At 37.7% G+C, this 57,671-nt stretch carries 53 protein-coding genes and 1 tRNA gene (2 of these 54 only partly in view); 44 read left to right on the top strand and 10 right to left on the bottom strand.

The features are described from left to right. A protein-coding gene (locus L0657_RS19795; RefSeq protein ID WP_235152488.1) for a hypothetical protein crosses the window boundary here: on the bottom strand, window positions 1–187 show its beginning. 725 nt of this gene lie to the left of the window's left edge; only the first 187 of its 912 coding nucleotides appear in the window; the start codon lies at window positions 185–187; the stop codon falls past the left edge of the window. A gap of 51 nt (window positions 188–238) precedes the next feature. Beyond that, complete coding sequence (locus tag L0657_RS19790) at window positions 239–5,437, bottom strand: AAA domain-containing protein (protein ID WP_235152487.1); 5,199 nt, start codon at window positions 5,435–5,437, stop codon at window positions 239–241. A gap of 308 nt (window positions 5,438–5,745) precedes the next feature. Here L0657_RS19790 and L0657_RS19785 point away from each other — a divergent pair, with 308 nt between their 5' ends. The 6 genes from L0657_RS19785 to L0657_RS19760 all read left to right on the top strand — a co-directional run bounded on the left by L0657_RS19785 (window position 5,746) and on the right by L0657_RS19760 (window position 13,887). Continuing rightward, window positions 5,746–7,335: a class I SAM-dependent DNA methyltransferase gene (locus L0657_RS19785; protein WP_235152486.1), complete on the top strand. Its 1,590-nt coding sequence runs from the start codon at window positions 5,746–5,748 to the stop codon at window positions 7,333–7,335. Continuing rightward, window positions 7,332–8,630, top strand: coding sequence for a restriction endonuclease subunit S (locus tag L0657_RS19780; RefSeq protein ID WP_235152485.1), 1,299 nt, complete (start codon window positions 7,332–7,334; stop codon window positions 8,628–8,630). The genes L0657_RS19785 and L0657_RS19780 overlap by 4 nt, the downstream gene beginning before the upstream one ends. A gap of 14 nt (window positions 8,631–8,644) precedes the next feature. Next, a complete protein-coding gene (locus L0657_RS19775) occupies window positions 8,645–11,812 on the top strand; it encodes a type I restriction endonuclease subunit R (protein ID WP_235152484.1) in 3,168 nt (1,055 codons plus the stop codon). Continuing rightward, window positions 11,805–12,491 (top strand): M48 family metallopeptidase, encoded by a 687-nt coding sequence (locus L0657_RS19770; protein WP_235152483.1) that lies wholly within the window; start codon window positions 11,805–11,807, stop codon window positions 12,489–12,491. The genes L0657_RS19775 and L0657_RS19770 overlap by 8 nt, the downstream gene beginning before the upstream one ends. Before the next feature lie 36 nt (window positions 12,492–12,527). Beyond that, window positions 12,528–13,130, top strand: coding sequence for a hypothetical protein (locus L0657_RS19765; RefSeq protein ID WP_235152482.1), 603 nt, complete (start codon window positions 12,528–12,530; stop codon window positions 13,128–13,130). 94 nt (window positions 13,131–13,224) lie between these two features. Next, window positions 13,225–13,887, top strand: coding sequence for a hypothetical protein (locus L0657_RS19760; protein ID WP_235152481.1), 663 nt, complete (start codon window positions 13,225–13,227; stop codon window positions 13,885–13,887). Window positions 13,888–13,977: 90 nt separating this feature from the next. On the opposite strand, the gene L0657_RS19755 is transcribed toward L0657_RS19760, so the two are convergent. After that, window positions 13,978–14,373, bottom strand: a complete 396-nt coding sequence (locus L0657_RS19755) for a hypothetical protein (protein ID WP_235152480.1) — start codon at window positions 14,371–14,373, stop codon at window positions 13,978–13,980. A gap of 225 nt (window positions 14,374–14,598) precedes the next feature. After that, window positions 14,599–15,000, bottom strand: a complete 402-nt coding sequence (locus L0657_RS19750) for a hypothetical protein (protein WP_235152479.1) — start codon at window positions 14,998–15,000, stop codon at window positions 14,599–14,601. Between the two features lie 589 nt (window positions 15,001–15,589). Between L0657_RS19750 and L0657_RS19745 the strand changes: the two genes are divergently transcribed. Together L0657_RS19745 and L0657_RS19740 are read left to right on the top strand one after the other, a co-directional pair. After that, entirely contained in the window at window positions 15,590–15,814 is a 225-nt protein-coding gene (locus L0657_RS19745) for a hypothetical protein (RefSeq protein WP_235152478.1), read from the top strand. 206 nt (window positions 15,815–16,020) lie between these two features. Further along, entirely contained in the window at window positions 16,021–16,275 is a 255-nt protein-coding gene (locus L0657_RS19740; protein ID WP_235152477.1) for a hypothetical protein, read from the top strand. A 202-nt stretch (window positions 16,276–16,477) separates the two neighbouring features. Here the strand turns inward: L0657_RS19740 and L0657_RS19735 are convergent. The 4 genes from L0657_RS19735 to L0657_RS19720 all read right to left on the bottom strand — a co-directional run bounded on the left by L0657_RS19735 (window position 16,478) and on the right by L0657_RS19720 (window position 18,701). Beyond that, a tRNA-Asn gene (locus L0657_RS19735) sits at window positions 16,478–16,551 on the bottom strand. An 85-nt stretch (window positions 16,552–16,636) separates the two neighbouring features. Then, window positions 16,637–16,918 (bottom strand): hypothetical protein, encoded by a 282-nt coding sequence (locus L0657_RS19730; RefSeq protein WP_235152476.1) that lies wholly within the window; start codon window positions 16,916–16,918, stop codon window positions 16,637–16,639. A 41-nt stretch (window positions 16,919–16,959) separates the two neighbouring features. Next, window positions 16,960–17,580 carry a 16S rRNA (guanine(527)-N(7))-methyltransferase RsmG gene (gene rsmG / locus L0657_RS19725; protein ID WP_235152475.1) on the bottom strand — a complete coding sequence of 207 codons (621 nt, stop codon included), beginning with the start codon at window positions 17,578–17,580 and terminating at the stop codon, window positions 16,960–16,962. Continuing rightward, complete coding sequence (locus L0657_RS19720) at window positions 17,571–18,701, bottom strand: glycosyltransferase (protein ID WP_235152474.1); 1,131 nt, start codon at window positions 18,699–18,701, stop codon at window positions 17,571–17,573. The genes rsmG and L0657_RS19720 overlap by 10 nt, the downstream gene beginning before the upstream one ends. A 115-nt stretch (window positions 18,702–18,816) precedes the next feature. Here L0657_RS19720 and tgt point away from each other — a divergent pair, with 115 nt between their 5' ends. The 26 genes from tgt (at window position 18,817) to L0657_RS19590 (ending at window position 48,516) form a co-directional block, all read left to right on the top strand. Beyond that, complete coding sequence (gene tgt, locus L0657_RS19715; RefSeq protein ID WP_235152473.1) at window positions 18,817–19,950, top strand: tRNA guanosine(34) transglycosylase Tgt; 1,134 nt, start codon at window positions 18,817–18,819, stop codon at window positions 19,948–19,950. Window positions 19,951–20,174: 224 nt separating this feature from the next. Continuing rightward, window positions 20,175–21,629: an OmpA family protein gene (locus L0657_RS19710; RefSeq protein ID WP_235152472.1), complete on the top strand. Its 1,455-nt coding sequence runs from the start codon at window positions 20,175–20,177 to the stop codon at window positions 21,627–21,629. Window positions 21,630–21,776: 147 nt separating this feature from the next. Then, window positions 21,777–22,883, top strand: a complete 1,107-nt coding sequence (gene glf, locus L0657_RS19705) for a UDP-galactopyranose mutase (RefSeq protein WP_235152471.1) — start codon at window positions 21,777–21,779, stop codon at window positions 22,881–22,883. A gap of 46 nt (window positions 22,884–22,929) precedes the next feature. Then, complete coding sequence (locus L0657_RS19700) at window positions 22,930–23,685, top strand: polysaccharide biosynthesis/export family protein (protein WP_235152470.1); 756 nt, start codon at window positions 22,930–22,932, stop codon at window positions 23,683–23,685. Further along, window positions 23,685–24,419 carry a tyrosine-protein phosphatase gene (locus L0657_RS19695; protein ID WP_235152469.1) on the top strand — a complete coding sequence of 245 codons (735 nt, stop codon included), beginning with the start codon at window positions 23,685–23,687 and terminating at the stop codon, window positions 24,417–24,419. Before L0657_RS19700 ends, L0657_RS19695 begins: the two co-directional genes overlap by 1 nt. Before the next feature lie 4 nt (window positions 24,420–24,423). Next, window positions 24,424–26,844, top strand: coding sequence for a tyrosine-protein kinase (locus L0657_RS19690; RefSeq protein WP_235152468.1), 2,421 nt, complete (start codon window positions 24,424–24,426; stop codon window positions 26,842–26,844). Between the two features lie 27 nt (window positions 26,845–26,871). Then, window positions 26,872–27,753, top strand: a complete 882-nt coding sequence (locus tag L0657_RS19685; protein ID WP_235152467.1) for an N-acetylneuraminate synthase family protein — start codon at window positions 26,872–26,874, stop codon at window positions 27,751–27,753. After that, entirely contained in the window at window positions 27,750–28,475 is a 726-nt protein-coding gene (locus L0657_RS19680; RefSeq protein WP_235152466.1) for a cytidylyltransferase domain-containing protein, read from the top strand. Before L0657_RS19685 ends, L0657_RS19680 begins: the two co-directional genes overlap by 4 nt. Further along, a complete protein-coding gene (locus L0657_RS19675; RefSeq protein ID WP_235152465.1) occupies window positions 28,472–29,437 on the top strand; it encodes a Gfo/Idh/MocA family protein in 966 nt (321 codons plus the stop codon). The genes L0657_RS19680 and L0657_RS19675 overlap by 4 nt, the downstream gene beginning before the upstream one ends. After that, window positions 29,434–30,270, top strand: a complete 837-nt coding sequence (locus L0657_RS19670; protein WP_235152464.1) for an SDR family oxidoreductase — start codon at window positions 29,434–29,436, stop codon at window positions 30,268–30,270. Before L0657_RS19675 ends, L0657_RS19670 begins: the two co-directional genes overlap by 4 nt. A 13-nt stretch (window positions 30,271–30,283) precedes the next feature. Further along, window positions 30,284–31,519: a glycosyltransferase gene (locus tag L0657_RS19665; RefSeq protein WP_235152463.1), complete on the top strand. Its 1,236-nt coding sequence runs from the start codon at window positions 30,284–30,286 to the stop codon at window positions 31,517–31,519. Next, window positions 31,512–32,366 (top strand): ABC transporter permease, encoded by an 855-nt coding sequence (locus tag L0657_RS19660; protein ID WP_235152462.1) that lies wholly within the window; start codon window positions 31,512–31,514, stop codon window positions 32,364–32,366. Before L0657_RS19665 ends, L0657_RS19660 begins: the two co-directional genes overlap by 8 nt. 74 nt (window positions 32,367–32,440) lie before the next feature. Next, window positions 32,441–33,658: an ABC transporter ATP-binding protein gene (locus L0657_RS19655; RefSeq protein ID WP_235152461.1), complete on the top strand. Its 1,218-nt coding sequence runs from the start codon at window positions 32,441–32,443 to the stop codon at window positions 33,656–33,658. 3 nt (window positions 33,659–33,661) lie between these two features. Continuing rightward, a complete protein-coding gene (locus tag L0657_RS19650; RefSeq protein WP_235152460.1) occupies window positions 33,662–34,534 on the top strand; it encodes an alpha-1,2-fucosyltransferase in 873 nt (290 codons plus the stop codon). Next, a complete protein-coding gene (locus L0657_RS19645; RefSeq protein ID WP_235152459.1) occupies window positions 34,519–35,496 on the top strand; it encodes a glycosyltransferase family 2 protein in 978 nt (325 codons plus the stop codon). Before L0657_RS19650 ends, L0657_RS19645 begins: the two co-directional genes overlap by 16 nt. Beyond that, window positions 35,493–36,443, top strand: coding sequence for a glycosyltransferase family 2 protein (locus L0657_RS19640; RefSeq protein WP_235152458.1), 951 nt, complete (start codon window positions 35,493–35,495; stop codon window positions 36,441–36,443). Before L0657_RS19645 ends, L0657_RS19640 begins: the two co-directional genes overlap by 4 nt. Window positions 36,444–36,473: 30 nt before the next feature. Continuing rightward, window positions 36,474–37,766 (top strand): hypothetical protein, encoded by a 1,293-nt coding sequence (locus L0657_RS19635; RefSeq protein WP_235152457.1) that lies wholly within the window; start codon window positions 36,474–36,476, stop codon window positions 37,764–37,766. Window positions 37,767–37,825: 59 nt separating this feature from the next. Beyond that, on the top strand, window positions 37,826–38,710 hold the full coding sequence (locus tag L0657_RS19630) for a hypothetical protein (RefSeq protein WP_235152456.1): 885 nt from the start codon (window positions 37,826–37,828) through the stop codon (window positions 38,708–38,710). Then, a complete protein-coding gene (locus L0657_RS19625) occupies window positions 38,707–39,798 on the top strand; it encodes a glycosyltransferase (RefSeq protein ID WP_235152455.1) in 1,092 nt (363 codons plus the stop codon). Before L0657_RS19630 ends, L0657_RS19625 begins: the two co-directional genes overlap by 4 nt. Further along, entirely contained in the window at window positions 39,767–40,900 is a 1,134-nt protein-coding gene (locus L0657_RS19620; RefSeq protein WP_235152454.1) for a glycosyltransferase family 4 protein, read from the top strand. The genes L0657_RS19625 and L0657_RS19620 overlap by 32 nt, the downstream gene beginning before the upstream one ends. Window positions 40,901–40,902: 2 nt before the next feature. Continuing rightward, the gene (locus L0657_RS19615) at window positions 40,903–42,039 is read left to right on the top strand and encodes a hypothetical protein (protein ID WP_235152453.1); all 1,137 of its coding nucleotides are present in this window, start codon (window positions 40,903–40,905) and stop codon (window positions 42,037–42,039) included. Beyond that, window positions 41,991–43,259 (top strand): O-antigen ligase family protein, encoded by a 1,269-nt coding sequence (locus L0657_RS28060; protein ID WP_235152452.1) that lies wholly within the window; start codon window positions 41,991–41,993, stop codon window positions 43,257–43,259. Before L0657_RS19615 ends, L0657_RS28060 begins: the two co-directional genes overlap by 49 nt. 713 nt (window positions 43,260–43,972) lie before the next feature. Then, complete coding sequence (gene dnaG, locus L0657_RS19605; protein ID WP_235152451.1) at window positions 43,973–45,967, top strand: DNA primase; 1,995 nt, start codon at window positions 43,973–43,975, stop codon at window positions 45,965–45,967. Between the two features lie 18 nt (window positions 45,968–45,985). Then, window positions 45,986–46,873: a LysR family transcriptional regulator gene (locus tag L0657_RS19600; protein ID WP_235152450.1), complete on the top strand. Its 888-nt coding sequence runs from the start codon at window positions 45,986–45,988 to the stop codon at window positions 46,871–46,873. 84 nt (window positions 46,874–46,957) lie between these two features. Next, the gene (locus L0657_RS19595; RefSeq protein ID WP_235152449.1) at window positions 46,958–47,905 is read left to right on the top strand and encodes a YeiH family protein; all 948 of its coding nucleotides are present in this window, start codon (window positions 46,958–46,960) and stop codon (window positions 47,903–47,905) included. A 68-nt stretch (window positions 47,906–47,973) separates the two neighbouring features. Next, on the top strand, window positions 47,974–48,516 hold the full coding sequence (locus tag L0657_RS19590; protein ID WP_235152448.1) for a DUF4136 domain-containing protein: 543 nt from the start codon (window positions 47,974–47,976) through the stop codon (window positions 48,514–48,516). 55 nt (window positions 48,517–48,571) lie between these two features. Here L0657_RS19590 and L0657_RS19585 read toward each other — a convergent pair whose 3' ends face one another. Beyond that, window positions 48,572–48,904 carry a YtxH domain-containing protein gene (locus L0657_RS19585; RefSeq protein ID WP_235152447.1) on the bottom strand — a complete coding sequence of 111 codons (333 nt, stop codon included), beginning with the start codon at window positions 48,902–48,904 and terminating at the stop codon, window positions 48,572–48,574. Window positions 48,905–48,963: 59 nt separating this feature from the next. Between L0657_RS19585 and L0657_RS19580 the strand changes: the two genes are divergently transcribed. From L0657_RS19580 to L0657_RS19570, 3 genes are all read left to right on the top strand, one after another. After that, a complete protein-coding gene (locus tag L0657_RS19580; RefSeq protein ID WP_235152446.1) occupies window positions 48,964–50,118 on the top strand; it encodes a YCF48-related protein in 1,155 nt (384 codons plus the stop codon). 69 nt (window positions 50,119–50,187) lie between these two features. Beyond that, window positions 50,188–50,421, top strand: a complete 234-nt coding sequence (locus tag L0657_RS19575; RefSeq protein ID WP_235152445.1) for a hypothetical protein — start codon at window positions 50,188–50,190, stop codon at window positions 50,419–50,421. Continuing rightward, window positions 50,421–50,822, top strand: coding sequence for a type II toxin-antitoxin system VapC family toxin (locus tag L0657_RS19570; RefSeq protein WP_235152444.1), 402 nt, complete (start codon window positions 50,421–50,423; stop codon window positions 50,820–50,822). Before L0657_RS19575 ends, L0657_RS19570 begins: the two co-directional genes overlap by 1 nt. A gap of 7 nt (window positions 50,823–50,829) precedes the next feature. Here L0657_RS19570 and L0657_RS19565 read toward each other — a convergent pair whose 3' ends face one another. Beyond that, window positions 50,830–51,837 carry a YpdA family putative bacillithiol disulfide reductase gene (locus L0657_RS19565; protein WP_235152443.1) on the bottom strand — a complete coding sequence of 336 codons (1,008 nt, stop codon included), beginning with the start codon at window positions 51,835–51,837 and terminating at the stop codon, window positions 50,830–50,832. Between the two features lie 199 nt (window positions 51,838–52,036). Between L0657_RS19565 and L0657_RS19560 the strand changes: the two genes are divergently transcribed. The 7 genes from L0657_RS19560 to pyk all read left to right on the top strand — a co-directional run. Then, window positions 52,037–53,041 (top strand): aminodeoxychorismate synthase component I, encoded by a 1,005-nt coding sequence (locus tag L0657_RS19560; protein WP_235152442.1) that lies wholly within the window; start codon window positions 52,037–52,039, stop codon window positions 53,039–53,041. After that, the gene (locus L0657_RS19555) at window positions 53,019–53,621 is read left to right on the top strand and encodes an aminotransferase class IV (RefSeq protein ID WP_235152441.1); all 603 of its coding nucleotides are present in this window, start codon (window positions 53,019–53,021) and stop codon (window positions 53,619–53,621) included. Before L0657_RS19560 ends, L0657_RS19555 begins: the two co-directional genes overlap by 23 nt. A 115-nt stretch (window positions 53,622–53,736) precedes the next feature. Next, entirely contained in the window at window positions 53,737–53,955 is a 219-nt protein-coding gene (locus tag L0657_RS19550) for a hypothetical protein (RefSeq protein ID WP_235152440.1), read from the top strand. Between the two features lie 358 nt (window positions 53,956–54,313). Then, window positions 54,314–54,535 (top strand): hypothetical protein, encoded by a 222-nt coding sequence (locus L0657_RS19545; RefSeq protein WP_235152439.1) that lies wholly within the window; start codon window positions 54,314–54,316, stop codon window positions 54,533–54,535. Then, entirely contained in the window at window positions 54,535–55,002 is a 468-nt protein-coding gene (locus tag L0657_RS19540; RefSeq protein WP_235152438.1) for a type II toxin-antitoxin system VapC family toxin, read from the top strand. The genes L0657_RS19545 and L0657_RS19540 overlap by 1 nt, the downstream gene beginning before the upstream one ends. A gap of 13 nt (window positions 55,003–55,015) precedes the next feature. After that, window positions 55,016–57,511 (top strand): primosomal protein N', encoded by a 2,496-nt coding sequence (gene priA / locus L0657_RS19535; RefSeq protein ID WP_235152437.1) that lies wholly within the window; start codon window positions 55,016–55,018, stop codon window positions 57,509–57,511. Between the two features lie 29 nt (window positions 57,512–57,540). After that, window positions 57,541–57,671 carry the 5' portion of a pyruvate kinase gene (gene pyk / locus L0657_RS19530; RefSeq protein ID WP_235152436.1) on the top strand. It continues 1,309 nt past the right edge of the window, so only the first 131 of its 1,440 coding nucleotides appear in the window; the start codon lies at window positions 57,541–57,543; its stop codon lies off the right edge, out of view.

Raw genomic sequence — 57,671 nt, 5'->3', positions numbered from 1 at the left:
ACCAACCTCTTGAAGTTGTCATGGGATACTTTATTTTTCCAGCAGTTTCATAAGTCTCCGATGATATGGATTCATTTATATCATCTAATGGCCAACCAATACCTACGATCTTATTATCTAAACAGTGTTTTCTTGAATCATAACCAGTTCTGTTTGCTGGTTTTAAATTTATGCGCCAAAGATTCATGGTAGAGAAGATTCAGTAATATTGAGTATTTATATTTATTGCGTGGCAGTATTAGATTATATCTCCTGGTTTAAGGAAAAATCCAACTGCGCTCAGAAGTCCATTTTTACGGTAATATTCCGCATCTTGTAACTGTACTTCATCCAGCTTTTTAACTCCCACCATAGTACTTCTGTCTTTGGATATCATAACCTGAACACCCTTAGAAACTTTACTGTCAACAGGATTAATTTTTGCAGTGTTAAATAGCATTAACTTTTTAATACTACTTACTGCCACCAAATCGATATCCTCTTCAATATGTTCGATGAAAATTAAATTAGATTCTGCATTATAAGCGTTTCTTAATCTTTTTCTGTTTTGTTCCGTCTTATATCCGTCAAAAGCAATCTTTGCAGACTTTCCGTTTTCAAACGCAACTAAAAGAAAACCAGAATAATCATGTGTTCCGGTGACATAGATTGGCACTTCACCTTGTCCAAAATCAATTTGTTCGAAAAGTTGAGTTTGATCTTTATAACCTTGATTATGAAACTTGTATACGTTTTGATGTGATGAGAAAACTAATAATTCCGGACAATTGAAAACATCGTCAGCGGATTTAACCAATGTATTTACCCAAGTGATTTGGGAATCGGAAAAGTCAATCGTGATTTGATCTTTTGACTCAAATAAATCGCCTTGCTTAAACGTCACATTGGAATTGTAGGTTTGTACAACTTCGTCAGAGTAGACCATCAGGGAATATTCCAGATTCTCTTGCTCCGTTTCGTTTATCTCCGGTTCAATTGTGAAATTAATTGGCTGAGAATAAATATCATTCTGAGTAAGCAAATCCCATAGTGGTTCCATTGCTTTCTTCCTATTTGAATAATATTCCCCACCCCGAACTCTGAAAAACTGCCATCCAGTTCTTTCAAGTACTTTTTGTCGCATCATATCATTTTGAAGATGTTCAGCTGCGTGGAATTTATCTCCATCACATTCGATAGCAATTTTCTTACCATTTCCCAGAACAACCACCAAGTCTAATCTGTACCTTCCCTTAGCAACTTCGTACTGAGGAATTGACTTATAACCTTTTGCAACGATATCGTTATATACGTCCACCTCAAACCAGCTATCAAACGGTTCCGGTTGGTTACCTAATTTTCTTTCTATTAGTTTTTGAGAAGGAATTACTTGTGGTCGATGGTTCTGAAAGTGATCAAGGATTTTGTATCTTAAATCATCCGTATTACTTAAATTGTCCAGCTGTATTGAATGAAAAAGCCAAATCTGTTCCTTTGCTCTACTTACAGCAACGTTAAATCTTCTTTCGTCTTCCGGTTTTGTTAACGGCATTCTCCTTAAATGATTTGTTGCAGTAACTAAACTTAAAAACATAATATCCCTTTCGTCGCCTTGAAAACTAGCAGAGTTACCACAAACAATATCTCTTTTTTTGTATTCTAATTCTCCTATTTTTTGTACAATAAGATTATCAATTACTGACGCTTGCTTATTCCCTTGTAAGGCAATAACTCCTATCGTTTTATTCTTATATTTTTCTTCTTTAATAAGTTTTGCTATCTGACTGGCAATCTGTTCAGCTTCAAATTGATTAGTAATACTTGATCCAGACCCGTCTATAAATCCACTTTGACAGAAAACGGTCATTAGTGGTTCAAGTCTATTTTCGGAATATTGCTTTAATGGATAAAGACCTTTCCCTTCGGGTGCGTAAAAATGCTTGTTGCAAAATTCTATTATTTCTGGCATACATCTAAAATGCTCACGGAGAACAGTCATTCCATCACAGAATATTTTTGCATGATCAAAAAAGCTCGTTTCCGTTCCGTAAAAGGTACTAAATGGGATCTCTGCTAAATGTTTTTTAATATATGGAGTCATCAAATTTGGATCTACCCCGACATACTCAGGGGAGGTTTGTTTGTCATCACCTACGATAATTATATTCTTAGAAATATACATCAGGAATATAGCATCGGGACCAAGTTGACTGGCTTCATCTATAATAACGTAGTCATACATACCTTGTCGCGGTTCTATCGTTTCCGCAACTTTATATAATGGCATAATCCAACAAGGAACTGATTCCTGACATTGTTCCATTTGAGTTTGAGCTTCTTTGCGGAATTTCAAAGCTCTTTTCCCCACACCGGTTTTACCAATTTTCTTTACTGCTTGTACCCAAGCTTGCAAATGACGACGTAAATTGGAATTACTATTTAGACCTTCCAGCACATGTAACCATGCTTTGTCTGCTCCGATTTTAGATATAAGTTTTTCCTCCCGATCTTCCAGTTGTTTCAATTCTGCAATCAGCATTGTTCCACGGTCTATTTGCAAGAGTTTTGATAGTTCAGTACATGCGTGTTTATATAAAATTGCGGATTCAAGATTTGGCAAGTGTTGAACCATTGATGAGTTCCCCATAATTTCTTTTATAAGTGTAGGAACACTGACAATCAGATTGTCTCTTAGTGATTTATAAATTTGGTATTCGTCCTTTTCTCGTTGAAGTGTATCCAGGGCAAGCAGATTCTGCTCGTAAATTTCGCTGTCTAACGAACTAATCGTGGAACTAATTACAACAGTAATTGGATGGAAATATGGACTACTTAATGCTTTACGGATGACGCCTATATTTTCAGTCTGTTCTCTAAAATGGGACGCTAGCAAGCTGTAATCCACGTCCTTTATAAGGTGTTGTATAAGCGAAATGTTTAAATTTGGTAATACAATTGAAGAAGATGATTCTATTTGTAATTTGAATTTTGCAGCACTTTCAATACAGGTAATCAACTCGTGATATTCTGTTAATAATTGATTGTAAAAGTTTACTTTCTCAAAATTTGAACTTGCCAAAACGTTCGGTTCCTTCCAGAAATCAGCTAACTGTTCAAATTCTTGTTTAATCCTTATGTCAACTATTACATTTTCAAATTCTTCAATGGTATCACATGGACTTCCATTAACTGTGACTTGTTCAATAAAGTATAATTTCTCTTTTATGTTTTTTGGAAGCAATGCCTTCTTGATGTTAAACATTATCCCTGATAAACTTCCACCGCTTTTTAGATGTGATAGTAAAGTTTCCGCATCCCCATTTAATTGGATCCAGCTTTTGTCAGTAGGATATTTGACATCAAATTTTTTATCAAAGCTTAGTAAACGATCATCGGAAAAATGAGATAATACTTCCTTTGATTTGGAGATTCTTTCCTGCCAAAGTGACTTTCTGTTTGGTAAATCGTTTATTATATTTTGTTTAAAAACGAGATTTAGGTTTTCAATTTTAAGTGTAATCTGTCTTAATTCTTCCAGAAAGCTTTTCGTTTCTTTCAAATTATTACTCGAAACAATTGTGTGCATTATTCCGGATTGCGCACTCCTTTGAAATTCGTCACTAACCTTTTTATACTCTCTAATTTTTGCTGGTGTTATTAGATTATCTCTGGTAGGTAATTTAAGATCTAAAGGTGAGTTATCTTTGATTTTGTGGTGATCATGGAGTTTTACAAATTTGTCAATGTCTTTCAGTAAAACATTGTAATTCAGATCACAAAAATCATCCTGATACCAAGAAAACGCTTGCGAATCTTGCTCAATTTTTTCGGCGACGAAGGATAAAGTACCTATGTAATTTTGGTTTAGTCTATGCTTCCAGGTGTTTTGCTCCTTAACCTTTAAGTATTCTTGATTCGTAAAGGCAAGCTTTTGTTTTGTTTCTTTTAGCTCCCCTGACAGCAACTGTATCTCCCGTTTAAATTTCTCTAAATCGGTCGTTGATGCAATCTTGTCGTTGATCGCATTTACACTCGATTCAAGATCCTGTATTGAAGTTGCATCTCCACTCAGAAGGTTGACAGCTAGATTTTGAAAGTCCCCTGGGAGCTTTTCCTTTAATACTTCAAGAGCTCTCTTTTTGTAAGCAGTAACTAATATTTTTTTACCATTTGCTAACAGGTGACAAATCAAATTCGCGATTGTATGTGATTTTCCAGTTCCGGGAGGTCCCTGAACTACAACCATGCTATTTTTTCTTAGCTTATCAACAATTTCAATTTGCTCGTCATTGTATTTTTTCGGAAAATAAATGGTTTTGTCTTCTGAAATGCCTGCACCGAGTGTATTTGAATCATGCTTTTCTTCATCTGATTGCATTAATGATTGAACTAAATCAGAATCACCGATCAGATCGTTAAGAGAAGGAATATTTAGTAATTCATCTGCATTCGTTAGGTTTAAAATGATTTTTTCAAAGACTGCTGTAACACTTCTTGTGTTTCTTTTACGAAGCATTAACGCAGGAGCAAAGTAAAGTGTGGGTTTGATAGCAACTTCACGTGGTCTTTCAAGATCATCTATTGCTGTTCCATCTGTACTTATTCGGTCTGCAAATATCTGAATAGCATCAAGCATCTGCTTATCAAATATATTGTCTCTAAAATTCCTGTTGTTAATGAAACCAATAGTAGCCTGTTCTGCTTCGATTATATCTGAGGATTCAAATTGATCAGGTAAGTCAATTATAGGATCTGTTTCAATTTGTATCTCACTATCAGTACCAAAAACTACCTTTATAAAAGACTCGCGTTGCGAAGTTTCAAATATTATTTCTGTCTTCGAAGTGAATATATGTCTGCTAATCTGAGGCGATTCACTATTTGCTCTAAACCGTAGTAAACCAACACCTATTACTAGTTCAAATTCCTCACCAAACTGCTGAGCTTTGTTGTAGATTTTGAATAGTTGTTTGAAGACTTTATTTTTTTTATCGTACTCCGCTTTTAACTTTTTATATTCCTCAAGGACAAGCTTATACTTTCCAAGATCGCTTAACCATTGATTTTCGATGTATTCATCAAATTTCTCCTGAATTTCATTATGGTCGACAAGCAGTAGTGTAACTTCGTTTTTAACAATACTTACCTTTAACTGAGGTTTTTTAATCTCATCAAGTAACGTCTCTTCTTCGACCCATTCTTTTAAAGGATCTTTTATAGTAAGCTTTGGAATCAATGGTTCATTTCTCGGTTTCGAAACTTTCAGCCAGTAATCTGCATCAGCATCGTAATCAGGAAATGTTATACAATCTGAAGTTTCATATTTTGGTATGTCAGCAAGCCATAGGATTTCTGGATAATTACTTTCTGAACTTTCAATATCACGTATTGTAGTAGTTCTAAGCTTCGAAAATTCTAGTAGATAATTAAATATTTGGAGGTATTTACTTTTATTCATCGTTGAGGAAGCAGGGAATAATTCTAAAATTGTTAAAAATTGGTGTCGTCTAATAGAGTTAAGGCAAAGCATCCCTCTGCCTATAAGATTTTCAAGTTACTTGTTCGAATTGACATATTCATGTAACCTGTAAAGTTAAACTTTCCTACCCAACCAAAACATCCCCCTATATACATCTACTTGGTTTGGTTGGGTAAACTTAGTTAACGGTAGTTACTAAAATTTAAAACCCGAAATCTCCACGGACGAAAAGTAATTTCCGGTATCTTTGCGCTTTTTTGATTAATTGTACCCGCTCAAATTTTCCAATGTCAAAACTTGACCTTCAAACCCTTGAATCCTGGTTATGGGATTCTGCTAATATATTACGTGGGAGCATTGATAGCTCCGATTTTAAGAATTACATCTTTGGTTTACTTTTCCTGAAACGTGTTAATGATGTACATACTGAAGAGGTAGATGCGATCGTCGAACATGATGGTATTTCCCGTGAAGATGCTGAGGATGAAACTTACTTTAAAGTGCCTCAGGAAGCTCGTTGGGATGAAATAAAGAAGTTTACTGAGAATATTGGTATTGCTCTGGACATTGCATTTGCAGCGATTGAACGCGACAATAACAAAGGTCTTAACAACCTTGAAGGTGTACTTACTTCTACCAAATTCGGGGACAAGGAAAAACTTAGTGATGAAGTTCTTCAACGCTTACTAAGTCATTTTAACAAATACAGTCTTAAAAATCAGGATTTATATACTCCGGATTTATTAGGTGACGCTTACGAATACCTGATCAAACAGTTTGCAGATGATGCTGGTAAAAAAGGTGGTGAGTTTTATTCTCCACGCGGTGTCGTACAAACAATAGTACGTCTTATCAAACCTCAACCAAAACAAAAGATTTACGATCCTACCTGTGGTAGTGGTGGTATGCTCATTGAATCTGCAAAATATGTAGCAGAACTTCCAGATGGAAAAGTTGGTAATAACATCAACATTTCACTTTATGGACAGGAAAAGAATCTTGGTACCTGGGCCATTGGTAAAATGAATATGTTGCTGCACAATTATAATGATGCAGACTTGCGTAAAGGAGATACTCTCAATGATCCAAAACATAAGAATGAGGATAACGAGTTAATGCTTTTTGACAGGGTTATTGCCAACCCTCCATTTTCTCAGGATGGTTGGTGGATTAGTGCAGAAACAAGTCAGGAGGTAAAAGTCGATAAAGATGGAAATGAGAAAAAACTTACTCCAAACTATCAAAAGACCGTTGTAGATCCTTATGGGAGATTTCAGTATGGAATTCCCCCGCGTGGATATGCTGATACTGCATTTTTGCAACACATGATTGCAGTATTAAAGCAAGATGGTAAAGCAGGTGTTGTATTACCTCATGGTACTTTGTTTAGAAGTGGAACAGAAGGAGCGATTCGTGAGAAACTTCTAAAAGCTGATTTAATAGAATGTATTGTAGGATTACCTTCTGCTTTGTTTTACAATACTGGTATCCCTGCAAGTATCTGGATCATCAACAAAAGCAAAGATGCACATCTGAAAAATAAGGTGGTGATCATTGATGCGAGTAATGAGTATAAGGAAGGTAAAAACCAGAATGAGTTGATAGAGCTTAACATTAGTAAAATTGTTTCTACCTACGATCATTTTGTGACGACCAACCTTGAAGATATTCCAAATGAAAAGTATGCACGGATTGTAGACCTGGAAGAAATTGTAGGAAACGATTATAACCTGAATATAAGCAGATATATTGACACCAGCGAAACAGAAGTGGAAGTAAATCTGCATCAGGTAAAAGATACGATCCTGGAACTTGAAGCAAGAGAAAAAGAAATTGATGAAAAATTGTTTAACTATTTACTAGAAATTGGATTATGAAAGTTAATTCTGAAATAATTGAAATTTCAAAGCTTCCTGAAAAATGGCAGTCCATTAAGTTAAACCAAATTGCTTCTGTAAAAGGAAGGATTGGTTTTAGAGGATACACCAAAAGTGATCTAGTACAAAAAGGAAATGGTGCACTTACAATTGGGGCAAAACATATAAATAAGAACAACAAACTTAATTTTATTGATCCAGAATATATAAGTTGGGAAAAGTATGAGGAGTCCCCTGAAATCAAGGTTGAAATTGGAGATATTCTAATGGTGCAAAGAGGTAGTCTTGGAAAAGTTGCAATAGTTAAAGAATTAAGTGAACCTGCAACGATCAATCCAAGCATGGTATTACTTAAAAATATCAATTGTTGTAACCAGTTCCTTTATTATTCATTATCTGGTGAAATTATTCAAAAAGAGATTGAAAAAATAACTACTTCAACGGCAGTTCCAATGATTTCGCAGGGACAGATTAAAGAGTTTATTATTCTTCTTCCACCCCTTCCAGAACAACAAAAAATCGCAACCATCCTAAGCACCGTTGATGAAAAGATAGAAGTCATTGATGCACAGATCACTCAAACTCGTGAACTCAAAAAAGGGTTAATGCAAAAGCTGCTGACGCGAGGTATTGGTCATACGAAGTTTAAGGATTCTGTATTGGGTGAGATTCCAGAGGGTTGGGAGGTTGTTAAACTAGGATCAATAAGCGACAAAGTCACTGACGGAAGTCACTTTTCACCCATTCCACAAAAAGACACAGGATACCTAATTGCTACCGTGAAAGATATGAGGTTTAAGCAATTCAATCTTTCAACATGTGTTCATATTTCTAAGGAAGAGTATGAAGTATTAGCTAGAAATGGATGTAGTCCAAAAAGAGAAGATATTCTTTTATCAAAAGATGGTACCATTGGTAAAACATTTGTTTATAAAGGTGATCAGAACTTGGTACTATTATCCTCAATCGCGATAATAAGATTAAATACAGCACTTGCGTTTCCAGACTACGTGTGTCAATTTCTGAAATCAGATATTTTCTTCAAACAGTTGGAAGGGTTAACGTCTGGTAGTGCCATTAGAAGGTTGGTTTTAAAAGCAATTAATGGTATAAAGGTTATCTTACCAAATATAGAAGAGCAGGAGAAAATTGCAATTACATTATCGACAATTGATGATAAGATTGAAATTCTTCAAGAAAAAAAGAAAAATTACCAAGAACTAAAAAAAGGATTAATGCAAGAGTTACTTACTGGAAAGGTAAGAGTGTTTCAACCTGAACTCGAAATTGCCTAAGTAAAACCTCCGTTATGAGTGATGAATACCTTTACAGTGAACTTCCTGCAATTCAACTTTTTCAGCGATTAGGGTATCAATACCTAAACGGAAAGGAAAGTGATGAGCGAAACGATCTTTCAGAAGTAATATTTAAAAAGAGATTGATTTCTTCAATCCGGAAACTTAATCCGTGGATTGACGACAGCAACCTCTTTAAAGCTTACGACAAGATCACTACTGTTCAAGGTTCATCCTTGATGGAAATTAATGAACAGATTTGGGAATTAATCCGGGGTGCATCATTTACTTTAAAACAGGAATTTGAAGGAGTAGAAGAATTTAGGACGGTTTCATATATTGATTATCAGAATCCAGAGAACAATGATTTTCTGGTGGTAAATCAATTCCGGTATTTAAGCAGAATTGGAAATCATTCCATTCCTGATCTGGTAGTCTATGTAAATGGTATTCCGATAGCTATACTGGAATGTAAATCACCAACTGCTACCACTGCATGGGATTCTGCTTACAGTGATCTTCATGCATATCAGGATCTAAATGAAAGACTGTTTCATTATAACCAGATTTGTGCAGGAATATGGAAAGTTGGTGGTCGTTATGGAGCAATAAGTGCATCACAAGCATTTTATTCAGTGTTCCGGACACCCAAAAATGAAATCGTTGAAGGAGTAACAACGGAACAGGACAAACTGATTTATAACCTTTTTCAAAAAGAAAAGCTACTGGACATCATTCGCCACTTTGTCATCTTTGAAAAAGAAGAAGGTAGAACGATTAAGAAACTTCCACGTTATCAGCAGATACGTGCTACAAATAATACGATCAAAAAATTACAGGAAGGTAAAGGTGGTGTCGTGTGGCATACACAAGGATCTGGTAAATCCATTACCATGGCATACGTTACCAGAAAACTACAAGCACCTGAATACGGTTTCAACAATCCTACGGTAATTATTATGACGGATCGTAAAGATCTGGACAGTCAAATCACTACAACTTTTGGTAACGTTGGTTTGAAAAATGTCAAACATGCTGGATCTGTAATTCACCTGGACAAACTTTTGAGAAATGATTACGGTGGCATTATCACCACGACAATCCAGAAGTTTCAGGAAACAAATAAAGAAGCGACCACAGACGAGGACCAAACAGAACTAGAAGAAAAGGAGAACGTCAGGATTGAAAAACATATTCAGGACAAGAATCTCATTAAAATCACAAAGGTTTTAGAAAACGGGAAGTGGATAGAACGTGAGCGTGAAGAGGTAGTACTTGAAGAACTTTCTCAAAAAGAAAACCTATATGTACTGGTAGATGAAGCACATCGTACACATTACGGGTTTCTGGCATCTTTTATGCGTAACGCACTACCACATGCAAAGTTCATTGCTTTTACCGGTACACCAATTTCCAAAGAAGACAAATCTACGTTGGGTGAATTTTATGGTGGAGAATACATTGATGTCTACACGATTAAGGAATCCGTAGCAGATGGATCAACAGTAGAGCTTTTATATGATGAGGGTATAGCTAAACTAGATATACGCAAAACAGAACTTGATGCTGAGTTTGAAGCAAAGTTTGGACACGAACCAGAAGAAAAGAAGGACAAATTAAAACAGGTAGCACTTAAAAAATACCAGTTTTCAAAGGAGAGAGTCAATGATATTGCCAAACACGCAATCACCCATTTTAGGGAAAAGATATTTCCTAACGGTCATAAAGCGCTTTTTGTATGTGACGGTAGACCTGCTGCTATCCGATACAAACAAGCATTTGAAGCATTAAAAGAATCAGGTTTCCACAATTTCGACACCAAAGTAATTGTCAGCATTGGTATTCCTAAGTCTGACCATGTTGCAAAGGAATATTATGAAGCAATCGAATGGAATAAAACGCATAAAGAAGATCCGAAACCCATTTGGATTGTCGCTCCGGAACAAGTTAAAACCGCAACTGAGAATTATAAACTTCCTTTTGGAAATGAAAACGAGACGGAAAAGTCAGGAAAGAAGAAGTATGACAATACTGCAATTCTGATTGTTTCGGACATGCTTCTCACCGGATATGATGCACCTATTGCGTCCTGTTTATATCTTGAAAAACCATTAAGAGAACATACACTTTTACAAGCAATAGCACGGGTAAATCGCAGCGGGAAACGGAAAGATGCAGGTTATATCATGGATTACAATGGTATAACTAATCATTTGCTTGAAGCATTGAAAATATTTTCCGGTGATATTCGTCCGGATGATGTGCTTAAAAATATCAACGAAGAGTTCCCTCAGTTGGAGTTAAACCATACAAAACTTGTTGATTTCTTCAAACCTTTGAAGGTTTCCAAAGAATACAACAGGGGTAAATTCATGGAGGAAGCAGTCAATTATATTGATCAACCTGATAAGCGTGACAAATTCAAAGACCTTCTAAAACAGTTTAACAAATCCATAGGAATAGTATTACCGGATACAAGAGCAATGGTGTATTTCAATGATTTCAAGCTTTACAATGAAATCAAGAAAATGGCGAGGAACATGTATCCTGATGATGACGGGTTTAAGGTTAGTAAGGATGAAAGTCTTCTTTTACAAGGACTCATTGATGAGCATTTGAAATCCTCCGGGGTTAGAAATCTTTTACAGGAACCAATCTCTATCATTGACAGAGAAAAATTCAAAGAAGAGATACTGAATGTTTCTCCTGCTACGAAGGAGCTGAAAATGCGTAACCACCTTAAACACACTATAAAAGTAAATCTTGATAAGAACCCGGATTTCTACAAACCACTTGCTGAAAGGTTGGAGCAGTTAATCAAGGAACATGAAGAAGGTCGTCTGTCTCAACTGTCATTACTAGCAGAGTTTGAGAAGATCCAGGATGAAATCATTCAGTCACATAAGGAAAGTGAACAAAAGGGTTTCGTGACCGAACAGCAGCGTGCTGTGTATTCCTCAATGAAAGTAATTTATCAGGAAGACGCAGAAGATGCCACCAGAACTTTGTTTGACTTAATAAATGGTGAACTGAACATCGTAGGATGGGAAACAAAAGGAATGGTAATTAATGACATAGAAAATAAACTAGTTCGTTATCTTAAGACCAAAATGGAAAGATCGGATGCAAAGTCAAAAGCAAAAGAACTGGTAGAGGTTTTAAGAAATAACAAAAATGCGTAAGGTTAAATACGGATCAACTTTTATCGAATACAGCTTTCATGAAAATGACAGTCTGAAATCACACTATATCACCGTAGAAAAGAATATAGGGGTAATCCTTAAAGGAAAAGCAATTCCTGTCGAGAAATCCGACAAGCTCATATTAAAGAAAGCGCGGTGGATTCTGGACAAACTTAATCTGGTTTCAGTAAAAGAAGATGAAAAAATAGTAACTGGTTCTCGGATTACTTATCTAGGTAGGTCATATTACGTGGAGGTTATCGTACAGAAAGAACTAAAAGAACTGCGAATCGACTTCAATCACTCTAAGTTTAAAATTCTTTTACCTTTTCCTGACATGGAGCAATCCGAGATTCAAAATTCAATCGAGCTCTTTTACCAGGAACGCGCTGTCGAAAAAATTACCCCGAGAGTTAAGAAGTTTTCAAAACAAACGGGTTTAATCTATGAAGGTCTAAAATTTCGAAAACTTGAAAAGAGTTGGGGTAATTGTTCCGGAAAAAATGTAATTACGATCAACCCCGCAGCGATAAAACTTCCCTATTCGTTGATCGATTATTTGATCGTACACGAACTTTGTCATACGAAGGTAAAAGATCACTCGAAACAGTTTTGGGCAGAACTGTCGACTCATGTCCCTAACTGGAAGGAGTTGAATGAGCGGGTGGAAAAAAATTAAGGAGTAACAATTAACATCACAACCCTTTCTAAAACTATGAAAATATTTATTGAAGGAATTTTACCGAGTATTGCAAAATATTCAGAAAAACTTGACAAGCTTTCAGTTTTACTGGATGAACCTTGGGTTCAAGAAAACGAATTTAACTCATTTAAGAAGTTGATTTTCAGAAAAGACAACTCCATACTGGTCTCAGAAAATGGTAATGTGTCAATCGGGAAATGGGAACTTCTAAACAAAGCAAACTCGATACTTATTGAAGTTAATTCTACCGCAAAATTATTTAATCATTGTTTTCTGGACGAAGCAGTGCTTATTCTTAAGGTTGATGGCGGACGCGACTATTTGACTCTTGTAAATCAAAATATCATCCCTGATCTGGATGTAGACAAATACTTTCAAAACAAGATTTTAAATCAGTCCGCTCCTTATAATATAGCTAACGGTAAACGCGATACAGAGATCCATATTGGCAATAGTATTTTAGTTATCAAGCATCTAACTACTGAAAATACACCGTTTAAAGGAGATTTAGTCTATATCAATGGCATATTTGCTAAGACTGGAAAATATAAAATAGATACATTATTTTATATCCATGTTGTAAACGGAAGAATCGAAAGAACTTCAATGCTTTAAAGTTTTTTTCAGATTTGGTTACTGTTTTATCGTTGTTTTAATCGGCTTTGTCAAGTGAATACTACCTCAACTCTTATATAATAACAGAATTTTAATGAAGACGTTTTTAGCAGATATTATTCCTAAGATTCAAAAATTCAGCAAACAACTCGACGATCTTACTATATTAACCAATCACCATTGGGTATCAATGGGAGAAATAGCAGTATCAAAAACAGTTTACATATTTAGGACTGGTGGAATTCTGTTAGTATCCGAGAATGGAATTGTCAGTAAGGGTGCTTGGGAGTATTTGGGTAATGACTCTATTTTGATTGAATCCGGAAACCGGACACTTCTTTTAAAACAAGCTTTCGTTGATGACCAAATAATGGCACTCAAATTAGATGGAGCGGAAGGTTTTTTATTCTTTATAAATGAAACGAAAACAGGAATTGAACTTAATACGATTCATGATGTTTTTCAATTCCTTGAGAAAAAATATATAGCTAGTCAATCTGTTCAAACAAACGCCTCAGTCGGGGTTAATAAAATCCCAAACTATACAGAATCAACTCCAAAAGAATCCTATGAACTGTTTTTTGGGAAACATTATAAAATTCAGGTACGGTTTGAAGATGGAATATTCGGTGATATATTCATGGGGTTCACTTCAAAAAGATATTTCTATATTCATTTTACTTGGGGTAAAACCTACTGTGAAGATAAAAAAGACTGCATCTATCGACTTTATGCGAATCGAAAATTCAATTATTAATTAAACCCAACCAAGACAATTATCCATATAGGTGAAATGTTTTGGTTGGGCTCAGGTGTTTGAAATAACAGTTTAAACTAATTATTATACTCAGTAAGCTATAAACTTTTTTAATTTATTGATCAAAACAGCTGTCCGAAGCTGATACTTCTCATCGTTGATCCATAAGTAGATATATTCGGTATTGTTTCCAACGCTTGTTCTTCTGAAACTTATAAAACATTCTTTTGAAACCGTGAAGTCGTGATAAATTTCTTCGTTAGCTTTTGGTTTTTCCTTTTTGATCTTTTCAAGCAAGACAGAGTAGTTGGAAAGAATACTTTTTGTTTGATCAATAGATAAGTGTATGAAATCAAAATTGGTGTATTCTGACACAGCAATAGCACCTTTGTACCTCACTCTTGTAACATAATCCCTATCAGCACCGATAATCAAACCTTTCTCTAAATTTTGCTTATAACCGGTTAATTCTACATATCGAGCCATGCCAACTGTATTTCCCTTAAATATGCTGTATGTACGAATATTGCTTTGTTTTCCGACTTCGTGTTTCTCGATATTTGTCTTGATTTGTCTCTCTGTAATGTAACGGGATTGACTGCAGCTACAGATTGAAAAAACTATAAAAAGTAAAATGCACGGTAAAAGGTAATTCTTCATCAAAATGAGGAGTTATAAAGTAAATAGTAGGAGATAAACTTTGATGGATGGTTAGCGTTTAGGTACGTATACCTTATTCCCATTATCATTAATGTAATATTGACCACCTCTTTCTCCGGTCTGTATTGTTTTTCCAGAACCATAATTGTAAGCGTCGATGGAATAATCTTTCGCTTTTGACCCTTTTTCTGAGGTGTACGGATTTACATTATCCTGAGTCGAATAATTATCAAGATTCGTTTGATTTGACTGAGTTTTGTAATGGGGTTGTACGTAAGAGCCGTTCTGCTTTGTATACCCGTTGTTGTAATTCGTATTTGGATTTACATATCCACCACTTGTATTAATTCTTGAATTACTGCTCCGTTGTGAAGGTTGACTATAATAACTCTGAGCGAAAGATGAAGACGTAACTAACGTCAAAAAGAGAAATGAGTAAAAGAATGATTTCATAAATTTTAATAGAGGATTGATATCGAACAGTAATATTACGACTTTATCTTAGACGGTAATTTTATAACTTAGTTAACGGTTACAATAAAGGTGGGAGTAATAGTATTATTGTCACCATACCAGAATAAATAACTGTTTATGGATATTGTTTTGGTTGGCCGGAAAAGTTTAAATATTGGACTTAAATTATGTACAAGGAACATCCCTCGTTTATACAACCAGATAATGACGATTTCAAACTTTAGAGATATTTTGATTTTACCCAATTTGTATGCTTCTTGAAAACAAATCTTATTCTTTAATCGCGCAGATAAATTCGATGACCCACTTGAGGGTTAGACGACACGATTAAAAGTTGCTGCTCGTGACGAATTGAATTTAAAATATGACCTTCAGGATGATAGCTCAGGAGCTACACTTAAAGAAATGAGAAAATATCTGGAGATTAATCGTTGGTATGAAAACGAGTATGAGTCTGATGGAATATGGAAATTGTATCCTCAAAATAATGAAGTAATTGTAGTTGTCATTGACAAAGAAGAAGTTACAAGAGTTAAATAAATATTTATTAATTAAAATCAATGTTAAAATGATCGCAGAAATAGTTCAGGTGGAAGATTACCTATCGGCAATTCCACTGACCGTGAAAAATAAAATCCTCAAGTATATCGGTACTGCTAAGCCCGGAGATATTGTGGATGTACAGTTGGAAGAAATAAGAGAGGATGACTACGTGATTTATTCGTTTTTTGGCGAAACTGAATCTCAGGGGAAACTTATCGAACTCGTATATAATGATACGAAAAAAGACTAAGTATGAAATACTCAATAGTCTAAATACAACCCAACCAAAACAACGTTCGTATTATGCTGAATGCCTTGGTTGGGTAGTGAATTACCAACCCTTAAAAGAAACCTCAGATCAAGGTTCACTTGTCATATATGCGGACAGAGAGAACTAAAAGATATAAGGAATTTTTTGACGCATGACTTCTACCAACTACAGATGAGTTAACAAAAATGAGAAAACCTCTATTGAAAAGTTTTGTAAGATTGCTTGTATTGAGCACACTTGTGTGTATAGGAAGTTGCAATTCCGAAAGTGAAAGATTAAAAGTCGAATTGGAAGAATGTTCTGATGAAAAGAAGAAATTGGAAGATGAAAAAGAAAAGTTGGAATCTAATTACGAAGAAGCACTTCAACAAATCCAACAATTAGAAGATGATCTTGAAGAATCTCAGAACGAATTCGAAGAGTGTCAAGAAAATCAATAATCACCGAGTATTAAACATCACTACAATGATTCTATACAAATTGGAAAAGTTATTATTTAAATAAAAATTAATGTGAATCTATATGGTTCAAAAGTGACGAAATAGAGCAGTGAAAAGACTTGTGTATCAAATTGTGTCTCAAATTTTTTGGAGGAACAAAAAAAGCACTTACCAAAAATTGATAAGTGCTTGTCATTCAGGGCTCCCGAAGTTGGGCTCGAACCAACGACCCTCTGATTAACAGTCAGATGCTCTAACCGGCTGAGCTATTCAGGAATTTCAAATCCGATTGTATATCTGAATTGTGGTGCAAATATAGCGGTTCGATAAATATGACGCAAGTCTCAGGTAAAAATATTTTTTAGCTTTGAACCTGTTGCAGTATTAACTCCTTGACTTTCTTAGCATCTGCCTTCGAAAAATTATTAATAATTATTTCAGGACGCATCCGCGGAATAACCCGAATTGTCGAAAACAGCATACTATTCTCGATTTCCACGCCTGAAATATCAGAATAGAAAACGAAATTATCTGTACTTCTGAAAAGTTTCTTCACTGTAAAAGTTACTCCCTTTTCTCCAAATGTTACTTCATCCGGAAACATTGGATTCATTAGCCCGCTGGCTTTAAAACGCTCATTCATATATATTCTTTTTAGAAAAAGTTTACGCTGCTTAAAAATGCTTACAAAGGTACGTATACTACCTTTTTTGTTTCAAAAAATTCTTCGGTAAAATAGTCAGAAAGATCGTATGTACGTGTTTTCATATTCAACTCCGCCAACTCTTCCGCCAGATCACCTCCTTTTAAGTATAAAATACCGTTCCTCAACGAATGAAATGAATTCCGGCTGATATTTTTCCGAACCCACCCAACAAATGGCGTGATCCGGGTTACAGCGCGGCTAACCACGAATTCATAAGTATCTTCAAGCTTTTCTGCTCTTATCTGTTCTGCTTTTACATTTTTCAAATCTAGGGCACTGGCTATTTCCTGAACAACCCTGATCTTTTTCCCAATACTATCGACCAGATGAAACTGTGCATCAGGAAACATAATGGCGAGCGGAATTCCGGGAAAACCGCCGCCAGTTCCTACATCCAGTATAGAGGTCCCGGATTTAAACTGTAAAACTTTCGCAATCCCCAAAGAATGCAAAACGTGGCGTTCATATAAGGTATCAATATCCTGTCGTGATATCACGTTCACTTTCGAATTCCAGTCCTGATATAATTCTTCCAGCTTCGTGAATTTCTTAATCTGAGTTTCGGTCAGGTCAGGAAAATATTTTAAGATTAATTCCATGTATTTCGTGGTTTTCTTCTTGTCATTACAAAAAATCCGAAGAAGACATAATAAATAAAAAATGCAAAATCCATTAACAAAAAACTAAACCATTCGACGGTACGATCAAGTTTTCTGTTGATAATAAAAAAGAGTATCCATTGAACAATCCAGCGAATTCCTACAACGGCGCCCAATTCCTGAAGAAGTAAAATGTCATGGTTAAATAAGGCAAAACCTAATGTTAGAAAAGACAGGAACCAAACAGCAACATGCGAGGACGAGAGAAAGCCCAACATCATTTTATTTCGTTTCCTGTAAAACTGACTTACTGCCAAATGTCTCCTCTTTTGCCGCAACCAAGCTGACCAGGTAATTTTTGGCTTGGAATAAACAAAAGATTCCGGCTCGATGGCTATGGCTGTATTTGTACTCGTTGATACCTCATTCAAAAAAATATCATCATCCCCGCCCATGATATGACGGTGTCTGTAAAATCCTTTATTCTCAAAAAAAACTTGTCTCTTGTACATTATATTTCTCCCAACTCCCATATAGGTTAGCCCTGCTAGAGAAAAAGACAGATACTGAACTGCAGTATAAAATGTCTCGCAGCGTATGAACCAGTTTAACAATCCGGATTCTTTCTCATAGGGGGAAAATCCAATAACAATATTTTTTTCTTCGCTGATCTGAGAAGTCATAGCAGTTATCCAATGCACCGAGTTTGGACGGCAATCTGCATCGGTCATTAATGCAATCGGATATTTTGCCTGCTTCATTCCAACTGTTAAAGCATATTTTTTTGGTGTGACGTGACTAAATTCATCATTGATCCTGATGTATCGGATATGTTTCCAGCCGTGAATGTTTTCACGCATGAAATCTTCGCTGCCATCGTCCGACCTGTCATCTAAAAGGATCACTTCAAACTCAGGATATTCCTGCGCATCAAGAAGCGGAAGCAATTCCATCAGGTTTTCCTTTTCGTTCAAGGCACAAACCAGCACTGTTACACCAGGTGAATCACTTCCATAGTTCGTACTCTTTCCGTAAAAGGCCAGACGCGTGAAAATAAAAAGGTAATAAAACAGCTGAATCAGAACAAATGCGCAAAGCGCATAAAGTAGAGAATCCGTCACGATAAAGAGGGGTTGTAAAATTTTTCCATATGTAATTCTACAAATATACAGTCATTGTCAGGATTGTTTGTCCCCTTCCACCTATTTTTGCAGACTCATAATTTATAATACATTAATGAAGTTTACGCTACAAACTCAGGATCCACAATCAAAAGCACGTGCCGGTGTTGTGGAAACAGACCATGGGACTATCCAGACGCCGATATTTATGCCGGTTGGTACCGCAGGAACTGTGAAGGCTGTACATCAGCGGGAGCTGAAAGAAGATATTAAAGCACAGATTATATTAGGAAATACTTATCATCTTTATCTTCGTCCAGGACTAGATATTCTACAAAAGGCTGGTGGACTGCATAAATTTAACGGATGGGACAAACCAATTCTAACTGACAGCGGCGGATATCAGGTTTATTCTCTGGCAGGCACGGGGAGAAAAATCAACGAGCAAGGTGTGGTATTTAAGTCACACATTGACGGTGGGATACACACTTTTACACCCGAAGGCGTTATGGACATACAACGTACAATCGGTGCAGATATTATAATGGCTTTCGACGAATGTACCCCCTACCCCTGCGATTTCACATATGCCAGAAATTCAATGGAAATGACTCACCGTTGGCTTGGCAGGTGCTGTAGTCGTTTTGATGAAACACAACCGTTGTATGGGCATAGTCAAACATTGTTCCCGATTGTCCAAGGAAGTGTATATAAAGATCTTAGGAAACAATCCGCGGAAGTAATTGCATCCTATGAAAGAGAAGGCAACGCCATCGGCGGTTTGTCGGTGGGTGAGCCTGCCGAGATAATGTACGAACTTACCGAAGTTGTCTGCGATATTTTGCCAAAAGACAAACCAAGATATTTGATGGGTGTCGGCACACCTGCCAATATCCTTGAATGCATAGCCCTGGGTGTAGACATGTTCGATTGTGTAATGCCGACCCGGAATGCGCGTAATGGCATGATTTTTACTACCGAAGGCATAATAAACATAAAGAATGAAAAGTGGAAAGATGACTTGTCAGCGATCGACAAAAATCTTGGGGGTTATGTGAGTACATTCTATTCTAAAGCGTACCTTCGTCACTTGGTGAAATCAGAGGAGATGTTGGGAGCTCAAATTGCAAGTGTTCACAATCTCACTTTTTATTTATGGCTTGTAAATACTGCAAGAGAAAAAATTATAGAAGGAAGTTTCACAACCTGGAAGAAAGAAATTGAAAAAAAATTGATGCAACGTCTTTGAAAGTTAGAAAAAGAACATTTCTTTCGAAAAGATTTTGGTTTAATTACAGTTTTATTGCTGTATTTCGAAAATTGAGGTTGGTAAAATGATATTGTTAACCTAATTTTGTGCCCACTAGGCATTTTGATAAGGGAATATCTGGCCACGAAAAAATATTGTTTTTATTATAAATTGATTATTAACGATCAATCCTAGTTAATCTTAATAACGCTAACTTGAATAGTATGAAAAAAGTATCCCAGTTGATTTGTTCGCTTGCCTTGGGGTCATTGATGGCTTTGCCGTCACTTGCACAGCCCTTAGAGCAACCGAATTCTCCGGATTACAATCCAAAAGCTACCTATGACGGACCTTACAAAATGAACACGTGGTCTATCGCGATTCATGGTGGACCATCAATGTTTTTCGGTGATTTGAGAGAATATGATTTCTGGCCTGTTAACAAAGACAGCGACGACAGCCGCAAAGAATCAGGATCTTTTCAAGGAGGCATTACGATTAACAAACAACTTTCATACTGGTTCGGAGCTCGTCTTGACGGATCGATCGGTACATTGAAAGGTATGAAACGCCGTAATTACAACCGTTACTTTAAAGGAACTTATCAGGATGTATCTCTTTCAGGAACGGTAAATCTTAAAGGTCTTTTGATGGGACCTAATAAGATGAAACGTTGGAAAGTTGATGCTTATGCTGGTTTTGGCCAAATCTTCTATGATTCGGAAGCATTTGATCTTTCAGGAACTCGCCCATTGGTTCGCGAAACTGGTAAGAAAAATGACTGGATTATCCCAACAGGTCTTAATGTAAGTTACGAACTTACTCCTCGTTTGGATCTTGGTCTTGACTTCCGTCTTAACTACACAAACTCTGATTATCTAGATGCTACCTGGGGTGGTGACTACGACAGAAATGCTGATTTGAATTCTATCAAAGATGCACCAACTTCTCGTAGAGGAAATTCTGAATTGGATAGCTACGGATACGGTTCGGTTGTTCTTACTTACAAACTTGGTAAAAAACCACTTAAAGTTAAGAAAGAAGACGGAAAATGGGCTTACAAGCCAGAAGATGGATTCTATCACCTTCGTTACACAGATCCAAAAGTGTTGTTGAAGCCTGTTAAAATTCTTACACTTGAAGAAATGGACTCAGTTGCAAAAGCAAACCGTCCGAAGGATATCGATCCAAGATTGTTACTTGATACAGATGGTGACGGTGTTTCTGACTTCTTCGATAAAGAGCCAAATTCGCCAGCAGGAAGTATCGTAGATGGTAGCGGTCGTGTTCTTGACTTTGACACTTACGTGAAAAACGCACTTGCAACAGGAGCAGCTTGCAGCGAAATATTTGCAAACGTTCAGTTTGATACAGACAAAAACGTTCTTAAACCTGAATTCCAGGAAATGTTGAAAAACGTTGCAATGTTGATGAACAAAAACGGATGCCGTCTGCAATTGGCTGGTCATGCGGACCGTCGTGCGACAGATCGTTACAACATGGCACTTTCTCGCCGTCGTGTAGATGCAGTTAAAAACTACCTTATCAATGAAGGTGGCTTGAAAGATCCAAGTAAAGTAATTGTTGATTACTTCGGTTCATTCAAACCAATCGCTGATGGCGCAACACGTGATGGTCTATTGAAAAACCGTCGTGTAGAATTGAAACTTCTTCCATAAGGAATAAAATAATTCAAGAAATAAGAAAGGCTCCCGATGGGAGCCTTTCTTATTTCTAATCACTAGATTTGCGTTGGTATTAGTTTTTTATATCAAACAAGAAATCACACAATCACTTCAATAAAAATTACTCATATTATTTTACGCATGGCACAATACGATTATCTTATAGTGGGTGCAGGGCTCTGGGGCTCTGTTTTTGCGCATGAAGCTACTAAAAGAGGTAAAAAATGTCTGGTTATTGACCGACGGACACACACAGGTGGAAATACCTACTGCGAAAATGTTGAGGGGATTAACGTACACAAATACGGGGCACATATTTTCCATACTAATGATAAGGATATCTGGGATTACGTAAATTCTTTTGTTGAATTCAACCGCTATACAAACTCTCCGGTTGCGAATTATAATGGCGAACTTTACAATCTGCCTTTTAATATGAACACCTTTTACCAGTTATGGAAGGTGCGCACCCCGGCAGAAGCTAAGGCAAAAATTCAGGAGCAGGTAAAAGAGGCTGGAATCACAGATCCTAAAAACCTGGAAGAACAGGCCATTTCATTAGTAGGTGTAGATATTTACGAAAAACTGATAAAAGGCTACACTGAGAAACAATGGGGAAGAAAGGCAACCGAACTTCCTGATTTTATTATCAAAAGGCTTCCGGTCCGTTTTACATACGACAATAATTATTTTAACGACAAGTATCAGGGCATACCAATTGGTGGTTATAACAAACTCACAGAAGGGTTGCTTGCAGGTATTGAGGTAAGACTTGATACTGATTTTTTTGCCAATCGCGAAGAACTTAGTGCGCTGGCCGAAACAATTGTTTACACCGGTCAAATTGATGAATATTTTAATTTCAGCCAGGGTTTATTAGAATATCGTAGTTTAAGATTTGATAACCAACTACTGGATCAGGAAAATTACCAAGGAAACGCTGTTATCAACTATACTGACGCAGAAACGCCATTTACGAGAATTATCGAGCACAAACATTTCGAATTTGGAACTCAGCCAAAAACGGTGATTACTCATGAGTATCCATCAGAATGGACGAAGGGTGGCGAACCATATTACCCGGTAAATGATGATAAAAACACGGCCGTTTTCAGTCAGTACAAAGCATTGGCAGCAAATGAAAAAAATGTAATTTTCGGAGGCCGCCTTGCGGAATACCGCTACTACGATATGCACCAGGTTATCGGTTCCGCATTGAAAAAAGTTAGCGTTCATTTTGGTGAATAAAGCATAAAAATAATACACACACTATACAGCCCCTGGGCACTTACTTATGAAGATTATTTTCGCGACCAGCGCAGCTATGCTGTTGCTGGTAATTGCGTTCGGATGTAGTTCCATCCGGAATTCTCCGAGCATAGTCTCAGAAACTTTTACTGACAATCCTGTTCAGCAAGATAAGGGAGCATACTTAATAAAATCTGGCGATAAATTATTAATAAGTAATCTGAACTGGTCCGCGTCGCTGTTTCCTGATCCTGTTAAAACGCAAAATACCCAAAATTCTGAAAGTGGTTATGCTGCGAGCGTCCATCAGGATGGTACGATAAAACTTCCTGAAATTGGCACAATTCAGGTTTCAGGACTAACACGCGGCAAACTGGCCGATTCTTTGGCTAAGCTTTATCACGACATAATAAAAGATCCCATTTTTGAGATTGAGATAACGAATTTAAGGGTCAAAGTTCTTGGCGCTTGTAACATCCAAGGCATTGTTCTTTTGGATAAAGAAACACAATCTCTGGGTGAAGTCCTGGCAAAAGCGGGTGGGATTAAATTCAATGAAGCCGATGAAAAAATTCAAATTATCCGTGGCGATGGGCAGGAACAAAAAATTATTGAGTACGACTTTCAACAGCTCGGAGATCCGAGAATCATGAATCTTACCGTTTATAACAACGATATCATTTACATTCCACCTTCCCGGGAAGGCATGCGATCGGTAAAATTATCCCGAAAGCTAATACTCATTCAACCCATACTGATAGCGCTCAATCTGGCTATTCTAGTTATAAATCTTAGAAAATAATGATTCCTGCAATTATAGATTCTGATTCTAAAATCTTGCAAACACTCGGACTGGATTTGCACATGCACGTCTTACCCGGGATTGATGACGGAGCTCAAAATCTTAATGATAGTCTGGCATTAATTGACGCGCATTACCGTGCCGGTATCCGGAAAATTATTGCTACGCCACACATCCGCATGGATTTTTTTGTAAATACACAGGAATCCATTCATAAAGCCTGGTCTCAGCTTACGACGGTGACAAACGAGAAATATCCGGATTTAACGATTCAATACGCCGCAGAATATTTTGCTGACGATTATTTCCTGACGCTGCTTGACAAAGGCGAAATACTTCCTCTTGCCGGAAATCACGTGCTAGTTGAAACATCCTTACGACACGATCTGGTTTATTTTCCAGACATTTTGAAAGAAATGATCTTGAAAGGGTATAAACCCGTTGTCGCTCACCCGGAGCGATATCGGGCGTGGCATGATAACCCGGAACGTTATGATGAAATACATGAACTGGATGTAATTTTCCAAATAAATATCCTTTCCATTGGTGGCGCCTATGGCCCCACAGAACAGTTTATGGCTGAAAAATTAATTCAACAAGGCTGGATTGGAGCTTTGGGAAGTGACCTTCACCGGATTGGTCAGTATAAGTATATAAAACAAGCAGCTGAGAATCCTTACTTCGAAAGTTTGAAGGATATAAAACTGCTTAATCATACTTTACAATCCGATTAATCGTATGAATAAAGGGAATGACAGTGCTTTTTTTGAAGAATTTCTAAATCACTCTGACTCCCTCGATATTCAAAAGGTTTTCAAAGTGATTCTTAGCCGCTGGTATTGGGTGGCAGGATCACTTTTATTTTTTGGACTTCTTTGTTTTTTATATTTAAAGCTGGTTACTCCGAAATATGTCGCGAATATCAACCTTAAATATCTGAACAAACAGTCTGAGCTGGATGAAATCACGGGCCCAGAACCTACGTTTTTGATTAATAGCGGAAGTGCCGACTACCTCACTGAAAAGTACAATGTCAAGTCGCAGGAAGTTGTCGAAACTGCGTTAAATAAGCTTGATAACCCATTTACATTTTATCGGCTAAAAGATTTCAGGGAAATTGACATTTATCCTATAAGGCCATTTCAGCTGAAAGTCCTTTTCTTCGATCCTTCAAAATTCACTAACGGAATATTTCTCCTTGATCGGGAAAGTGAACTTTCTTATGAAGCTTCTTACCAAAAGAAAATCAAAGCGGGCACAGTATACCGCGTTCCGGGGTTGACATTTCTAATTGAAAAAGTTAATCCAAAGCATGAATACGAAGTCAAATTTGTCTTTAATAATCCAAGTGGACTGGCTAAGGATTTCATTAAACATATTGATCTTATCGAAGTGGAAGAAGAAATGCCGGTTTTGACACTTGCATTTGAACATCACAACAAACCGTTTGCCAAAGATTTTTTGGAGAAACTTTTAGAATCGTATCAAGAATATGACCTCCGGCAAAAACAGCGCTCCTCTGACCTGACATTGCGTTTCATAAATGACCAGGTGAAAGTGTATGCCTCGGCATTAAAAGATGCGGCGAGGGCACTGGAAATATTCAAGCAGAAAAATGAGGTACTTGACATCAGCAATTCAACCAGTGAAATTGCTGTAAAAACAAGAAATTTGGATCAAAGGCGGAATGAGTCCGAGATCCAAAAAGCTTATATTTCAATGCTGGAAAATAATCTCGGAAATACCTTCGAACCTGTCGATTATCTTTCTGTCGGGTTGGACGGAACCACCGACGGTGTTCTGATAGCCCTTTTGGAACAGTTTAACACTTTAATTTCCAAAAGAAAAGATTTGCTTATTAAGTATAGTGCAAAGGCACCGGCGGTAAGAAATCTGGATGAGGAATTGGGAAAATTCCGGATACAGATTTTGGAAAATATTGCACTTCAAAAACAAAAAAATGCCGGTATACTCAAAATTCTGGATACCAATATCATTTCACTTAAAAAGCGATTTAATCAGATTCCGGCGCTGGAAAAGAATTTTATATATCTGCAAAGCAGTTTTGAAGTAAACAAAAACATTTATTCATTACTGCTCAATAAAGAAATCGAATCTTCAATTGTGCGGGCTGGTATGTTGCCGTCTTTCCGGGTGATCACCTTGTTGGAAGTAGCGAAAGTTTCACCCAAACCTACACAAATAATTACAGTATCAATCTTCGCCGGGTTACTGATTGGGCTGTCTTCCATTTTCTTCACCCGTTTTTTCAATCGAAAATTTACCCGAATTGATCTGATTTTAAAATCAGATTCTGTAAATTTTTTAGGATTGATTCATCATTTTTCTTCCGGGCAAGACAAGCAACAACAACATAATCTAAACACTTTGATATCGGATCGGTCGGTTTTTTCTGAATCTGTGAGTGCCTTACGAACCAGAATCAGCTTTTTGAAAATTAATCATGAGCTTCATCCCGAAGCTGGAAAACAAATACTTATTACTTCTGAAAAGGCTGGCGAAGGCAAAACTTTTATTTCCATCAACCTCGCTTTGTCGCTTACCAAGATTGGTAAAAAGGTAATTATTATTGGTTGCGATCTCAGAAAGTCTAAACTGCATCAGTTTTTTAATGACACCAATCAGGATGGGCTAAGTTTGTATTTACAAAAAGCAGACTCCGGGAAACCGATTAAAACTTCCGTGATTTCAAATCTGGATTATATTCAGGCCGGCCCTCCGCCGTTTAATCCGGCCGAGCTACTGCAAGGAGAACGATTTCAGGAATTGCTCAGCTATTGCCGTATCCAATACGATTACGTTATTCTGGATACTGCTCCGGTTGGATTAGTGTCGGACAATATTCCATTTCTTGCTGAAAGTCACCTGGTATTATTCATTTTAAGGTGGTTGTATTCCGAACAGGAAGCATATAAATTTCCTTCACAGCTCGCCGCCGATTACAATGCAGGAAATATTCAGGTACTCGTGAACGACTTTTATCCAGATGAACTTTATAGCCCTATTACTTCATCTTCAACGAATTATCAGGGATATAGTCAGTATCGTTACGACTACACTTACGACAATGATCCGCCCAACGAACGTAAAAAGGGTAAACTGAAAAGAATAAAGGAAATACTTAACGTAACCAGGTAAAATTCGATCTTATGACACACACGGGCTATGCATTATTTAGAGTATCAAAAACCAAAAATCGTCGCCGAGATTGGCTGCAACCATAAGGGGGAATTTTCTATCGCAAAAGAATTAATCCGTCTGGCTAAGGTTTGTAACGCTGATTATGTAAAATTCCAGAAGCGGAATGTGACTGAATTGCTTTCCAGGGATCAATTTCACGCTCCGCATCCTGTCGCTTATCATGCTTACGGCCCGACATATGGCGAACATCGAAACGCATTGGAATTCTCATTTGACCAACATGCTGAACTAAAATTATATGCGGAATCCCTTGGTATCGGCTACACAAGTTCCGTTTGGGATATTACCTCTACAAGAGAAATTATAAATCTCAATCCTGAATATATTAAAGTACCTGCGGCGTGCAACAATCATGTTGAAATGTTATCCCTGCTTCGCGATCAATATATGGGCGGAGTTCACATATCCGTTGGGATGACAACCTGGAAAGAGATTGAGTCTATCGTAAAGTTATTTGAAGAAAAAGATCATGCAAATGATCGCTTGGTATTATACAGCTGTACATCCGGATACCCTGTGGGATTTTCGGATGTCTGCCTGCTGGAAATTCGAAAACTGCTTTTTCACTTCGAAAACAGAGTTAAGGAAATAGGTTTTTCCGGGCATCACCTTGGAATTGCGGTCGATGTTGCGGCATATACGCTCGGAGCGAAATGGATCGAACGCCATTTTACAAAAGACCGCACGTGGAAAGGTACCGACCATGCGGCATCGCTGGAAGTTCCGGGTTTGCAGAAATTGGTTCGTGATCTGCATCATACTTATGAAGCATTAAATTATAAGGAAAACGATATACTGGAAATCGAAAAGCCACAGCTGGAAAAGCTTAAATTTCGTGTATCATGACGGAAGTTCTGGCTATTATTCCGGCACGGGGAGGAAGTAAAGGGCTTCCAGGAAAAAATATAAAATTGCTGGCGGGTTATCCTTTAATCGCATACAGCATCAAAGCGGCCCTGGATTCTCCTTTGATATCAAGGGTTATTGCGTCCACAGATTCTTTAAAAATCGCACAAATAGCCTTAGCATTTGGCGCAGAGGTTCCGTTCATGAGACCTGCCCAATATGCGTTAGATCTCAGCACAGATCTGGAAGTTTTTGTTCATGCGCTCAAATGGTTGAAAAAACATGAAAACTACTCTCCCGATCTGGTTGTGCAGTTGAGGCCAACCTCTCCTATCCGCTTCCTGTCCGACATTCATGACAGTATCGAAAAATTACAAAACTCGTCAGCTGACAGCCTGAGATTTGTAACGGAAGCATTTCACACGCCTTACAAAATGTGGCAGATCGATGAGGATCAATATATTAAACCTCTTTTAAGAACTGAACAAAACCCTGAACCTTACAATCAGCCCAGACAAAACCTGCCTGTCGTTTATTGGCAAACAGGTACGCTGGATGTCATTAAAACAAAAACAATTATTGAAGATCAATCCATGTCTGGGCAAAAAATTATTCCCTATATCATTGAGCAAAAATTTGCTGTTGATATCGACGATTTATCAAGTTTTCAGCGGGCAGAAGATGCAATTCGAAATTACAACTGTATAAAGTTTCAGCCATGATCAAACGAACTGATCCAATTCTGGTTATGGGTGCCGGTTCCATCGGGGAAAGACATATATCAATACTCCAAAAACTAGGTTTCAGTAACATCTGGGTTTACCGGCAGCGTCAACTGCCTTTTCGAATTATTGAGTCAAATACTGTTTCCATTTTTACAGAAATCAATAAAACCCAACTGATAAAACCAGCCGCTGCAATTATTTGCACACCCACCTCCCAGCACTTGGAGCAAGCGTTATTTTGCTCAAAACTCGGAATTGCAGTGTTGATTGAAAAACCTTTGTCAAATAGTCTGGCAGGCTTTGATGAACTTAAACAAGCTGTTAAACATCACAAAACCTACATTCAGGTTGCCTATATGCTGCGTTACCATCCCTATTTGCAAAAGATAAAAGCAACAATCGATGTTGGTGAGTTGGGTAAATTATTGAGCATGCAATCCTGTTGGAGCGAGTATCTGCCCGACTGGCATCCATGGGAAGATTATCGGATATCGTATGCTGCGCGAAAAGATTTTGGCGGAGGAGCTGCATTGACATTAAGCCATGATATTGATGTGTTAAACTGGCTCGCAAATTCTCCAGTCGATACCTGGCAAACAATTAAGAATTATCAGCAGATGCCTGAGCTGGATGTTGAATCTTCTGCGGATATATTAATAAACTACAAAAATAAGATTACGGCTCAGTGTCACCTCGATTTCCATAATCGAATTCCCAGGCGATGGTATCGGTTCGATTTTGAGAAAGGGTTTATGGAACTGAATTATTACAAATCTGAACTGATCACTTTTTCCGATGGAAAAACGATTACGCAGTCTCTTTCTGACTTTGACAGGAATCAACTTTATGAGGCACAGACACTCGATTTTTTCCACCAGATCCAAAAGGGAGAATACCTTGAAAAAGCTCTAAAATCCATTGAAGAATCTGAACTAATCATATCCATTTGTCAATCATGATAAATTACAACACGCACCATTCACTTTCAATTGAAGGAAAAATAATTCTGATTACAGGAGCCTTTGGTATGATCGGCAAAACGATTGCCATGTCGTTTCTGGAACAAGGCGCGCTTGTAATACTCGCCGACATTGATACGGACAAAAAAGGTGATCTTGAAAATCTGCTTACCAGGCGTTTTACCGAAGATCGTTTTTTGTTACAACAACTGGATATTACCAATGAAGAAAGCTGCCAAAATGCAATAAATACCATTCTGGGAAAATTCGGCCGACTTGATGTTTTGATTAATAATGCTGCTATAGACGCCAAATTTGACAAAATACATCCAGGGTCAGTAAATCAAAGTCGGTTTGAAAACTATCCTATTGATCTCCTTCAAAAATCCATAGAAACAAATCTTACGGGGACAATTCTGATCACGCAGCATGTCTGCCGGGTTATGATGAAGCAAGGTTTTGGAAATATTATCAACGTCGCTTCAACATATTCCGTCGTAGCTCCGAACCAAAGTTTATATGATTACGGCGACCAAAAACCGCAATTTAAGCCCGTTGACTATGTCGCTTCCAAATCTTTTATTCCAAACTTCACAAGGTATTTAGCAACCTTTTATGCTCATGACAATATCCGCTGCAATGCCATAGTTCCGCATGGAATAGCTAACGACCACGGCAAAAAATTCGTCGAAAATTTCGCAAAGTTGTCTCCGTTAGGTCGAATGTGTGAGCGCGAGGAATTGATTGGCCCTTTCACTTTTCTCGCTTCTGACGCTTCGAGTTATATGACAGGTTCGTTGTTGACTGTTGATGGCGGCTGGACTGCCTGGTAAATTGAATGTAGCTATGCAAAAACTTTTATTCATTTCTGATGAATCACCTTTCAGTTTCGATCATTCCGGCGCAGCATCATTTAAAACAAGCCATCTGATGCTGTTGAATGAGATTGAAAATCTTGAAATTTATCTGTTGTGTTTCCCGGCAAGTTCGGATTCCGTTTCTCAAAATACGATAGAAATTCCTGAATTTAAGTCTAGAAATATGTCATTGTTAAGCGTCAAGTTTCCCTGTAAGCCAGCCAGATCGTTGCTTTATAAAACTGTCTATGAGTACATTTTTAGTCCAAAATCCGAAATTCGCTGCTCACACATGTTCCCGTCCGTCAATCCGGAGAATTTGTCAGTATTACAAAATCTTGTTTATGAATTACAGCCTGATATCATTTGGGCTGAACATCTCGAATCTTTCTTACTCGTAACGCATCTAAAAAGTTATAAAGGCAAAGTAATTTACAGCCATCACGATTTTTTATGGAAACTTATTTTAATCCGCAGACGAAAATTTAAAGATTTCGTCCAGTCCTTTTTATTACAAATCATTCAGAAAAAAGCTATTCAGCAATTTGGAAAATACGTTGTTGGCGGTGCTTCAAACGAATTACAAGAAATTCAAAAGCTTAATACAAATGTTTCAACTTTATACTTACCAACGTTATACCCGATTCATCCCTTTCCTGAAAACAGTGTATTGCAAATGCCTTTAAGAATTATTCATCTTGGGTCTCCAAAAGCCACTGCAAACCGGGTTGGTATCAGAAACTTACTCATTAAAATAATTCCTGAACTACAAAACAAGGTTGAATTTCAGCTTCATTTAATTGGTGTGACAAACAGCTGCGACATGGAATTATATAAATTATTAAATCAGCCGAACGTTATTTGTGAAGGATTTGTCGATGACTTAAAATCTGTTTTGCACCCTTATGACCTTCATATCTTACCTTATGACCAGGCGACAGGAAGCAGAACCCGTTATTCCGTCGCAATGAATTACGGGCAGGTGTTAGTTGCACATATGGCCTCAGTTGCTGGAATTGATGGATTGGTACACAACCAAAATTGCATTATCGAAAATTCTTTTGATGGTATGGTAAAGGCAATTATTCGATTGCACGACAATCCGTCGGAGCGCATTCGTCTGGGAAACAATGCTAAAAAATGGCATGATGAAACACATCAGATTCAGGTAAACGCAAGGATTTTAGAAAAGTGGTTAATACAAAATAACATCTACCATGGCTGAAAATAAAGACGTCTGGGATATTGAAATTGTTCCGGCGACAGGATTATTCGAAATTGACTGGCGGGAACTCTGGCAGTATCGCGACCTGATATTACTTTTTGTCAAACGAGATCTGACTGCGACCTACAAACAAACGATCCTGGGGCCGATCTGGTTTTTCATCCAGCCGATACTGACAACGGCGATGTATGTCATCATTTTCGGAAATATTGCCAATATTTCTACGGATGGTATGCCCAAAATACTCTTTTACCTGAGCGGAATTACAATCTGGAATTACTTTCAGGAATGCCTTATCAAAACATCAGAGACGTTCATTTCCAATCAGGGTTTATTTGGAAAAGTATATTTCCCAAGGCTGGCCGCGCCTATTTCCATTGTCATTTCCGGACTTTTAAAATTCCTGATCCAGTTTGCTTTATTTTTATTAGTCTGGCTTTATTTTCTGCTTAGATTGGAATCCGCGATTCATCCAAACTGGACAATAACTTTTCTCCCTTGTTACATCCTGCTGATGTCGGGATTTGGATTTAGCTGTGGAATTTTTATTTCTTCTCTGACGACAAAATACCGCGACCTCCGTTTTTTAATCCAATTCGGAATACAGCTGCTTATGTACGCGACACCGGTTGTGTACCCGCTCAATATTGTTCCTGAAAAATACCAATGGATCATGCTGCTGAATCCAGTTACAAGTATTATCGAAGCGTTTAGATATTCATTTACTGGGCAAGGCGTATTTTCAATCAATTATTTGATATATAGTGCCTTAATAACAATATTCAGTTTATTGTTCAGTATCATGATTTTCAATAAGGTCGAAAAGAATTTCATAGATACTGTCTGACTTTTATCGGAACAATAATTTGGTGACCTGATACCCTAAACCCTAGTCTAAGATGTAAAATCACTGGGTTTGAAATGTCGCCAACCGTCATTGATATACAGAATCTTAGCAAAGTTTATCAACTGGGAGAAATATCGACCGGTTCGCTTTCCCGTGATTTATCAAAATGGTGCCGGTTGAAAAGTGAAGAAAAAGAGCCGGAAAAAGAAATCAGGGCCATCGAAAATATTTCATTGGAAATAAAAGAAGGAGATGTATTGGGGATTATTGGTGGAAATGGTGCCGGGAAATCTACATTGCTCAAAATATTATCACGGATAACAAAACCAACCAAAGGAAGAATCAGGATCAGAGGACGAATTGCTTCGTTACTGGAAGTCGGCACAGGTTTTCACCCGGATTTAACAGGACGGGAAAATATCTTTTTAAACGGTGCCATTTTAGGTATGCGAAACAAAGAAATTCAGGCAAAGCTTGACGAAATTATTGCTTTCGCCGGAGTGGAAAGATTCATTGACACGCCCGTGAAACGTTATTCATCCGGAATGTATGTACGACTTGCCTTTGCAGTTGCCGCCCATCTTGAACCAGAAATACTAATTATCGATGAAGTCCTGGCCGTTGGAGATATCAATTTTCAGAAAAAATGCCTCGGCAAAATGAAAGAGGTAAGTCAGAACGACGGACGCACAGTCATTTTTGTAAGTCATAATATGGCCTCCGTGAAGACGCTCTGTTCACGGGCGATTTCTCTAAAAAAGGGTCAGGTTCAATTTGAAGGAAACACTGAGGAGGTTGTAAATGGGTATCTAAATAATCTTGCGGTTGGAAAAAGCGAGTTCTATTTTGAGAATAATCAATCTCAAATTGCATCAATCAACTATATAAAATTTGCTGATACTGAGAATATCCTGGCAAGTTCATTTCTGATAACGGACCAATGGCAGATTAAAGTAGGTATTGCTGTCCATTATCCGGTTTCCGATCTGATCGTTTCTGTGGGTCTTATTACGGCAGACAACATTCCCGTTCGGACAATCTGGTCAAAGCCCTTTAAACTTAATCCTGGTTTTTTTGAAGCTGTCTTTTTTGAAAACGAAATTATTTATAGTGCCGGCACTTACCATATCGTCGTTTCACTTTCCAGGAGTAACCATACATTTCAGTACATCGATACGGATATCTACATTTCTTTTGAAGAAAATCCACTAGATAATACCTTTCTTAAAACGAAAAATGTCGGTTTGATTCTAAATCAAATGGACGTGCAGATTAATCAGATTTTCAGATAAAATATGATCTGTGTTCAGTTGCAAGGTGGTTTGGGGAATCAGTTATTTCAATATGCCGCAGCACTTGCGCTGGCAGATTTCCATCATACAAAAGTGGCTTTTGATCTAAGTTTTCTCAAAAAGCAGGATATGAACCAGAAACATACTTTGCGGCAATATGCTCTTGACATTTTCGATATTTCTGTTGGTCAATTAACTTTTTGGGATGAAATTATCTTAAATACCAGGTCAGTTCCATTTCAAAAGACAATAAAGAAAATTTTGCCGCCGTCGGGACAATGGACCATTTATAACGAAACATCGCTTTTGTACGACTTTGAAATACAGCAGAATACTTCTAAAAATACTTATTTGAAAGGATATTTTCAATCGGAGTTTTATTTCAAAACAATTGAATCCAAATTAAGAACCACTTTACAATTCAAGACGAAGGTCAAAAATCACATGGCGGATAAGATTAAGGGATGTAATGCTGTCAGCTTACATGTTCGCCGCGGAGACTATGTTACAAATCCGGAAGTCGGCTTTTTTCACGGTCTTTGTTCACTTCAATACTATCAAAACGCAATCCATTATATAGCAGACAGACAAACCGATCCACATTTTTTTATTTTCTCCGATGATATTTCTTGGGCAAAACAGAATCTCAAACTGTCATTTCCAACTTATTTTATTGAAGGCTCGGAAGCAGAAGATTTACAGTTGATGAGCTTATGCAAACATAATATTATCGCCAACAGCAGTTTTAGCTGGTGGGGTGCGTGGTTGAATACCCATGACGAAAAAATAGTTATAACACCCAAACGCTGGTTTGCAGACGAAAAAGCAGAAAGTGAATCTTCCACTATCGTACCGGAAACATGGATACGGCTTTAATTCCGAAAATCAGCGTAATTATGCCGGTTTACAATTCCGAACAATATGTTTTTGAAGCGATAAACAGCATAATTAGTCAAACTTTTAGAGACTTCGAATTGATAATAATTAATGACGGCTCCACTGACGATAGTGAGAAAATTATTCTGTCGATTACAGATCACAGGATTCGATATTTCATGAATTCCGAGAACCTTGGTATCATCTGCACCAGGAATTTTGGATTGCAGCAGGCACGTTGCGAATATATCGCGATGATGGATTCTGACGACGTCAGTTTTCCGGGCCGGTTAGAGAAACAGTATGGATATATGTCAAAAAACCCCCTTGCTGGTGTTTGCGGGGCAGTCATGGAATTTATTGGTGACAAACAAGGTCATTTTGAAAATGCCTGTAACACCGTTTCGACCTTCACAAAACTGATGACAGCGCCACCTTTCGGACAATCGACAGCGTTCATCAGAAAATCTGTTCTAGACAAACATGCGCTCCAATATAATCCGGATTATCCACATGCCGAAGATTACAAACTTTGGCTGGACATCTCAAAATATTCGGAGATTTATTGTCTGCCAGAAACGCTCGTTTACTATCGATTTCATTTGTCGAATGACAGTCGTATACATCAGGCAAACCAGCAACAATCTGCTCTTAAAACGCAAAAGGACTGGTTTGAATATGTTTTAAATAAAAAGCTAAACGCTGACGAATCTGATTATTTCAAAGGTATCCGAACATTTAAAAGCTGCTTTTATTACAATTTGTTATGTTTTTTAGTAGTAAAAAATGCAACCATTCCTGTTGATAACAAAATAGTTATGGAGCAGCGAATGCGAAATAACCTATTGATAATGAATAGTTTTATTGAAAAAAGATTCACCATACTGCTATTTCTAGTCAAGATTATCGACAGAATTATTTCGAAATGCATACTCCATCTTACACCAGATAAAACTGTATGAAATGGCTTGTCTCCGTTGTGATGCCGGCCTATAATTGTGCCAATTATATACGGGAGTCTATTCACTCAATACTTGCTCAAAGCTATACCCATTTTGAATTGATAATTTGGGACGATGGCTCAACTGATGAAACGGTCAATCAAATTAAGACGATTACAGATTCAAGAATTATCCTCCACCAAGATTCCGAGAATAAAGGATATCCGGCTGTCATGAATTCACTGTTCAGTGTTGTTTCAGGAGATTTTGTGATGATTCAGGATGCCGACGATTTGGCTCAGCCTGATAGGATCAAAAAGCTTGTTGCACTTCTTGAAGCGAACCCAGCGTATGATTTAATTGGGTCACATTTGATTAAATTCTATTCAAATAAAAAACGAAAAAACGTACATTCTGAGCTATCAGCCCATAAATTAAATCAGTCCTTCATCAATTATTCAAGGCCGGATATCACTTTTGCAACTTTAATGATGCGCCGAAATGTGACCGAAATACCTTTTCGGAATCTAATGTTTATAACCAGAGCTCAGGATATCGATTGGTTGTTCAGGGTTTCAGAAAAACACCTGCTGATGAATGGCGATGAATATCTTTATTGCTATCGTCAACATGATCAGTCGATGTCAAACGACAATAAACTAGAACATCTGTACAATTATTTCTTTTGGGACTATATCTGTTTTATAACGCAATGCAGGCGTAAAAAAAATATTGATGTTTTACAGCCGGCCTATGAAAGCCAGCTTCTTGATTTTCTCAACGCATTAATTAAAAGAAAAAAAGCAACCGATCCCGTTTTCTGGGAAAGGCATCTCGCCTATCGTGCGAGGCGAAATGGACATTGGCTTGAAGCCTTATCGTACGCGTTGGACGCCATAAAATCGCACCCTTTCAAAAAAGCAGGATATCAATGTTTGTATAAAATTTTATCGCGGAATTTTCAGTAAACATGTTTTTTTAACTGTAACGACTGACTTATGAAGATTGGTGTCCTTGCGCAATATCTGGATTCAAGGCAGGACATCGTCGAGGTGCTTCGGCGTCTGGCAGTTGAACATGAAATCATTGTCTATACCCGTCAAAATGATGAAGGCAAGTTCAAGAAAATATTGGGGGCCGAGATTCAGGTTATTCAAATCCCAGATTTTAGCGGTTTCAAGAAGGCCTTAATCATACTTTGGCAATACTTGTATCTTCTTTTTGGACAAATTCCTGAAAGCCGGTATAACTACTATATGACCGAACGGATTAAATTATTAAATCCTGATCTGAAAACCGCACAACAATTCATAACAAGTTTTTTGCTCCAAATGTGCAAAGTAACACCTGATTTTCTAACATATGATCATTTTCTGAATGGTTTATTATTGATAAAATCTCATTTAAAAATATCGGCTGAAATTGATGTTTTTTTGTGTTTCACTGAAATTTATCACGACTGGATGTTTGCAAAAATCATTAAACAAAACAAACCATTGTGTGTGTATGTGTATAGCTGGGATCATCCTTGTAAAATGAAAACGTTCAGCAAACGCGTAAATTATTTGGTCTGGAATCCTGGAATAAAAGATGATTTAATTCTTTTACAAGGAATTGACCGTAAGAAAATTCATGTCTGGGGAGCAACACAATTTGCCTACATCAACGGTTTTTTCGCCTCCGACGAAATTTTTCAACATCCGCCTGCCATCAATTCTCCTTATATATATCTGGGCTGTGCGACAGGTTATGAACGTTTAGCAAGACAAGAAATTAAATATTGCGGGCAGATTGCAGCACAACTTTTGGAGATTTTGCCTCAATGGAAGCTTGTGATCAGGCCATATCCATTTATGAAAAACGCTGGTGTGTACGATTCTCTAAGTCAATTTTCCAACGTAATACTGGATGATGTCCAGTCAAACCAAAGCAACGATTCCAGAATTGAAAAGTTTATCAAAATCCGAGACGCACAGGTTTTTTTTCACTTTGGGACAACTATGGGATATGAAGCCGGCTATTTTGACACGCCTTCTTTTTTGATTGATTTCGCAGATTCTAAAAAGGATAAACTGTTAGACGGGTTTGTTCATCAATACCAAAACGACAAATATCTTAACAGCGGAACAGGATCCAACGTGATAAAAAACAAAGAAGAATTGTCGGTTGTCCTAAGAAATATTTCAGAAAAAAAGGATTTATACAACAACGAAAAACTTAAAAACATGATGAAGCTTCAATCCTTTGAAGCCCTGTCTAAAAAACTACTGGATCTTATACAATTGCATTAAAATTGAAGATAAAACTGATCTCAAAACCTCTGGTTCCCTTGGTTTCACATTCTAATATTGTGAGCAAAATATCACTGCGATTGCTGAATGAGATGCGTCTGATAGGTCGGAAACAACTTCGTCAGAAAATGTTAAGAGATATGCTAATTTTCAGAAATGAAGATCCAAATCAACCAGGTATCCATATTTTGATTTGTAAAAGAGATCATGAAATGGCAATAATTTCTGCTATGATGATCAATTATTTAGGCAACAAAGGACACAAATTTATTTTCCATGATGACGGGTCAATTGACGATCAGATCGAAACAAAAATTAATACCTATTTGCCTGGCATTAAACTCATTCGAAGGAAAATAGCGGATAAAATCATTGAACAGGCGCTATTGCCTTTTCCTGCCATGATGAAATTTCGCAGGAAGCAGGTTTTGGCCATGAAGCTGATAGACGTTCCCCTTTTTTCTGGACATGAACGCATTGGCTATATGGACTCTGACATTTTATTTTTTCAATATCCGGCAGAATTCTTTCGATCGTTGAATGAGAAAACGGAGTCAAATATTTTTAACAAAGATATCGCAAACGCCTATGTAACAAATCCAGATAACATTTATGCAGCGTTAGGGATTAAAATTCCGTCAAAAATTAATTCAGGTTTGTGGGCAATGAACAGGAAGGACTTTGATTTCGAAAGGATTGAATCATGGTTAAAACAAAGCTTTCTGTTTCCTTATTTATCGGATTACCGTCTGGAACAAACCATTTGCGCGATGCTCGCAGGAACTTCTGACGCCAAAACGGAACATTTCCCAACTGGCTATGATGTCAGTTTTGAGAAATATCCGGAGGCGAGTATATGCAAACATTATGTTGGAAGAATTCGCTATGGGTATGAGTTGGAAGGACTTGACTATATCATAAAGCAAAAAAATCGCACGCATTGACACATACTTATTTCAGGAAAATTCTGATTTTACCAGACGCAGGTACGAAAAACCCTTTTCAGTATCTACTGATCGATTTCCTTCGAAAGAATGGATTGAATGTTTTTGTTGCCCAAAAATTAAAACTGTTTAGCATATACTCCGCGGTTAATAAAACGAATCCAGACGTAGTTTACTTCGATTGGGTGCACAGTTTTATTTTGGGCAAAAGCTTGTTGACAACTCTTTTAAAATCGATAGTTTTCCTTTTGGAAATTATTTATCTGCATTACATCAAGGCCATACCGATCATACATACAGTTCACAATATCCAGAACCACAAAGGGTTAAGTTTAAAACTGGAAAAGGTCATCTATTGTTTTTTCCTTTCACGCTGTACCAAAATTCGCGTATATTCCGAGGCGGTAAAGAGAGAGATTATACAAATATTCAATATTTCGCCAGAGCGAATATTTGTAATTCAGGATGTTCCTTTTCATCATTATTACCCGAACACATCAACAAAAAGAGACAGCCGGCTTAATCTGGGTTTCAAGGAAAAAGATTTCCTATATCTGTTTTTCGGTCGAATTGAGCCTTATAAAGGCATCGAAGACCTGATCCGGGCATTTTTAGAAATAATTAAGCACAACGATTATTTAATCATTGCCGGTGAAAATCTTGATAAAGAATATTTGTTAAAACTAAAAAATCTGTCGGCCATACACCCTAATATTATCTGGCACAATGAGTTTATTGAGAAAGACAGCGTTCAGTATTTTTTCAACGCCGCTGATATTGTCGTGCTTCCATTCACCAGAATAGATCATTCAGGATCGATCGATCTTTCTTTATCTTTTGCAAAACCGGTCATCACGTTAGCTACGGAAGCAATTAGCTCGTTGCTGGCTCACCAGCATTTTCTTCTATTCGAGGATTCGACCCAACTCGCTGATCTTATGTGCAGAGCTAAACAGCTTGATCTTGATTCAATTGGAAATCAGAACTTTAAAATAGCAGATTCAGCGTATTACTTCGATTTACTGACATTGTTCCAAAAGGTAAAAATCCCAGCAAATGAAGATACTTTTCGTCACGAATACATTTGAGGATGTCTCCAACGGTCCTTCAAAATTCGCTAATTATTTGCTCGAAATGAATAAAATGTTTCATGATGTCGAGATTAAGATTTTGACTGAAAACGTATCCGTTGGAGCAAAAAATCATGAATCTGAGCATGTGATCAGACTTGACCTTCAACTTAATATTTTCACTAAATTCTGGGGATTTGTGTATAGGATGTTTCCATATTACAAGGCCTGCGTCAGGATTCGCAGAAGTTTTGCATTTGATATCGTAGTTTTTAACAACGCAATAACGGGAATCTGGTCAGCTTTGACACTGGATATTCCTGTTTTAGGGATGATCAACGACGATAATAGTTTATGCGTTTCCAAAATGAATTTTGATAACTCAAGAACTTGGCTTCGTCATGTGATCTTTCACCATTTAGAGAAGTTAGCATGCAGGTTTGAAAGTGGTATCATTGTTAATTCGAAGTATTTGTTTGATTTAGTTATAAAAAAATATGGTGCCGAAGATGCTAAACTCCACATTTTACACAAAGGTGTCAGGATTAACAGCGTACCTGAATTTGGGACTATTAATTCTGACTTTCCTATTAGAATACTATTTGTTAAATCAGATTATATCCGCGGAGGGCTTTTTGATCTGATCTGTGCACTTGGTATGTTGAAAATATACAAATTTGATTTACAGATCATTGGCCCTCCGCATTCCCAAAAAGAAAAAATTCTCGAAAAAAATATTTCTTCCAATATCAACATCATTTTTGTCGGACTGCAAAACCAGCTCGAAGTTCAAAACTATATGAAGGCGAGTCATCTTTTTGTTGTTCCGTCGCGTATGGAAGCCTTTGGCGTTGCGAATTTAGAAGCACTTGCAAATGGTTTAGCCGTTATTTCTACGAATGTCGGCGGGATACCAGAAGTTTTAGATGGGGGGAATAATGGCTGGATGGTGGATCCGGGAAACCCGGAGATTCTTGCACAAACAATTCAATATGTAATTGAACATCCCGAACAGCGATTGCAAAAACAAAAAAATGGCTTTGCATTTGTTAAATCCCACTTTTCTCAGACACAAGTTTTAAACAATTTTCTGAACATTCTCAATCAATACAAATCATGAGAATGACGTTTATATCCAATAACTGGGCAGATGCGCATCAGCAAACCAGGTTGAAAGCCCTAACACAGTCAGGATTTCAAATTGATTGTCTTGCTGTATTCAGAAATTATTATCCGGTAAAAACTGACATAATCCCAAAATGGATCGGTAAAGTCGATCATGCTTCTTATGCAAAACGTCCGAAAACATATTTTTCCCTCCTTTTTCAACTGATTAAAAATCTTAAATCCAATCAAATAGCTTACGTATACGGCTTTGATTTGGCGCTTGTCGTTGTGCTGTTCAAAGTCTTTTCTCTCAGAAATGTCTTCATTATATATGAAGTGCCGGACATCCGCGAAGTTTTTTTTTCGTCAGGCATTTGGGGGAAATCAATTCGGTTTTTCGAGAAATTGGCGATACCAAGAATAAACCTGCTGGTTGCCACATCACCAGAATTCATAACTGAATACTTCATCAAATTCCGAAAAATCAAGCTGCAAGATTTTCGAATTATTGAGAATAAAGTCCATTACGATCAATTGCCAGGGAAATTTGAGAGACAAACAAGCATAGTTTCACCGAAGATAAAAATCGGATATTTTGGTGTTTTACGCTGCCGCGCATCTTTGGATTGTCTTATTCTTCTAGCCAGTGAGAATCAGTTTGAAATTATTCTACAGGGAATTTTCATGGCAGCCACCAGCGATTTTGAAAAGCGAATCCAAGACTTAGAGAACATCCAATATTTGGGATCATATCATGTTCCGGACGATTTATCAAAAATCTACAACAATGTTGATATCGTTTGGGCGGCTTATCCATTTTCGAATAATAACGTTGGAAATCATCTTTGGGCACGAACAAACCGCTATTATGAAAGTTTATTTTTCCATAAACCTTTAATCCTACAAAAAAACAGTGCAGACGCAAAACAAGCCAAAATGCTGGAAAATGTTGCGATTGAAATAGACCTGGCTAATATAAAGCAGGCTGCTTCGCGACTGAGTTCAGTCTTGACACCAAACTTTTTATTAACCGCCAGACGATCACTGCTAAAAGTCCCGGAACATCACTACCTGATTACAACAGAATATAAAAACCTGGTCATGTGCTTACAGCAAAACAAATTGTCGCCCGAAGGATCCGGAATAATGTGATATTTCCTGTAATCCTTTTCTTTTTCCTGACGATAGGAAACTATTCATTTTTCAGATACTCAATTTACGGGATTGAGAATGTGCCGGTATATCTCAAACTTGCACCTTACATCCGGCTTTTTATACCTGCGTGGATTATTGGTTATTGTCTCCGGATAAATCCAAAACTCACTTCCAGAATTTTAACTGACAATTTTGATATCGTTCTGCTTGGTATCAGCTGGATGATTTCCAGTTTGCTTAGTCTTGATGTAGCCAGTTATCTCTTTTACGGCACCTGGACTTTATTTTCCTTAATGTCAATTTTGCTTTTTATCTCATACTCCTCCATTATCTCCGGCACGAAATCCGAATTTTTACTAACAACGCTCAATGTTCTATGGGCAGGAAATTTTGTGATTCTTATTCTGGACATTGCAACGATCATATTTATGAAACCGCATGGCGGTATGTACCAGATTATTTTCTCATCAAATACTTTCTGGGCGTATCCAACGATGGTTTTGGGAATTTTGGCAGTTTTAAAAATGAGATTTACAACAGAAAGCCTGTTTAAAAAAGTTTATTTTCTCTGCATATTTTTAGTATGCGTGGTGACAGTATATTTCTCAGCACGTCGCAGTCCGCTTTTTGCACTCATTTTAGCGTCAATTCTTATTTTCATTCCCCCAAAAACTCCTCAAATTCTGATTATTACATCACTGTTTATATTCTTCTACATTCTACTAAGTTCATCAACCGGCGAGAAAGTCATAAAATCCTTACCTGATTCTTACATGAAATACAGAATAGAGCGAATGTCTGGTTTGATTAAGGGAAGAAAGGAAACTTCTTACTCGGAGCGACAAAAGATATGGAAAATTTATTTAAATCGTTTTTACGAAAAACCTGTTTTTGGAGAAGGATTGGCCTCTGCGCAGCGTATTAACAGTGTTCGAACTGACAATCGGGAAGGAATTTCTGCGCATAATACTTTTATTGGACTGTTGGCCGAAACCGGATTATCGGGCGCATTTCTTATGCTAGTCGTTTTGGGGAGGAATTTTTACTTTTTGGTAAAAACCGTCAATGCAAAATGGATCAAAATTTACATCATTCTTTTTATCCCGACGCTTATCATCAACTGGGTTGAATACAATCTCATTCCAGGTCAGATTTTTTTTCTTTATACAATGGTAATTTGGATTATGCCACGTGGCTTGCAAAACCTATCCAGATGATTTTCGGAAACCCTTAAAAAAAACAAAGACATGAAAAAATTTTCATGCCCTGTTTCACACTATACACACACTATATTTTAAATATCTTTTATATCAAATAAATCTGATTGAATTCCTATTTAGAGATTGCAAAATAACACATTAAAGTTATCAGAAAAAAACTTTCGATTATGATTTTATTGCTATCGCTCTTAAAACAATGAAATTATTAAATAAAAGCGAAATGCGAAACAAAAATACTTAATTGCTAAAAAAAATTTTACTTCAATTTTCAGTTATTTTGTAAACAACCTTCTGCTCTGAATGCCCAAATATGCACCCGGCGCTTTAAAATCTGTAAACATTTACCGCGCTCCGGGTGGGATTCGAATTAGATAACGCTATTTTCGTTGATATAGTTGCAAGAAGATTACCAGTTACACTGAGAAAAAATTTTATACTCCTAAAAACAGTGTCTTCTTCAAATGTTAAAATTTCTTTCTGCTAAAATCGGCGACTTATCCTTTGTTTTCCGGAAAGTCAATTATACCATCTACTTTTTTGTTGTTTGTAGACGTGAGACTTATTATGATTACTTAATTTCAAAATGATAAGCTTACTTTGCAATTAAGTTTATCATATTCTTCGTTTACCAGATGTGAATTTTGATTAGATTATGTAATCTCGATAAGCTTTACATTTAGTTAATAAAATAATTAATAAGAAAATAAATAATGCGCATTAATCCCGAAACGGTCGAGAGGATCAAACAAGCTGCTGACATTGTGGAAGTGGTTGGGGATTTTGTATCTTTAAAAAAGAAAGGGGCCAATTACTCTGCTTGTTGTCCTTTTCATAATGAAAAATCACCTTCATTTAATGTAAATCCGGTACGCCAGATTTTTAAATGTTTTGGTTGCGGAGCTGCCGGCGATGCTATCAAATTCGTAATGGATATCGATGGAATCGGTTACGGAGAAGCACTTCGGTATCTTGCTAATAAATATCAGATCGAAGTTCAGGATGAGGAAGTTACGGATGAGGAGGCGATGCGTCAGAATGTGCGTGAAAGTTTATATCTGATACTGAATTTCGCAAAAAACTTTTATCAGCAGCTGCTTACTCAAACCGATGAAGGCCAATCCATCGGTGTCAGTTATTTTCGTGAAAGAGGTTTTACGAATGATATCCAGAAAAAATTCGAATTAGGTTACAGTACTGATACCTGGGACGCGCTGACAAAAGAGGCGTTAAGTAAAGGTTATACTGCCGATATTCTTCTAAAAGCCGGGTTACTGATACACAAGGAAGGGAGCCAGACAGTTGGTTATGACCGTTTTCGAGGTCGGGTAATTTTCCCTATTCATAACGTTGCCGGAAAGGTAATTGCTTTCGGAGCACGGATTCTTAAAACAGATAAGTCTCAGCCTAAATATCTGAACTCTCCGGAAACCGAAGTTTATCACAAAAGTGATATTCTTTACGGAATTTTTCAGGCAAAAAATGCCATCAGACAGCTGGAAGCCTGTTATCTGGTTGAAGGTTATACGGATGTAATTTCACTGCATCAGGCAGGAATTGAAAATGTCGTTGCGTCTTCCGGAACATCGCTTACGACAGAACAGATCAGGCTGATCGGAAGGTTTACACCAAATATCACCATTTTGTATGACGGGGATATGGCTGGGATAAAAGCCGCTTTACGTGGACTTGATCTTGTGCTTGAAGAAGGCCTGAACGTTAGTGTCGTTCTTTTCCCGGATGGTGAAGACCCTGACAGTTACGTTCGTCGGGTGGGTGCGGAAGCTTTTAAGGAATATTTGAAGAAGGCCTCACGCGACTTTATCACGTTCAAAACAGAGACCTTATTACAGGATGCCGGCAATGATCCGTTCAGACTTGCCGCCGTCATCGGTGAAGTTGTGAACAGTATTATCAAAATTCCGGATGCTATTAAGCGTCAGGTGTTTTTTCACCGGACCTCCGAAATGATGAAGGTGGATGAGCAAATGCTTATTTCGGAAGGAAATAAACTGCTTAGAAAACTTCATACGCAGCCCAAACTTCAGGAACGCGGGAGTAGCAAACCTTCAAATTTGTCTCCTCAGGGACCGCAGGATATTTCTTTTATAGATGATGGCCCACCTGCTGATTTATTTGCCGGAGATTCACCAGCAGTACCGTCAGAGACAGAAGAAGAACTGGCGCAATGTTCAAAATTATTTTATCAGGAAGAGGCATTTATAAGGCTTTTGGTTTTATATGGTGCAAATGAGCTGGAACCGACCATTTCCGTTTGTGCCTATGTTTTGGGGGAAATTCAGGGAATTGATTTTCAAGATCCAGTTTTCCAGCATCTGCTCACATTATTTCGCGAAAATTATAGCCGGGAGATCGTTTTAAAAACCGACTATTTCCAAAATCATCACGAGTCTGAAATACGCGATCTGACCATCAGCTGGCTTACCAGTAAGTATGAACTGAGCTCTTTATGGACAGAAAAATTCGAAATTTACGTTCCGTCCGAACTTGACGTTCTGGATAAAAGCAGTTTCATCAATATCCTGCGCCTGAAAAAGGCATTCATCGAAGAAAAGATGAAAATTTGTATGGAAAATCTTAAAAAAGCTACAACCGAAGAGCAGGAAAATGCGATTTTGAACGAATACAAATTTTATAAAGGTATCAGCATGGCTGCTGCAAAAGAATTAGGTAGTGTGATCGGATAATTATTTTGCTTCAAAATTATGCTGGATTTTCGTTTGAAGGTGTTTTATACAGTTGCTCAAACCCTGAATTTTAACAGGGCCGCGGAACAGTTAAACATAAGTCAGCCAGCGGTTACCAAACATATCAAAGAATTAGAACAACTATATAATACCACCCTTTTTGACCGGGCGAAGAAACGAATTGTCCTCACGCGCTCAGGTGAAGTGCTTTTTCAACATGCGCATTTGATTTTTGAACAATATCAAAAACTGGATTTTGATCTGAACCTGCTGCAAAATAAAACCGAAGGAGTTTTACATATTGGTGCAAGTACTACCATTGCGCAGTATGTAATCCCATCCTATCTCGCCCATTTTCACAAAAGGTTTCCTGAAATAAAAATAGAGTTAACGATGGCCAATTCATTGGTTATTGAACAAATGCTGGTTGAAAAAAAAATAGAGCTGGGTCTGGTAGAAGGAACGACACATAATTCTGATCTTAAATATTCGCCGTTTGTAAAAGATGAAATTGTGCTGGTAAGCAGGCCGACAAACAATCTTTTAAAAAAGCGGACGATTACCTTGAAAGAATTATTAAAACTGCCATTGCTGACACGCGAAGCAGGTTCCGGAACTTCGGATATTATTAACGGCTATATTCAAAAAGCCGGAATCAAGATCCAGGACCTGAATATACATATGCAGCTCGGCAGTACAGAAAGTATCAAAAATTATCTTTTTTGTTCCGATACTTTTGCCTTTTTATCGATTTACAGCGTGCAGCAAGATTTGACAGATGATCGTCTTAGTATCATCGATATTGATGGATTTGAAATGACGCGTACTTTTTCATTTGTCTTGCGCCAAGGTCAGCCTTCACCGCTTTCAAAACTTTTCATGCGTTTTTCTTCCATTAAACGATAACCAGTAGTTATTAAACCACATATTTTTTGATTTAATTAGCTCCATTTCTATCTATATTTTTGTTTAAACACAAGCGAAAGTATAATGGAAACTATTCACCGCATTCAGCCAGTTACCTATCGAAACGTTCTCTTCGTAACGCTATTCGTTGCATGTCTGCTTCCTGTGGTAGATGCTCCTATCGCTCTTTTACTGGGTTTTGTTTTTACACAGGCCTTTGGAAATCCATTTGCTCATTTAAGTCATAAGTCAGCGCAGATACTTTTAAAAATTTCAGTAGTCGGTTTAGGTTTCGGGATGAACTTGAATCATGCCATTGAAGCCGGGAGAGAAGGCCTTTTATTCACGGTTTTCTCCATCGTTCTGACATTACTGGGAGGTCTTTGGTTAGGAAAAAAGCTTGGTATCGAACCTAAAAGTTCATTTTTGATCACTGCCGGCACTGCCATTTGCGGCGGAAGCGCCATTGCTGCGTTATCGCCGCTGATAAAAGCGAATGAAAAACAGATCAGTGCAGCATTGGGTGTTGTATTTGTTTTAAACGCAGTGGCACTATTTATCTTCCCGATGATTGGGCATTGGGCTCATTTATCTCAGCATAATTTCGGTATATGGAGCGCAATCGCCATTCATGATACAAGTTCAGTCGTCGGAGCTTCTGCCAGATTCGGCGCAGAAGCCTTGCAAACTGCAACCACCATAAAGTTGGAACGAGCACTTTGGATCATACCATTGTCAATTATTACTATGCTCGTTAACCGTAAAAACGGAGCAACAATCAATTTCCCCTATTTCATAGGTCTCTTTATCCTGGCCGTAATGGTCAGTAATTATTTTACCGAATATCAGTTCATTTATTCAAACTTACTTATCATTTCCAAAAAATTACTTGTATTAACAATGTTTCTGATTGGAGCAGGTTTGAATCTTGATAATATCAAAGCAGTGGGAATAAAACCTTTTTTACAGGGAATAATTCTCTGGGCTTTTGTTTCAGCGATTTCTCTTTTTGCGGTAATTGTATTAAATTAATTATTCCGCGCTATTTGAAATAAAAGGTTAAAGTGCTAACTTATTACGCTTTACTAACACTTCGTCTTATGAAAACTTCAATTCTGTTCATCATTTTGGTGTCAACATTTTTTAGTTGCGCACCGTCCCATAAAATTTTGAAACCTGACAAAGAAGACAATTTTCGTCTTTCTGATTATACCACATACGGTTTTTTCGATGTGGAAGCTAAGGGTGATACAACTCCCGCAACGTTTGACAAAAACATCACCTTAATTAAAGATGCCATTTCAAAAAACCTGGAAGCAAAAGGATTGAATCAGGCGCAGGATCCAACTTTGAAGGTCAATATTGCGATATCTGTGAAACAGGAAATTCAAACCAGGCAAACAAATTTTCTCAATGACGGCCGTCCGCTCTATATGGGGCAGCGAAGATATTCCTGGAAAAGTAAAGAAGTTGAAACCGGGAGATACAAGGAAGGAACTTTGTTAATCGATCTTGTAGACGCATCGTCCAATAAAATGGTTTGGAAAGGCGGCGCAGAAGGGATTTTGCCTGGCAAGGAAGAGAAGTTTGCTGAGGAAATTAATAAGGTTGTAACTGATATTCTGGCATCAACTCAGATGTAGCGCATAAAAAAAGCCGATTCCCTTTGAGAACCGGCTCATTATCCCTAATTAAGAATTATGCGTTGTTTATAGCACCTCTTACATTGTCATTAACATTATCTGCAACTGTCTCAGCTTTTGATTTCGCAGAATTGATATTTTTGAAAAATCCTTCCTTCAATTTGTCTGCTAGTGTAGCAAGCTCTTCAAGGCTTTTTTCGTATTTATCTTTTGCAGTTCCACCTAAGTCACCAGCTTTGCTTTTAACGGTACCGCTAAAATCATTTGCTTTATTTTTAATCAACTTACGTGTATCTTTCCCATTTTTAGGAGCAACTAACAAACCTATGGCAACGCCTGTAAGCAAAGCGCCTACTGTACCGATCAGAAATCTTTGATTTTTGTTCATACGAATTCTTATTTTGTGTGATGTAAAAAATAGATAGTTAACCAAATTTAACAAATACCGTGCCAAATCTATCAGCTAACGCCTTTTTTATTCCTTCCCGTACATTTGTCGCAACTATTTTTGCGTTTTTATACCTTTCAATAACATCCGTTTATAGCCAATGGGAGATTATTGATAGTAAAACGAAGGTCAATATGCGTGGCGTTCATACAGTTACACCAACTATCTGCTGGATTGGAGGCTCATCTGGTACAGTGCTTCGTACAATTAATGGTGGCAAAGACTGGTCAGTATTTAAAATTCCTGGTGCGGATTCCCTTGATTTCCGTGACATACATGCTTTCGGAAAGGAAACGGCAATTGCTATGAGTGCGGGACCAGCTGAACTGGACAAAGGAAAAATCTATCGTACTGAAAATGGAGGAGATACATGGAGTCTTGTGTACCAAACTACACAATCCGGGGTATTTCTGGATGGTATCGACTTTTGGAACAAAAGCCAGGGGATATGTCTGGGAGACCCGATAAATGGAAAGTTATTTATCCTGACAACAGAAGATGGCGGAAAGAGCTGGCAAGAATTACCAATCGAAGATCGTCCTCAGGCGCAATCCGGAGAAGCGTGTTTTGCAGCAAGCGGAACATCAATTCTGGCTGTTGGAAAAGATAAAGCTTTTATAGGAACTGGTGGTGGAAAAATGGCAAGAGTATTTCGATCAGAAGACATGGGTCGACACTGGCAGGTGTCAGAAACGCCAATGCCAGCCGGGCCGACAAGTGGAATTTTTGGTCTTCATTTTTGGTCCAAAAAAAATGGAATAGCTGTTGGTGGTGATTATAAAAATACAAGCGATACAACAAGAAATGTCCTGTTAACCGACGATGGCGGAGTAACATGGAAATTTGGGGCAAGCACAAAACCAATCGGATTGAAAGAAGCCGTTGCCTTATATCACAAGCGATATGCTACCTGGAATGGCGACAGCCAGATTCGGTCGGATGATTTTGCGTTAGTCGCCGTTGGGCCGTCGGGTAGCAGCTCCTCTACCAAACAAGGAAAATCCTGGCAGACAATTGGAAATGAACCTTTCCATGCTGTAAGTTTTGCCGGAAATGTTGGTTATGCCGTGGGAGGAAAAGGTCTGATTGCCAAAATTGAAAAAGTTTCGATGAAGAAGAAAAGGAAGAAGCTTGTGTTTGTTCGGGAGGAGTAGAATTAGACTTTCGGATATGCTATTAAAATCAAAAATTCAGTAACTTTAATATTAATAAATAGAAGATTTATGTATACATCGATCAGCGGAATTTACGAAAATGGAATTTTAACGCTTGCTGAAACTCCGCCTACAAAAAAGAAATCGAAGGTTGTGGTTTTATTTTTGGAAGAGCTGGATCAACCTGCAAATTTGAGACGTGAGCCAGGCGGACTTTTGAGATTAAAAAATCCTCAACAAAAAGAGATGGCATTACCAGAGAATTTTAACGACTCCTTAGATGAGTTATCAGAATACATGTAATGAACTATCTTATTGACACTCAAATCTTAATTTGGTTTCAGCTGAATGACAAAAGGTTGAATACCGAGATTATGCTCATGCTGACAGATCCGAACAATGTAATAAATGTCAGCCTCATAAGCCTTTATGAAATTGCAATAAAACAAAAAACCGGCAAACTTCCGGATTTACCTGTTTCTGTCGATGACATTTTGTCCGTCGCCGCTCAGGATGACTTTAAAATATTACCCATTTTGGAGAATCATATCAGCGGCTACAATCTCATACCACTTCACGATACTCATAAAGATCCATTTGACCGTCTTATCATTGCTGTTGCATTAATTGAAAATCTTATCTTAATTTCAGCCGATGAAAAATTTAAACTATATACAACACAAATAAAACTTGTTGAAGTATAGAGACATATCAAATCCTGTCAATCAACTCCTTCACTTTCCTCACTTCCCTTCCCATCAGATGATCAGCAATTGCGGCTGCATGCTCACGACCATTCTCAATAAATATTTTTTCTGTAAAAACACCAGCCATTACTGTGCCGCACAAGTATAAACCGGGAACATTTGTTTCGAAAGTTTCAGGATCAAACGTTGGAACTTTGGTTGCAGGGTCCAGTGTAATTCCGCAACGAGAAATAAGATGTTCGTCTGGCAGATAACCTACGAGCAAGAATACAAAGTCGGCAGGTATCCATTCCGTTTCGCCCGTTTCAATATTTTCAATTTGCATTCTTCCCGGCTCAATTACTTTCGTAATGCTATTGAAACGCGTATGGATTTTACCTTCTTTCACCCGGTTTTTCACGTCCGGAACAAGCCAGTATTTCACTTTCGTACGAAAATCTGCTTCTTTATGTACAATTGTTACACGCGCATCGTGACGATAGAGTTCCAGCGCAGCTTCCACAGAAGAGTTCGAGCCGCCAACCAGCACCACATCCGTAAACGAATAATTGAAAGGTTCGTCATAATAATGGGAAACATGCGGCAGATTTTCACCCGGCACATTTAGCATTCTGGGAACATCAAAATAACCTGTCGCCAGCACGACGCTGCGCGACTGAAATATCTGACCATCGCTGGCGTAGACAAAAAATGTCCCGTCTTCCTGTTTCTCCGTGCGCGTTACATCTATAAAAAGCTTAAAATTCAGATCATAATATCCGGCAACTTTTCTATAATATTGTAAAGCTTCGTTCCTATTAGCCTTCACTTCCGAAATTGCAAACGGGATACCACCTATTTCAATATTTTCCGCAGTCGAAAAAAAGCGCATTCTTCTCGGGTAACGACGAATAGATTCTGTAATATTTCCTTTTTCAAGGATCAAATGGTCCAGTCCATTTTTTGTCGCTTCAATAGCCATTGCCAGTCCGCAAGGTCCTCCACCGATAATTATAACGTCATGTATATGCATAGATTTTAGAAATCAGATTTGATGGACTTACGTTGTCCTGAACTTTTCAACAATCAAAATTGGGATACATTTTATCAATGTCCGTATGCAATTTTGATCATCAATTATATGTATTAACTGTTAATTTAAAACAATGGTTTCTGAACTTTGTAAATTGCACGGCTGTTAAAAATACTTGTTGCAATCATTTTCCAAATCGTTGAAAAACACCTGTCAAAATTTCACGAAATGCCTCAATGAATGGGGGAAACGGAAAATTCCGTTTGTATTTCTTATCGACTTTTTAGCTCAAAAGCCGGTTTTCTGGCGCCTTGACGAAGTTGATCCGTCAGAGGTTTTGTATGATTTCAACGGATTCAGCAATTATAAAACAGATCTTGATTCTGAACTTAATCCAGAGTTTAATTTCCGGAAAAATCCTATTTCATTTGACCAATATCAACCGAAATTCAATTACGTTTTAAAAAACCTAAAAGCGGGAAATTCCTTTTTGGTAAATCTTTCTGTTCCAACTCCTATTGAAACAGATCTGGCGTTAAAGGATATTTTCAAGTTCAGTAATGCCCCATACCGATTTTGGCTGAAAGACCAGTTTGTATGTTTTTCCCCTGAAATATTTATCAAAATAAAAGGAAATCAAATTTCTTCATTTCCTATGAAAGGAACGATTGACGCTTCTTTTCCAAATGCCGAGAAGGTAATTCTTTCAGACCCAAAGGAAGCAGCAGAACATGCGACCATTGTTGACTTGATCAGAAATGATATTAGCATAGTCGCTGAAAAAGTGTGGGTTGAACGTTATCGCTATATTGACCCGATACAGACGCATCAAAAAACACTTTTGCAGGTGAGTTCTGAAATTGCCGGAGTTTTACCTGATGCTTTCGATGGAGAATTTGGTGATTTATTAATGAAACTACTTCCGGCAGGATCAATCAGCGGCGCTCCTAAACCGAGCACTTTGCAGATAATAAAGGATGCCGAAGGTTACGATCGTGGATATTATACCGGCGTCATGGGTTATTTTGACGGAGAAAACTTCGAAAGCGCTGTTATGATCCGCTATATAGAAAACCTGCATGGCAAACTTGTTTTTAAAAGCGGAGGAGGAATTACCGCAAAAAGCGATGCCCGAAGTGAATATCAGGAGATTATTGATAAAGTTTATTTACCCTTTGCCCATGTCCCAACCCCTGTGCTTTGAAACGATTTGTGTCAAAAATCGCCTGATTCAAAATATTGCTTACCACCAAGCCCGTTTGAATAAAACCAGGGCTGAGCTTTTTGGATTACATGATAAATGGGAGCTTTCAGAAATTATTAGCATACCTAACTTTGTTGATAATGAACCGCATAAATGCAGATTGGCCTATGCTGATCAAATTGACAATATAAAATGGGAGCGCTATATCCCTCGAACAATTCGTAAAATCAGGAAAGTTTACGACGATACGATCGATTATTCCTATAAATACAATGACCGGACTGCTCTGAATTCACTTTACGAACAACGCGAAGATGCAGATGAAATTCTGATCATAAAAAATGGAAAGGTTTCGGATACGTTATATTGTAATGTTGCATTTTTGAAAGATGGCCGATGGTATACGCCGGACACGCCTTTACTACCAGGAACTCAAAGAGCATTTCTTCTGGATTCCGGGATCATTGAAGAAGCTGAAATTTCGGAAAACGATATCCAGGCATTTGATCAAATACGATTGTTTAATGCGATGGTGAGTTGGGAAAACGCAGCGATTTTAGAAGTCAAAGTCATCCAATAAAACTTAAAAAGGTGTAGTATTGTTAATTTCAAAATTGTAAATTTGAGAAAGGCTTCCATTTTGACCTTCTAAGAATAGCTTTCCATTTTTGACTCATCTTAAATAATAGATTCAAATGAGTATTTTAATTAACCCGCGAAACGAACAGGAGGAAAAAGTTGTCCTGGATTTTTTGGATAGCTTGGCCGTTGAATACAGCACAGAAGTTGATGAGGACTGGGGGGATATTCCAGACATAGTTGTTTTTGATGTAAAGGAATCGATAAAACAAATTGAAAATGGCGAGGGAATAGACCATCACACAGTCAGAGAAACTTACAAAAAATGGCTTTAAATGTTATCTGGTCTCCTAAAGCATTGATCAATTTACACGACATACTATATTATTTGGAAAAGAGTTGGAATGATGCCGTAACCAAAGACTTCGTATACAAGAGTGAAAATATTATCCAACAAATAAGTGAATGTCCAAAATCATTCCGACAGGTTTCTTTAAACAATTCAGTGAGAGAAGCCGTCATTACTAAGCATAATCTACTCCTTTACCGCATCTAGAAAGATAAGATTTTTTTACTTGCTTTTTTTGAGACAAGACAACGTCCTAGAAAGAAAATTACAAAATAACAGCACGAAGACCAGATATATTAAGACAATTCAAGTTTGCAAAATTGATCAATAAATATATAAATAATATGAAAGTCAAGTTGTCTTTTCCTAAAACTACTTTGTTTAAATCGCATACTTCATATTCTCCTGAGCAAATCCTGGCTTCCGGTGGTGCTACTGCTTTTGGTAGAAAAACCGGGAAAAGTAATGAGACACTTATAGACTCGCTCAAAAATGCTGAACCCGCCGAGCCGTTTACAGCAGAAGAATGGGAAAAATTAATGACCCAGCTTGATGCTACCAAGTAATGAATCTTCTATTTGATACAAATATAATTCTTTCCGTTATAAGAGCTTCCGACAAGAACGGTATAATCAAGTTTCTGAATTCTGAGAACTTACCACTATATGTTTCCGTTGTTTCAGAAGCTGAAATTAAATCCATAGCGTTGCAAAACAATTGGGGAAGTAAGAGAAGAAATTTGCTTGATATTTTTTTCGACCAAGTCAACATTGTTGATGTCAACAATTTTAATGTCCATATTTACACCGAAATTGATGCTTATTCACAAATAGCTAATCCTGCATTTAAAACGTATCCTTTTGCTACACCAAGAAATATGGGGAAAAATGATCTGTGGATTGCTTCCCTTGCTGCACTTTTAGGACTTCGGTTGATAACTACTGATTCTGACTTTGATCATTTGAATAATATCTTTTTTGATGTTAGAAAAATTGACCAAAAGGATCTTTTGCCCTTTTTTAAAAGCAAGTAAACCATAATTGCCAATGACCTCCCTTTTTGAGGACGAAATCACCCTTTTTGCCGATTTGATCCTTCCAGTTCCTGTCCCAAGACTCTTCACTTACAGAGTTCCTCGGACTATGGCTGAGATGATTAAAGTGGGAGCGCGGGTAATTGTTCAATTTGGAAAAAACAGAGTTATTACCGCCGTTGTAGCCAACGTCCATTCGAATCCGCCAGCCCAGTATCAGGCAAAATATATTCTTGAACTATTGGACGACGAGCCGATTGTCACCAACCATCAGCTCGAACTTTTCAAATGGGTATCGGAATATTATTTGTGCAATATTGGTGAAGTTTTGAATGTCGCAATGCCAGCCGGTCTGAAAATAACCAGTCAATCGCGCATACAACATAACCCGGAATTCGACTACGAAGAATTATTAACTGATCAGGAACGATATATCCTGGATGAAATCAAAAAACATGCAACGCTTTCTTATGAAGAAGTTGCGAGATTAGTCAATCAGACCAATATTACTGCCATCATAAAATCGCTGGTTGGGAAACATGCGGTTATTCTTTTTGAAGAAGTTAAAGAACGATATCAGCCTAAGGTTGTAAAAAAAATACGGCTCACGGCTCCTTTTACTTCCGAAACTTCACTAATGCAACTTACGTCCTCGCTAGACAAAACGCCAAAACAGCAGGATATTTTGATGCGTTATTTAAGTCACGTTCCGGTTTATAACCACACAGAGTTAAATCAGAAAGGACTTGATAAAACAATCTTTTCCAAAGACGACGGCGTTTCAGATTCCGCTTTACAGACACTAATTAAAAAGGGTGTCTTTGAACAATTCGAGATCATTGTTTCCCGCTTTTCGGATATTCCTCTTGGATCGTCTGCCGAAGTCAATCTGAGTAAAAGCCAGCAAACTGCGTTTGAACAAATTCACCAGTCTTTTGCAGAAAAAGAAGTGGTTTTGCTTCATGGTATTACGGGCAGCGGAAAAACAGAAGTATATATTGAACTGATAAAACAAGCACTGGAAGGAGGAACCCAGGTTTTATTTCTGCTTCCAGAAATCGCGTTAACAACTCAGATCGTCGTCCGGCTTCGCAAAGTTTTCGGCGATCAAATGGGGATATATCATTCCAAATTTTCTGACAACGAGCGTGTTGAAGTGTGGAAAGGTATTCTGGATGGGAAATTCCAGTTTGTTGTGGGTGTCAGATCGGCAATATTTTTACCCTTCGATAATCTGGGATTAATTATTGTCGATGAAGAACATGAAACTTCATATAAACAACACGATCCGGCACCGCGTTATCATGCACGTGATGTTGCGGTCATTATGGCCTATATGCACAAAGCAAAAACTCTGCTTGGTTCTGCAACTCCCTCGCTGGAAAGTTATTTTCACGCAAGGAGCGGCAGGTATGGTTTGGTTGAAATGACAGAAAGATTTGGTAACGCAGCCTTGCCTTCTTTCCTGTTGGTTGATACAAAAAAAGAGAAAAAGCAGCGGACCATGAAAAACGAATTTTCATCTGTTTTGCTTGAACACCTTGAATCGAATTTAAACAATAAAGAACAAACTATATTATTCCAGAACAGGCGGGGCTATTCTCCGTACATGCAATGTGAAGAATGTAGCTGGATTTCCGAATGTAATAATTGTGATGTAAGCCTCACCTATCACATGAAAGTCCGTGAGCTGCGCTGCCATTATTGTGGTCATAAAGAAGAAGTTCCGAGAAACTGCCCGGCCTGTGGTTCAACACGTGTAAAAACGGTGGGTTACGGAACTGAAAAAATCGAAGACGAGCTACATCTATTACTACCCTCTGCCCGGGTGCAAAGAATGGATTTGGATACCACCCGCGCAAAAAATGCTTATCAGCAGATTATTCAGGAATTTGAACAAGGAGGTACCGACATATTGGTTGGAACTCAAATGGTAAGCAAAGGGCTGGATTTTGACAATGTCAGCATGGTAGGTATTTTTGATGCAGATCGAATAATCCATTTTCCTGAATTTCGTGCATCAGAACGAGCTTTTCAAATGCTCACACAGGTAAGCGGACGCGCCGGCAGAAGATCGGATAAACCGGGAAAAGTTTTAATTCAAACAGCAAATCCGGCTCAGAAAATTCTGGAAAGAATTATTCAGAACGATTATGTCGGGATGTATGAAGCTGAGATCGTTGAGCGGGAACAATTTCACTATCCTCCATTTACGAGGCTGATAAAACTTACGGTAAAACATATCGACGAAGCTACGTCTAAACGCGCTGCAACGGTTTTGGCTGAGAAATTGACGGTCAATTTGGGCAAAAGCAGAGTGCTCGGACCAGAGCCTCCGTTGGTTGAAAGAGTAAGAAATCAGTTTTTGTTCGACATTCTCATTAAACTTGAACGAGAAAAGATTAATTTTAAGGCGGCAAAGTCGTTTATACAAGAAAAAGTCATTGATATTCTAACGGATAAAACCATAAAAGGCGTCCACATCGTCATTGATGTGGATTGTGTTTAGTAAATTCATATAATACTGCAATTAACTCTATGTCTTCCAAGAAAACCAAAATTGTTGCTACCGTAGGCCCAACATCAGAAACAAAAGAAATGCTTCACGCGCTGGCTGTTGCCGGCGTAAATGTATTTCGTTTAAATTTTTCTCACGGTACACATGCAGA

This window comes from Dyadobacter sp. CY345 (genome assembly GCF_021502725.1).
Lineage (GTDB): Bacteria > Bacteroidota > Bacteroidia > Cytophagales > Spirosomataceae > Dyadobacter.
Note: the sequence above shows the minus strand (reverse complement) of the source record. Positions and strands in the feature narration are given on the sequence as shown.

Excerpts from the sequence above, each read along its gene's own strand:
- L0657_RS19760 (WP_235152481.1), top strand. The coding sequence starts at position 13,225 with ATGAAGACGTTTTTAGCAGATATTATTCCTAAGATTCAAAAATTCAGC.
- L0657_RS19775 (WP_235152484.1), top strand. The coding sequence starts at position 8,645 with ATGAGTGATGAATACCTTTACAGTGAACTTCCTGCAATTCAACTTTTT.
- L0657_RS19675 (WP_235152465.1), top strand. The coding sequence starts at position 28,472 with ATGATCAAACGAACTGATCCAATTCTGGTTATGGGTGCCGGTTCCATC.
- L0657_RS19655 (WP_235152461.1), top strand. The coding sequence starts at position 32,441 with ATGTCGCCAACCGTCATTGATATACAGAATCTTAGCAAAGTTTATCAA.
- L0657_RS19565 (WP_235152443.1), bottom strand. The coding sequence starts at position 51,837 with ATGCATATACATGACGTTATAATTATCGGTGGAGGACCTTGCGGACTG.
- L0657_RS19595 (WP_235152449.1), top strand. The coding sequence starts at position 46,958 with ATGGAAACTATTCACCGCATTCAGCCAGTTACCTATCGAAACGTTCTC.
- L0657_RS19790 (WP_235152487.1), bottom strand. The coding sequence starts at position 5,437 with ATGAATAAAAGTAAATACCTCCAAATATTTAATTATCTACTAGAATTT.
- L0657_RS19600 (WP_235152450.1), top strand. The coding sequence starts at position 45,986 with ATGCTGGATTTTCGTTTGAAGGTGTTTTATACAGTTGCTCAAACCCTG.
- L0657_RS19545 (WP_235152439.1), top strand. The coding sequence starts at position 54,314 with ATGAAAGTCAAGTTGTCTTTTCCTAAAACTACTTTGTTTAAATCGCAT.
- L0657_RS19660 (WP_235152462.1), top strand. The coding sequence starts at position 31,512 with ATGGCTGAAAATAAAGACGTCTGGGATATTGAAATTGTTCCGGCGACA.
- L0657_RS19755 (WP_235152480.1), bottom strand. The coding sequence starts at position 14,373 with ATGGCTCGATATGTAGAATTAACCGGTTATAAGCAAAATTTAGAGAAA.
- L0657_RS19750 (WP_235152479.1), bottom strand. The coding sequence starts at position 15,000 with ATGAAATCATTCTTTTACTCATTTCTCTTTTTGACGTTAGTTACGTCT.
- L0657_RS19645 (WP_235152459.1), top strand. The coding sequence starts at position 34,519 with ATGGATACGGCTTTAATTCCGAAAATCAGCGTAATTATGCCGGTTTAC.
- L0657_RS19620 (WP_235152454.1), top strand. The coding sequence starts at position 39,767 with ATGAAGATACTTTTCGTCACGAATACATTTGAGGATGTCTCCAACGGT.
- L0657_RS19770 (WP_235152483.1), top strand. The coding sequence starts at position 11,805 with ATGCGTAAGGTTAAATACGGATCAACTTTTATCGAATACAGCTTTCAT.
- L0657_RS19690 (WP_235152468.1), top strand. The coding sequence starts at position 24,424 with ATGAATAAAGGGAATGACAGTGCTTTTTTTGAAGAATTTCTAAATCAC.
- L0657_RS19555 (WP_235152441.1), top strand. The coding sequence starts at position 53,019 with ATGTCCCAACCCCTGTGCTTTGAAACGATTTGTGTCAAAAATCGCCTG.
- L0657_RS19765 (WP_235152482.1), top strand. The coding sequence starts at position 12,528 with ATGAAAATATTTATTGAAGGAATTTTACCGAGTATTGCAAAATATTCA.
- L0657_RS19635 (WP_235152457.1), top strand. The coding sequence starts at position 36,474 with ATGAAGATTGGTGTCCTTGCGCAATATCTGGATTCAAGGCAGGACATC.
- priA (WP_235152437.1), top strand. The coding sequence starts at position 55,016 with ATGACCTCCCTTTTTGAGGACGAAATCACCCTTTTTGCCGATTTGATC.
- L0657_RS19590 (WP_235152448.1), top strand. The coding sequence starts at position 47,974 with ATGAAAACTTCAATTCTGTTCATCATTTTGGTGTCAACATTTTTTAGT.
- L0657_RS19710 (WP_235152472.1), top strand. The coding sequence starts at position 20,175 with ATGAAAAAAGTATCCCAGTTGATTTGTTCGCTTGCCTTGGGGTCATTG.
- L0657_RS19615 (WP_235152453.1), top strand. The coding sequence starts at position 40,903 with ATGACGTTTATATCCAATAACTGGGCAGATGCGCATCAGCAAACCAGG.
- L0657_RS19640 (WP_235152458.1), top strand. The coding sequence starts at position 35,493 with ATGAAATGGCTTGTCTCCGTTGTGATGCCGGCCTATAATTGTGCCAAT.
- rsmG (WP_235152475.1), bottom strand. The coding sequence starts at position 17,580 with ATGGAATTAATCTTAAAATATTTTCCTGACCTGACCGAAACTCAGATT.
- L0657_RS19665 (WP_235152463.1), top strand. The coding sequence starts at position 30,284 with ATGCAAAAACTTTTATTCATTTCTGATGAATCACCTTTCAGTTTCGAT.
- L0657_RS19550 (WP_235152440.1), top strand. The coding sequence starts at position 53,737 with ATGAGTATTTTAATTAACCCGCGAAACGAACAGGAGGAAAAAGTTGTC.
- glf (WP_235152471.1), top strand. The coding sequence starts at position 21,777 with ATGGCACAATACGATTATCTTATAGTGGGTGCAGGGCTCTGGGGCTCT.
- L0657_RS19650 (WP_235152460.1), top strand. The coding sequence starts at position 33,662 with ATGATCTGTGTTCAGTTGCAAGGTGGTTTGGGGAATCAGTTATTTCAA.
- L0657_RS19695 (WP_235152469.1), top strand. The coding sequence starts at position 23,685 with ATGATTCCTGCAATTATAGATTCTGATTCTAAAATCTTGCAAACACTC.
- dnaG (WP_235152451.1), top strand. The coding sequence starts at position 43,973 with ATGCGCATTAATCCCGAAACGGTCGAGAGGATCAAACAAGCTGCTGAC.
- L0657_RS19730 (WP_235152476.1), bottom strand. The coding sequence starts at position 16,918 with ATGAATGAGCGTTTTAAAGCCAGCGGGCTAATGAATCCAATGTTTCCG.
- L0657_RS19745 (WP_235152478.1), top strand. The coding sequence starts at position 15,590 with ATGATCGCAGAAATAGTTCAGGTGGAAGATTACCTATCGGCAATTCCA.
- L0657_RS19670 (WP_235152464.1), top strand. The coding sequence starts at position 29,434 with ATGATAAATTACAACACGCACCATTCACTTTCAATTGAAGGAAAAATA.
- L0657_RS19785 (WP_235152486.1), top strand. The coding sequence starts at position 5,746 with ATGTCAAAACTTGACCTTCAAACCCTTGAATCCTGGTTATGGGATTCT.
- L0657_RS19540 (WP_235152438.1), top strand. The coding sequence starts at position 54,535 with ATGAATCTTCTATTTGATACAAATATAATTCTTTCCGTTATAAGAGCT.
- L0657_RS19585 (WP_235152447.1), bottom strand. The coding sequence starts at position 48,904 with ATGAACAAAAATCAAAGATTTCTGATCGGTACAGTAGGCGCTTTGCTT.
- tgt (WP_235152473.1), top strand. The coding sequence starts at position 18,817 with ATGAAGTTTACGCTACAAACTCAGGATCCACAATCAAAAGCACGTGCC.
- L0657_RS19740 (WP_235152477.1), top strand. The coding sequence starts at position 16,021 with ATGAGAAAACCTCTATTGAAAAGTTTTGTAAGATTGCTTGTATTGAGC.
- L0657_RS19680 (WP_235152466.1), top strand. The coding sequence starts at position 27,750 with ATGACGGAAGTTCTGGCTATTATTCCGGCACGGGGAGGAAGTAAAGGG.
- L0657_RS19780 (WP_235152485.1), top strand. The coding sequence starts at position 7,332 with ATGAAAGTTAATTCTGAAATAATTGAAATTTCAAAGCTTCCTGAAAAA.
- L0657_RS19700 (WP_235152470.1), top strand. The coding sequence starts at position 22,930 with ATGAAGATTATTTTCGCGACCAGCGCAGCTATGCTGTTGCTGGTAATT.
- L0657_RS19575 (WP_235152445.1), top strand. The coding sequence starts at position 50,188 with ATGTATACATCGATCAGCGGAATTTACGAAAATGGAATTTTAACGCTT.
- L0657_RS19570 (WP_235152444.1), top strand. The coding sequence starts at position 50,421 with ATGAACTATCTTATTGACACTCAAATCTTAATTTGGTTTCAGCTGAAT.
- L0657_RS19685 (WP_235152467.1), top strand. The coding sequence starts at position 26,872 with ATGCATTATTTAGAGTATCAAAAACCAAAAATCGTCGCCGAGATTGGC.